This is a genomic window from Nitrosospira multiformis (genome assembly GCF_900110185.1).
Classification (GTDB): domain Bacteria; phylum Pseudomonadota; class Gammaproteobacteria; order Burkholderiales; family Nitrosomonadaceae; genus Nitrosospira; species Nitrosospira multiformis_A.
In genome coordinates this window covers 1-57,671 of record NZ_FOCT01000012.1, presented here as the reverse complement: position 1 = coordinate 57,671, position 57,671 = coordinate 1, and the positions used below count along the sequence as shown (strand labels likewise).

The 57,671-nt window shown below is 53.1% G+C and carries 54 protein-coding genes, 1 tRNA gene, 1 other RNA gene and 2 riboswitches (1 of these 58 running past the window's edge); of the genes, 24 read left to right on the top strand and 32 right to left on the bottom strand.

The genetic code is table 11. The annotated features are described in order from the left end of the window. The 4 genes in view from BMY01_RS13090 to spt are tightly spaced (at most 29 nt apart) and all read left to right on the top strand, a layout consistent with a single transcriptional unit that may run on beyond the window. Positions 1–228, top strand: partial view of a fatty acyl-AMP ligase gene (locus BMY01_RS13090; protein WP_074748153.1) — the 3' portion only. 1,599 nt of this gene lie to the left of the window's left edge; the window shows 228 of its 1,827 coding nt (coding positions 1,600–1,827); the start codon falls outside the window, past its left edge; it ends in the stop codon at positions 226–228. Between the two features lie 7 nt (positions 229–235). Continuing rightward, positions 236–1,150 carry an NAD-dependent epimerase/dehydratase family protein gene (locus BMY01_RS13085; RefSeq protein ID WP_074748150.1) on the top strand — a complete coding sequence of 305 codons (915 nt, stop codon included), beginning with the start codon at positions 236–238 and terminating at the stop codon, positions 1,148–1,150. Between the two features lie 29 nt (positions 1,151–1,179). Continuing rightward, complete coding sequence (locus BMY01_RS13080; RefSeq protein ID WP_074748147.1) at positions 1,180–1,434, top strand: acyl carrier protein; 255 nt, start codon at positions 1,180–1,182, stop codon at positions 1,432–1,434. Next, positions 1,431–2,618 carry a serine palmitoyltransferase gene (gene spt / locus BMY01_RS13075; protein ID WP_081353926.1) on the top strand — a complete coding sequence of 396 codons (1,188 nt, stop codon included), beginning with the start codon at positions 1,431–1,433 and terminating at the stop codon, positions 2,616–2,618. The genes BMY01_RS13080 and spt overlap by 4 nt, the downstream gene beginning before the upstream one ends. A gap of 289 nt (positions 2,619–2,907) precedes the next feature. On the opposite strand, the gene BMY01_RS13070 is transcribed toward spt, so the two are convergent. Both BMY01_RS13070 and rnpB read right to left on the bottom strand, forming a co-directional pair. After that, the gene (locus BMY01_RS13070) at positions 2,908–3,504 is read right to left on the bottom strand and encodes a hypothetical protein (protein WP_074748144.1); all 597 of its coding nucleotides are present in this window, start codon (positions 3,502–3,504) and stop codon (positions 2,908–2,910) included. 237 nt (positions 3,505–3,741) lie between these two features. Then, positions 3,742–4,042: RNase P RNA component class A (gene rnpB / locus BMY01_RS13065), an RNA gene on the bottom strand. 155 nt (positions 4,043–4,197) lie between these two features. Between rnpB and BMY01_RS13060 the strand changes: the two genes are divergently transcribed. Next, complete coding sequence (locus tag BMY01_RS13060) at positions 4,198–4,671, top strand: LEA/WHy family protein (RefSeq protein WP_074748141.1); 474 nt, start codon at positions 4,198–4,200, stop codon at positions 4,669–4,671. Positions 4,672–4,678: 7 nt separating this feature from the next. On the opposite strand, the gene pyrE is transcribed toward BMY01_RS13060, so the two are convergent. Next, the gene (pyrE, locus tag BMY01_RS13055) at positions 4,679–5,365 is read right to left on the bottom strand and encodes an orotate phosphoribosyltransferase (protein ID WP_074748138.1); all 687 of its coding nucleotides are present in this window, start codon (positions 5,363–5,365) and stop codon (positions 4,679–4,681) included. Positions 5,366–5,388: 23 nt separating this feature from the next. Here pyrE and BMY01_RS13050 point away from each other — a divergent pair, with 23 nt between their 5' ends. Continuing rightward, positions 5,389–6,168, top strand: coding sequence for an exodeoxyribonuclease III (locus BMY01_RS13050; protein ID WP_074748136.1), 780 nt, complete (start codon positions 5,389–5,391; stop codon positions 6,166–6,168). A 66-nt stretch (positions 6,169–6,234) separates the two neighbouring features. Continuing rightward, entirely contained in the window at positions 6,235–7,617 is a 1,383-nt protein-coding gene (locus BMY01_RS13045) for an AmpG family muropeptide MFS transporter (protein ID WP_074748133.1), read from the top strand. 32 nt (positions 7,618–7,649) lie between these two features. Here the strand turns inward: BMY01_RS13045 and metW are convergent, their stop codons facing one another. From metW to BMY01_RS13020, 5 genes are all read right to left on the bottom strand, one after another. Beyond that, positions 7,650–8,270 (bottom strand): methionine biosynthesis protein MetW, encoded by a 621-nt coding sequence (gene metW, locus BMY01_RS13040; protein WP_081353925.1) that lies wholly within the window; start codon positions 8,268–8,270, stop codon positions 7,650–7,652. Further along, on the bottom strand, positions 8,267–9,400 hold the full coding sequence (metX, locus tag BMY01_RS13035) for a homoserine O-succinyltransferase MetX (protein ID WP_074748130.1): 1,134 nt from the start codon (positions 9,398–9,400) through the stop codon (positions 8,267–8,269). Before metX ends, metW begins: the two co-directional genes overlap by 4 nt. 190 nt (positions 9,401–9,590) lie before the next feature. Further along, positions 9,591–11,318 (bottom strand): phosphoenolpyruvate--protein phosphotransferase, encoded by a 1,728-nt coding sequence (gene ptsP / locus BMY01_RS13030; RefSeq protein ID WP_074748127.1) that lies wholly within the window; start codon positions 11,316–11,318, stop codon positions 9,591–9,593. Beyond that, positions 11,315–11,584, bottom strand: a complete 270-nt coding sequence (locus BMY01_RS13025; protein ID WP_074704713.1) for an HPr family phosphocarrier protein — start codon at positions 11,582–11,584, stop codon at positions 11,315–11,317. The genes ptsP and BMY01_RS13025 overlap by 4 nt, the downstream gene beginning before the upstream one ends. A gap of 3 nt (positions 11,585–11,587) precedes the next feature. Continuing rightward, positions 11,588–11,980, bottom strand: coding sequence for a PTS sugar transporter subunit IIA (locus tag BMY01_RS13020; protein WP_074748124.1), 393 nt, complete (start codon positions 11,978–11,980; stop codon positions 11,588–11,590). A gap of 209 nt (positions 11,981–12,189) precedes the next feature. Between BMY01_RS13020 and BMY01_RS13015 the strand changes: the two genes are divergently transcribed. Beyond that, positions 12,190–14,232, top strand: a complete 2,043-nt coding sequence (locus BMY01_RS13015; RefSeq protein WP_175463264.1) for a fused MFS/spermidine synthase — start codon at positions 12,190–12,192, stop codon at positions 14,230–14,232. A gap of 89 nt (positions 14,233–14,321) precedes the next feature. On the opposite strand, the gene gshB is transcribed toward BMY01_RS13015, so the two are convergent. From gshB to BMY01_RS13000, 3 genes are all read right to left on the bottom strand, one after another. After that, positions 14,322–15,272: a glutathione synthase gene (gshB, locus tag BMY01_RS13010; protein ID WP_074748121.1), complete on the bottom strand. Its 951-nt coding sequence runs from the start codon at positions 15,270–15,272 to the stop codon at positions 14,322–14,324. A gap of 264 nt (positions 15,273–15,536) precedes the next feature. Continuing rightward, positions 15,537–16,832 carry a glutamate--cysteine ligase gene (gene gshA, locus BMY01_RS13005; RefSeq protein ID WP_074748118.1) on the bottom strand — a complete coding sequence of 432 codons (1,296 nt, stop codon included), beginning with the start codon at positions 16,830–16,832 and terminating at the stop codon, positions 15,537–15,539. Positions 16,833–16,938: 106 nt separating this feature from the next. After that, positions 16,939–18,651: an AAA family ATPase gene (locus tag BMY01_RS13000; protein WP_074748115.1), complete on the bottom strand. Its 1,713-nt coding sequence runs from the start codon at positions 18,649–18,651 to the stop codon at positions 16,939–16,941. A gap of 264 nt (positions 18,652–18,915) precedes the next feature. After that, a riboswitch (glycine riboswitch) is annotated at positions 18,916–19,002 on the top strand. 21 nt (positions 19,003–19,023) lie between these two features. Continuing rightward, positions 19,024–19,131, top strand: a riboswitch (glycine riboswitch). A 41-nt stretch (positions 19,132–19,172) separates the two neighbouring features. On the opposite strand from BMY01_RS13000, the gene gcvT reads away from it, so the two are divergent. The 8 genes from gcvT (at position 19,173) to BMY01_RS12960 (ending at position 26,730) form a co-directional block, all read left to right on the top strand. After that, positions 19,173–20,255: a glycine cleavage system aminomethyltransferase GcvT gene (gcvT, locus tag BMY01_RS12995; protein WP_074748322.1), complete on the top strand. Its 1,083-nt coding sequence runs from the start codon at positions 19,173–19,175 to the stop codon at positions 20,253–20,255. A gap of 41 nt (positions 20,256–20,296) precedes the next feature. Continuing rightward, positions 20,297–20,686 (top strand): glycine cleavage system protein GcvH, encoded by a 390-nt coding sequence (gene gcvH / locus BMY01_RS12990; protein ID WP_074748113.1) that lies wholly within the window; start codon positions 20,297–20,299, stop codon positions 20,684–20,686. A 91-nt stretch (positions 20,687–20,777) separates the two neighbouring features. After that, a complete protein-coding gene (gcvPA, locus tag BMY01_RS12985; protein ID WP_074748110.1) occupies positions 20,778–22,136 on the top strand; it encodes an aminomethyl-transferring glycine dehydrogenase subunit GcvPA in 1,359 nt (452 codons plus the stop codon). Positions 22,137–22,192: 56 nt separating this feature from the next. Continuing rightward, a complete protein-coding gene (gene tpx / locus BMY01_RS12980) occupies positions 22,193–22,690 on the top strand; it encodes a thiol peroxidase (RefSeq protein WP_074704694.1) in 498 nt (165 codons plus the stop codon). A 178-nt stretch (positions 22,691–22,868) separates the two neighbouring features. Then, on the top strand, positions 22,869–24,386 hold the full coding sequence (gcvPB, locus tag BMY01_RS12975; protein ID WP_302848431.1) for an aminomethyl-transferring glycine dehydrogenase subunit GcvPB: 1,518 nt from the start codon (positions 22,869–22,871) through the stop codon (positions 24,384–24,386). Positions 24,387–24,403: 17 nt separating this feature from the next. Continuing rightward, positions 24,404–25,339, top strand: a complete 936-nt coding sequence (locus tag BMY01_RS12970) for a carbohydrate kinase family protein (protein WP_074748103.1) — start codon at positions 24,404–24,406, stop codon at positions 25,337–25,339. A 14-nt stretch (positions 25,340–25,353) separates the two neighbouring features. Next, complete coding sequence (locus BMY01_RS12965; RefSeq protein ID WP_074748100.1) at positions 25,354–25,812, top strand: outer membrane lipoprotein; 459 nt, start codon at positions 25,354–25,356, stop codon at positions 25,810–25,812. Between the two features lie 102 nt (positions 25,813–25,914). Further along, positions 25,915–26,730, top strand: a complete 816-nt coding sequence (locus BMY01_RS12960) for a lysophospholipid acyltransferase family protein (RefSeq protein ID WP_074748097.1) — start codon at positions 25,915–25,917, stop codon at positions 26,728–26,730. On the opposite strand, the gene BMY01_RS12955 is transcribed toward BMY01_RS12960, so the two are convergent. Together BMY01_RS12955 and BMY01_RS12950 are read right to left on the bottom strand one after the other, a co-directional pair. Next, a complete protein-coding gene (locus tag BMY01_RS12955) occupies positions 26,651–27,478 on the bottom strand; it encodes a symmetrical bis(5'-nucleosyl)-tetraphosphatase (RefSeq protein ID WP_074748094.1) in 828 nt (275 codons plus the stop codon). The two genes, BMY01_RS12960 and BMY01_RS12955, sit on opposite strands and share 80 nt — an antisense overlap. Positions 27,479–27,610: 132 nt before the next feature. Further along, complete coding sequence (locus BMY01_RS12950) at positions 27,611–28,168, bottom strand: c-type cytochrome (protein WP_074748091.1); 558 nt, start codon at positions 28,166–28,168, stop codon at positions 27,611–27,613. A gap of 138 nt (positions 28,169–28,306) precedes the next feature. Between BMY01_RS12950 and BMY01_RS12945 the strand changes: the two genes are divergently transcribed. After that, positions 28,307–28,383 (top strand) — tRNA-Arg (locus BMY01_RS12945). A 99-nt stretch (positions 28,384–28,482) separates the two neighbouring features. Here the strand turns inward: BMY01_RS12945 and BMY01_RS12940 are convergent. From BMY01_RS12940 to BMY01_RS12910, 7 genes are all read right to left on the bottom strand, one after another. Beyond that, positions 28,483–29,601, bottom strand: a complete 1,119-nt coding sequence (locus BMY01_RS12940; protein WP_074748088.1) for a nucleotidyltransferase domain-containing protein — start codon at positions 29,599–29,601, stop codon at positions 28,483–28,485. After that, on the bottom strand, positions 29,591–30,514 hold the full coding sequence (locus BMY01_RS12935; RefSeq protein ID WP_254772740.1) for an HprK-related kinase A: 924 nt from the start codon (positions 30,512–30,514) through the stop codon (positions 29,591–29,593). The genes BMY01_RS12940 and BMY01_RS12935 overlap by 11 nt, the downstream gene beginning before the upstream one ends. Next, a complete protein-coding gene (locus tag BMY01_RS18645) occupies positions 30,511–30,798 on the bottom strand; it encodes an HPr-rel-A system PqqD family peptide chaperone (RefSeq protein WP_074748082.1) in 288 nt (95 codons plus the stop codon). Before BMY01_RS18645 ends, BMY01_RS12935 begins: the two co-directional genes overlap by 4 nt. A gap of 38 nt (positions 30,799–30,836) precedes the next feature. After that, positions 30,837–31,277, bottom strand: coding sequence for a hypothetical protein (locus BMY01_RS12925; protein WP_074748079.1), 441 nt, complete (start codon positions 31,275–31,277; stop codon positions 30,837–30,839). Positions 31,278–32,351: 1,074 nt separating this feature from the next. Then, on the bottom strand, positions 32,352–35,618 hold the full coding sequence (locus tag BMY01_RS12920; RefSeq protein WP_074748076.1) for an AAA family ATPase: 3,267 nt from the start codon (positions 35,616–35,618) through the stop codon (positions 32,352–32,354). An 11-nt stretch (positions 35,619–35,629) separates the two neighbouring features. After that, entirely contained in the window at positions 35,630–36,859 is a 1,230-nt protein-coding gene (locus BMY01_RS12915; RefSeq protein WP_074748073.1) for an exonuclease SbcCD subunit D C-terminal domain-containing protein, read from the bottom strand. A gap of 189 nt (positions 36,860–37,048) precedes the next feature. Next, on the bottom strand, positions 37,049–40,213 hold the full coding sequence (locus BMY01_RS12910) for a bifunctional diguanylate cyclase/phosphodiesterase (RefSeq protein WP_081353924.1): 3,165 nt from the start codon (positions 40,211–40,213) through the stop codon (positions 37,049–37,051). A gap of 99 nt (positions 40,214–40,312) precedes the next feature. Between BMY01_RS12910 and BMY01_RS17845 the strand changes: the two genes are divergently transcribed. Further along, positions 40,313–40,462: a hypothetical protein gene (locus BMY01_RS17845; protein ID WP_175463263.1), complete on the top strand. Its 150-nt coding sequence runs from the start codon at positions 40,313–40,315 to the stop codon at positions 40,460–40,462. Here BMY01_RS17845 and BMY01_RS12905 read toward each other — a convergent pair. Then, complete coding sequence (locus BMY01_RS12905) at positions 40,459–42,357, bottom strand: potassium transporter Kup (RefSeq protein WP_074748070.1); 1,899 nt, start codon at positions 42,355–42,357, stop codon at positions 40,459–40,461. The genes BMY01_RS17845 and BMY01_RS12905 overlap by 4 nt on opposite strands. Positions 42,358–42,760: 403 nt before the next feature. Between BMY01_RS12905 and BMY01_RS12900 the strand changes: the two genes are divergently transcribed. Further along, the gene (locus BMY01_RS12900; protein WP_074748067.1) at positions 42,761–43,276 is read left to right on the top strand and encodes a PRC-barrel domain-containing protein; all 516 of its coding nucleotides are present in this window, start codon (positions 42,761–42,763) and stop codon (positions 43,274–43,276) included. Between the two features lie 232 nt (positions 43,277–43,508). Continuing rightward, a complete protein-coding gene (locus BMY01_RS12895) occupies positions 43,509–46,043 on the top strand; it encodes an NAD-dependent epimerase/dehydratase family protein (protein WP_074748064.1) in 2,535 nt (844 codons plus the stop codon). 58 nt (positions 46,044–46,101) lie between these two features. Here BMY01_RS12895 and sixA read toward each other — a convergent pair whose 3' ends face one another. From sixA to rsmI, 3 genes are all read right to left on the bottom strand, one after another. Beyond that, complete coding sequence (gene sixA, locus BMY01_RS12890) at positions 46,102–46,572, bottom strand: phosphohistidine phosphatase SixA (RefSeq protein WP_074748061.1); 471 nt, start codon at positions 46,570–46,572, stop codon at positions 46,102–46,104. A gap of 324 nt (positions 46,573–46,896) precedes the next feature. After that, positions 46,897–47,136: a thioredoxin family protein gene (locus tag BMY01_RS12885; RefSeq protein WP_074748058.1), complete on the bottom strand. Its 240-nt coding sequence runs from the start codon at positions 47,134–47,136 to the stop codon at positions 46,897–46,899. 157 nt (positions 47,137–47,293) lie between these two features. Then, the gene (rsmI, locus tag BMY01_RS12880; RefSeq protein ID WP_074748055.1) at positions 47,294–48,166 is read right to left on the bottom strand and encodes a 16S rRNA (cytidine(1402)-2'-O)-methyltransferase; all 873 of its coding nucleotides are present in this window, start codon (positions 48,164–48,166) and stop codon (positions 47,294–47,296) included. A gap of 126 nt (positions 48,167–48,292) precedes the next feature. On the opposite strand from rsmI, the gene BMY01_RS12875 reads away from it, so the two are divergent. The 3 genes from BMY01_RS12875 (at position 48,293) to BMY01_RS12865 (ending at position 50,904) form a co-directional block, all read left to right on the top strand. Further along, entirely contained in the window at positions 48,293–48,652 is a 360-nt protein-coding gene (locus BMY01_RS12875) for a YraN family protein (protein ID WP_074748052.1), read from the top strand. Between the two features lie 217 nt (positions 48,653–48,869). Beyond that, positions 48,870–49,457, top strand: a complete 588-nt coding sequence (locus tag BMY01_RS12870) for a BON domain-containing protein (protein WP_074748049.1) — start codon at positions 48,870–48,872, stop codon at positions 49,455–49,457. 58 nt (positions 49,458–49,515) lie between these two features. After that, positions 49,516–50,904, top strand: a complete 1,389-nt coding sequence (locus tag BMY01_RS12865; protein WP_074748315.1) for an FAD-binding oxidoreductase — start codon at positions 49,516–49,518, stop codon at positions 50,902–50,904. Positions 50,905–50,989: 85 nt separating this feature from the next. Here BMY01_RS12865 and BMY01_RS12860 read toward each other — a convergent pair whose 3' ends face one another. From BMY01_RS12860 to BMY01_RS12845, 4 genes are all read right to left on the bottom strand, one after another. Further along, positions 50,990–51,607, bottom strand: coding sequence for an SCO family protein (locus tag BMY01_RS12860; RefSeq protein WP_074748047.1), 618 nt, complete (start codon positions 51,605–51,607; stop codon positions 50,990–50,992). A gap of 9 nt (positions 51,608–51,616) precedes the next feature. Continuing rightward, positions 51,617–52,513 (bottom strand): heme o synthase, encoded by an 897-nt coding sequence (gene cyoE / locus BMY01_RS12855; protein ID WP_074748044.1) that lies wholly within the window; start codon positions 52,511–52,513, stop codon positions 51,617–51,619. A 123-nt stretch (positions 52,514–52,636) separates the two neighbouring features. After that, a complete protein-coding gene (locus BMY01_RS12850; protein WP_074748041.1) occupies positions 52,637–53,242 on the bottom strand; it encodes an SCO family protein in 606 nt (201 codons plus the stop codon). Then, positions 53,220–53,933 carry an SURF1 family protein gene (locus BMY01_RS12845; RefSeq protein WP_074748038.1) on the bottom strand — a complete coding sequence of 238 codons (714 nt, stop codon included), beginning with the start codon at positions 53,931–53,933 and terminating at the stop codon, positions 53,220–53,222. Before BMY01_RS12845 ends, BMY01_RS12850 begins: the two co-directional genes overlap by 23 nt. Before the next feature lie 63 nt (positions 53,934–53,996). Between BMY01_RS12845 and BMY01_RS12840 the strand changes: the two genes are divergently transcribed. Beyond that, complete coding sequence (locus BMY01_RS12840) at positions 53,997–54,185, top strand: twin transmembrane helix small protein (protein ID WP_074705612.1); 189 nt, start codon at positions 53,997–53,999, stop codon at positions 54,183–54,185. 39 nt (positions 54,186–54,224) lie between these two features. Here the strand turns inward: BMY01_RS12840 and BMY01_RS12835 are convergent, their stop codons facing one another. The 4 genes from BMY01_RS12835 to ctaD all read right to left on the bottom strand — a co-directional run bounded on the left by BMY01_RS12835 (position 54,225) and on the right by ctaD (position 57,570). Next, on the bottom strand, positions 54,225–55,079 hold the full coding sequence (locus tag BMY01_RS12835; RefSeq protein WP_074704630.1) for a cytochrome c oxidase subunit 3: 855 nt from the start codon (positions 55,077–55,079) through the stop codon (positions 54,225–54,227). A gap of 30 nt (positions 55,080–55,109) precedes the next feature. Next, positions 55,110–55,316 (bottom strand): DUF2970 domain-containing protein, encoded by a 207-nt coding sequence (locus BMY01_RS12830; protein ID WP_074704627.1) that lies wholly within the window; start codon positions 55,314–55,316, stop codon positions 55,110–55,112. Beyond that, positions 55,313–55,870, bottom strand: coding sequence for a cytochrome c oxidase assembly protein (locus BMY01_RS12825; RefSeq protein ID WP_074748035.1), 558 nt, complete (start codon positions 55,868–55,870; stop codon positions 55,313–55,315). Before BMY01_RS12825 ends, BMY01_RS12830 begins: the two co-directional genes overlap by 4 nt. 119 nt (positions 55,871–55,989) lie before the next feature. Further along, positions 55,990–57,570: a cytochrome c oxidase subunit I gene (gene ctaD / locus BMY01_RS12820; RefSeq protein WP_074704621.1), complete on the bottom strand. Its 1,581-nt coding sequence runs from the start codon at positions 57,568–57,570 to the stop codon at positions 55,990–55,992. Between the last annotated feature and the right edge of the window lie 101 nt (positions 57,571–57,671).

The window sequence follows — 57,671 nt, the reverse complement described above, 5'->3', positions numbered from 1 at the left end:
GTCATCGAATGCCGACTTACCTCGATAACGGATCGCCAGTCCCTTACCAGCCGTCTGCAACGTCTGGTCTACATGGCGTTTGGCGTGAACTGCCTGGTGGAACTGGTTCCACCGCACACCCTGCCGCGCACTTCCTCCGGAAAACTGTCCCGTTTTGCGGCACGCCAGGGCTTTATCCAGAGAACGCAGATGATAGACCAGTTATCTGCCGAGTCCGGGGACAAATAATCGGCGTATGTCGGAGTCTTGGGTCGCCGTTACCGGCGCCACTGGCTTTATCGGAAATGCACTGCTGCAGTCTCTGATAAAGGAAGGATGGAAAGTCAGGGCTCTGACAAGACGTGTGCGCGTCGATGACGAGTCCACGCAATGGATAGAAGGCGATTTACATAACCTCGATGCATTGCGAAAACTCGTAACAGGTGTCTCGGCCGTTGTGCATTGTGCCGGCCAGGTTCGAGGAAGCTCTCTCGAGAGTTTTGTACGTACCAATGTGGAAGGTACGATCAACCTGATGCAGGCTTCTCTGGAACAAAACCCGCCTCCACGTTTTCTGCTGATTTCTTCCCTGGCCGCCCGGCAACCCGAGCTTTCCTGGTATGCCATGAGCAAGCATATGGCTGAACGAGTGATAAATGAGCGTTCGGCTGGTATGGCCTGTGCCATTTTTCGTCCTACGGCCGTTTATGGTCCTGGAGATAAGGAAATGAGCCCGCTTTTCAGGATAACGCGCCGCGGTATCTTGCCAATGGTGGGACAACCTGACATGCGGTTTGGATTACTGCATGTCGCCGATCTGGTAGCAGCCATCACCTGCTGGCTTTCGACTGCGGTCCCTGTACAAGGTACCTACGAGCTTGATGATGGTATGCCGGGAGGTTACGACAGCCAGGCGGTAGCCACTATTGCGCAGGAAGTGTGGAAACGCCCCGTACACTGCGTCTTTTTTCCCGCACCACTGGTTTCATTGATCGCAAACGTCAACTTGTGGTCTGCCAGATTGCTAAGCTATTCACCTATGCTGACACCGGGAAAAGTGAGAGAATTGCGCCACCCCGACTGGGTTTGTGATATTGATCCCTTGACCCGGGCGCTCCCTGATTGGCGACCCTGCATCCACCTTCGCGACGCTTTGCCACAAGCGGTCTAATTTCATTCATCGAATCATTTTGAATCCAGATGTTGAACGATTATAACGACGTTCTACAAAAACTTTGCCATCACCTCAAACAGCTTGCTGGTTCGGAGGTGGAAATTACACCGCAGACCGATCTTATTAACGAGCTGGCAATCGATTCTGTAAAATTGCTGAACCTGATCATGGAAATCGAGGACGAGTTCGACATTTCTGTACCGATCAATGCTCTTGCGGATGTACAGACCGTTCATGAGCTCGCCAACTTGATCCACCGGATAAAGTCTCAAAAACAATGAGTTTGCTAGATAAGCTGGATGCCGTGGCGGCAGCGAGAAAAGCCTTGCTGCCTGAGGGTGTTGAGGTTTTTGGAACGCCCATAGAAGAAGTTTATTCCTCGACCGAAGCCAGGATCGGGGATCAGCGGATATTGTTTCTGGGAACAAATAATTATCTGGGCCTTACCTTCGCGCAGGAGTGCCGGGATGCGGCGCAGGAAGCGATCCGCAGTGAAGGTACGGGTACAACCGGCTCGCGCATGGCCAATGGCAGTTACAGCGGCCATCGTGCCCTCGAGCGCGAGTTTGCCGAGTTTTATCAATGCCGATCCTGCATCGTATTTACCACAGGGTATCAGGCCAACCTTGCTACCATCTCAGGCCTGGCCGGGCCCGGCGACATCGTTCTTATTGACGGCGATTCCCACGCAAGCATCTACGATGGCTGCCGTTTGAGCGGAGCCGAAATAATCCGCTTCAGACATAACGATGCGGCAGATCTGGAGAAGCGTCTCCGCCGCCTGGGAAAACGATCGCGCTCCACCCTCATCATTGCCGAGGGCATCTACAGTATGCTTGGAGACCGCGCGCCGCTCGCGAACATCGTCAAGGTAAAGGATGCGTATAACAGCACGCTTCTTCTTGATGAAGCGCATTCCCTGGGGGTGCTGGGTGAGACCGGACAAGGTCTGGTAGAAGAAACAGGCCTCCTCGATAGAGTAGACTTCATCACAGGCACCTTCAGTAAAAGCCTGGGCGGGATCGGCGGCTACTGTGTGAGCAATCATCCGCAACTGGATCAGTTGCGCTACGTGAGCCGGCCTTATATTTTCACAGCCTCGCCTACGCCTGCCACCATCGCCTCAACCCGTGCAGCTCTCAGACTGCTGAGGGAGGGGGTCGAATTACGCCGGCAGCTCTGGAGGAATGTGCACCAGCTCTACTCGCAACTCAAGGAACTGGGTTATCGCCTGGGACCGGAGCCCAGCCCTGTTATCGCAACAATCCTTGAAACACCGCAACAGGCGCTGGCGCTGTGGAAAGGACTGCTTGAACATGGTATCTATGTGAATCTGGTTTTGCCACCCGCAACGCCAGAGGGCAATTCGTTGGTGCGCTGCAGCGTAAGCGCCGTCCATACCACCGAGCAGATGAATCATGTCGGTAAAACTTTCGCCAAGTTGCGCGAGACTATTTTCCAGTAAGGACTTTTCGTCTTTCAGATGCATTCGCGTTGAAAGCCGGTCGGGAAAGGAAGATTCTCGTCCTTACTATCCTACCTTACACCGTCCACTCCACGTTACGGTAGTCACCGGAGTATGTTGTAAGATTCGGAGTAGGCCCAATGACGAATAAAAGAAAACGGCGTCGGAGTTAAGAAGGGAAAATATGACAATCCCTTAAAACCCGCCGCCGCTCGTTCAGGAGGATCCGCGGAAGTGCGTGCTTTTAATTTCGCGGATCGAGGATTGAATAGCGCTGATTCTGCCCTGCTCAGGACATTTTGGCGCTCGTCCGCCGACGCAGCAGAAAGAAGGCTGCTACGCCAGCCACACCCAGTATCAGCGCAATCTCTGTCATGCCGATACCCCCGCCGTGTCCATCATGGCCGCCACCTCCGCCCACATGTACGGGAATGCGTACTGCGGGAGTCATCTTACCGTCCTTCTCGGTTTCCAGCAGCAACGCGTACTGCCCCAGTTCTTCCAGGTTTACGGTAAATGTGATGCTTCCGGAAGGATAGGGTTTGGCAGGTATCGACATGATTTCATGCCCCCCCTCTCCATGCCCTTCCATCACCAGGCGCATCGCGATGGGAATTTCGCGGGATTCGGGATCGGTCAGATCCACCGTGAAATACAGCTCCCCGGTTTCGGGAACATGGTCGCAATAGGCATGAGTGGGCGGAAGCTCGCCCTTGGGCTTCTCATAGGCGCTGAAGGATACAGGAAAGGCGCCCGATTTGATGGCACAATCGCCTGAATGGTGGCCTTCATGCGCAAGCATGAGTTGTGCATGGGTGGGAACAGCTACGAGAGCTATCATCATAGCCCCTGCCAGCCCGGCGGCCCACTCAAAAATTTTCTTCATAATATCTCCGGTTTTGTGTCCGCAATTTAATCTGACGCCCCGCACAAGCGGGAGCAATCGCCGATTGTATAACAAACCTGTCCGGAAAAGGAAACAGAGAATGTTCAGGCAACAGGCTGCGGAAGGACGGCGAGAGATATATTTTTGCTGTTTTCTGCTGCCCGGAATATGCAGGCAGCTTGCAATCGGCGTGCCGTCGCTTTTGCCTTTATGGAGGCCGAATTATCGGAAATTCAGGAAAGAAGCTGGCCGATAAGCCGGGTTCTGTCAAGGACAGTCATTCCTCTAGGCGTGCAGTCACCTACACGCTCAAGCAACCTACCCGCAGGCTCAACGAGCAGCATCATCGCCTGCCTATTTGGTCTTGCTCCGGATGGAGGTTACCGCGTTTCACCGTAACTTAATACGCTCGTCTCTGTGGCCCTGTTCCTCACCTTACGGCGGCCGGCCGTTAACCGGCATCCTGCTCTGCGGAGCCCGGACTTTCCTCTCCCTGAACTCGTCACCGAGGACAGGCAGCGACTGTCTGGCCAGCTTCGGTCCAATGATAGCCTAAAGCCCGTGTCCGCCGCAAACCTCCGCTTTCCCCTGTCTCCAATGACCGCGCTCAACAGAATAAAAATGCGTGCAGGCAGTGAACTCGCAAAATGAAATATTCGGGTATGATCTTCCCGTTGCCAAACGGGTGGAATCATGAGACGAAGCGTACTGGTCATATCAGCCCTGATTTTTTGCCTTTCCGCATGTGCGGGTCTCAGACCGCAGGAACCGTTGCGAATCTCCGTTGCCGGACTTGAGCCTCTTGAAGGAAAAGGCATGGAGGCGCGCTTTGCAATCAGCCTGAGAATCCAGAACCATGGCGCGGTCCCGCTGGACTATGATGGCGTTGCGCTCGACCTGGACCTGCGTGGGATGAGCTTTGCCAGCGGAGTGAGCGAGCAGCAGGGCACGATTCCCCGCTTTGGCGAAACGGTCATCATTGTTCCGGTAACGGTTCCTGCCACCGCTATCATTCGTCATGTATTCCGTCTGACTGCGGGCGATCACCGAAAGACCGATTACGAATTGCGGGGCCAGCTGGGTGCGCCAGGCTTTGCCATCGGACGCCATTTTGATGTAAAGGGTGAAATCACGCTCCCCGCCCTGCCGGCGGAGGAGGCCCGGTAAAAAACCCTCAGCCCGGGCGTTGAGTGTCACCCCCGCATTCAATCGGTTCTACCATTCTGGAGGAATACCGGGTGCGGTATTGCTCCACAGCCGGCAGGTGATGCGCCAGATTCCGCTGCTCACGCAGGTAATCGACGATGTTTTCCAGATTGACGATGCTGGTGACAGGAATTCCATACATGCGGCGCACTTCCTGCACGGCGGAAAGCTCGCCTTTGCCCCGCTCCATGCGGTCCAGGGCGATGGCCACCCCCGCGGGAGTAGCCCCTGCGGCATGAATATAGTCGACCGATTCCCGCACTGATGTGCCGGCGGAAATTACATCATCCACAATCAGCACCTGCCCAGCGAGAGGTGCGCCCACGAGATTCCCTCCTTCTCCGTGGTCTTTCGCCTCTTTGCGGTTGAAACAGAAGGGGTAGTTGTTGCCCCCGGCAGCCAGGGCAATGGCAATGGAACTTACGAGCGGAATGCCCTTATAGGCGGGGCCGAAAAGCATGTCAAACGGAAGCTGGGCAGCAAGGATGGCTTTGGCGTAAAATTGCCCCAGCTTTCCGAGAGATTCCCCATCGTTGAACAGTCCCGCATTAAAAAAATACGGTGAAATACGTCCTGCTTTGGTTTGAAATTCGCCAAAGCACAGAACATTCCGGCCGATGGCGAACTCGATGAACTCCTTTCTAAAATCGGACATGATAATGGCTTCGGGAAATCGACGTGCGAATTATAACGCTTAACCTCAACGGAATACGCTCTGCTGTCAACAAGGGTTTTTTCCGATGGCTGCCTTTGCAGGATGCAGATATCGTCTGCGTACAGGAACTCAAGGCGCAAGTGGGCGATATTACCGGGGAAGTGGTATCCCCGGATGGCTACCACGGCTACTTCCACTGCGCTGAAAAAAGAGGGTATAGCGGAGTGGGCATTTACACACGCCATAAGCCGAGCAGCGTGACCGAGGGAGTTGGCGTACCGGAGATCGATGCGGAGGGGCGTTACCTGCGCGTCGATTTCGGGCAATTGAGCGTCATCTCGATCTATTTTCCGTCCGGTTCCGCGGGTGAACATCGGCAGGCCGTCAAATATTTCTTCATGGAGCAATTTTTTCCCATGCTTAAGAAATTGGCAGCCTGTGGCAGCGAGATTATTTTATGCGGAGACTGGAACATCGCTCACAAGGAAATCGATCTCAGGAATTGGCGTTCCAACCAGAAGAATTCCGGCTTCCTGCCGCAGGAGCGCGCCTGGCTTACCGATGTGTTTCAGGAGCTTGGATTCGTTGATGTCTTCCGCCGGATAAATCCGGACCCGGACCAGTATACCTGGTGGTCCAACCGCGGGCAGGCCTGGGCGAAGAACGTCGGCTGGCGCATCGATTATCAAATCGCCACCCCCGGTATCGCAGCCAAGGCCAGTGCGGTTTCGATTTACAAGACCGAGCGTTTCTCCGATCATTCCCCGCTGATCATTGATTACGATTACAGCTTATCCGCCTGATCCGACGACTTGCCGCGAACCGCCGATAATGCCCGGAAATGCCGCCAGAATGGCTGACCCAGAATAATGTCCGCTACCCTTTCGAGTTGGCTGCACGCTTTTCGCATCTATACTCATCCCCGAGTGCTGGGAATGCTGTTTCTCGGCTTCTCGGCGGGATTGCCCCTGCTCCTGGTGATGGGCACGCTTTCCTTCTGGCTGCGGGAAGCGGGAATCGACCGCTCCACCATCGGCCACCTGAGCTGGATCGGGCTGGCTTACGGCTTCAAATGGATGTGGTCTCCACTCGTGGATCGCCTGCCTTTGCCATTATTGACACGATGGCTAGGCCGGCGCCGCGCATGGCTTTTACTGTCACAAATCGTTATCGCGCTTGCTCTCATCGGCATCGCGCTTACCGATCCACTCCGAAATCTTTCGCATACAGTCTTTTTTGCCCTGGCGGCGGCCTTCGCCTCCGCCACCCAGGACATTGCCCTGGATGCATACCGCATAGAGGCGGTGGCACCCAGGCTCCAGGGCGCAATGGCCGCGACCTATCAAGCGGGGTATCGGCTGGCAATGATTCTGGCTTCCGCCGGCGCGCTGTGGATAGCCGCCGCCGCAGGCTCATCAACAAACATCTACGACTACGCGACCTGGCGCATCGCTTACCTGAGCATGGCCACCTGCATGTCGGTAGGGATCGTCACTACGCTCATCATCCGCGAGCCGGAGGTTCCCATCACCCGCCTGATTTCAGAAAATGAAGATCGCGCGAGGGCCGCCATTGCGCATTGGCGGATCAGCACGACGCTCAAGCAGATGCTGGCCTGGCTGTATGGAGCCGTGATCGCCCCTTTCCGCGACTTTATCGTCCGCTATGGCGGCCAGGCCCTGCTGATTCTCGCCCTGATCGCGGTCTACCGCATTTCCGACGTGGTAATGGGTGTCATGAGCAACCCTTTCTACGTCGATATGGGGTATACGAAAGACGAAGTGGCGACGGTTTCCAAGGTCTATGGCGTCCTCATGACTATCGCGGGCGCAGCGCTGGGTGGCGTTCTGACAGCAAAAATCGGCATCATGCGCACACTGTTTCTGGGAGCGGTTTTGTCCGCGGCAACCAATCTGCTGTTTGTCTGGCTGGCAGCACGCGGGCATGACTTGACTGGCCTGATCTTCACCGTATCGGCGGATAATCTCTCAGCCGGGATAGCATCCTCCGCTTTTATCGCTTATCTTTCCGGCCTGACCAATTCCGCCTATTCCGCTACCCAATACGCCCTGTTCAGTTCAGTGATGCTGTTATTGCCGAAATTTATCGCCGGATTCAGCGGAGACTTCGTGGATGCTTACGGTTATGCCAGCTTCTTTACCGGCACTGCGCTGCTCGGCCTGCCAGTGCTGGTTCTGGTCTGGCTGGCGGGCCGTGCAAGATTCGAGCGCGCGGAATCTCCGGGGAATTGAAGTTTTTCCGGAAAACAGCCTTCACGAAATGCCTATTTCTGCTGTTCGAACCGGTAAAAAGCTAACATTCCCAGCAAGTTGGGCATGAACGTGATCTGGTAGTTTCCGCTCATTACCCTGCGCTCGAGAATGCGTGCGCCGTGCTGGCCGCAGAATTCCTCGAAATCACCCAGAGTGCAGTTATGAATATTGGGAGTATCGAACCATTGATAGGGCAGTGCTTCGGAAACCGGCATATGACCGGAAAGCACCTGCAAACGGTTTTTCCAATAACCGAAATTGGGGAATGACACGATGCCTTCCTTGCTTACACGGAGCATTTCCTTGATGATGTTCTCGGTATTTTTTACAGCCTGCAGGGTTTGCGAGAGCACCACGTAGTCAAACGACCCCGATTCAAAACTCTGCAAGCCGGACTCCAGGTCGCTCTGGATCACATTCACGCCGTTATTGAAGCAGGCCAGGACGTTGGCATCATCAATTTCCACCCCGTAGCCGCGCGAGCCACGGGAGTCCCGCAAAAAACGGATGAGTGAACCGTCCCCGCAACCCAGATCGAGTACCTTGGACCCCGGTTTGACCCATGCTGCAATGAGAGCAAAATCGGGCCGGGCAGCATTAAGCGATGAATTCATGCCAGGGGATTTCTTCATACGACAACGTTATCCATGTAAGCCCGCACCAGCCTGTGATAATGCCGATCCTCCATGAGGAACGAGTCGTGACCATGGCTGGATGTAATTTCGGCATAACTGACGTTCAGTTCGTTGTCCAGCAGCGCCCTTACGATGGCGCGCGAGCGCTCCGGGGAAAAACGCCAGTCGGTAGTAAACGACAGCACCAGGAAATTCGCCTTGGCGAATCGGAATGCAGCGCTCAGGTCGTTGTTGTGCTGGAAGGCAGGGTCAAAATAGTCTAATGCCTTTGTCATCAGCAGATACGTGTTCGCATCGAACTGGCTGGCGAATTTATCTCCCTGATAACGAAGATACGATTCTATTTCGAACTCCACATCGTAACCGAAGGCAAGTGCTCCATTCCGCAGTTCCCGGCCGAATTTGGCGGCCATCGAGTCGTCCGAGAGGTAGGTGATATGCCCCAGCATGCGCGCCAGGCGTAATCCTCGCCGCGGAATGACGCCGTGTGAATAATAGTCGCCGCCATGGAAATCAGGGTCGGTAATGATAGCCTGGCGTGCCACGTCGTTGAATGCGATGTTCTGCGCAGTCAACTTTGCAGCCGCGGCGATGACCAGCGCGTGGCGCACCCTCTCGGGAAAATCAAGTGTCCACTGCAAAGCCTGCATTCCGCCAAGACTACCGCCAGTAACAGCGGCAAACTGATCGATGCCCAGATAATCGGCAAGGCGGACCTGTGTCTGTATCCAGTCTTCCACTGTCACAACCGGAAAATTCGGGCCGTAACACTTTCCGGTCCTGACATCGATACTCGCCGGGCCGGTGGATCCATGACAACCGCCCAGGTTGTTTACCCCGATTACGAAAAATTTCTGGGTATCGATCGATTTGCCCGGCCCGATCATATTGTTCCACCAGCCGGCACTCTTGGGGTTATCGTCGTAAAGGCCGGCGAGATGATGGTTTCCTGAAAGGGCGTGGCATACCAGTACGGCATTTGACCGCGCCGCGTTGAGCTCCCCATATGTTTCGTACACCAGCTCGTAGCTGTCGAGCACCGCGCCGCTTTTCAAATGCAGAGGCGTGTCAAAACGCGCAACCTGCGGAGTAACAGTATTGAATGAATTCGAATCTTGCATGAGCATGAAAAAGGTCAAAAGGCTGACGTCACGATTTGTTCCTTCCCGAGCTCGGTCTCCAGAAAATTAAAACCCGGCTTTGCACAGGAATTCCCCTTTCAAATAATCGCATCGCCTCATTGTAACCGGCAATTATAGTCGTACACGCTGCTCATATGCATTGGCATTCTGTGAAATGGAGCAGGGAACCGCTCGTTCAAACGTTGAGCTTCGCCAGTAGTGCGTGAATTTTTTCCGGATCAGCGGTTTTCAGTATTTTTTGCGTGATCGGAATGAGGTCGGGGAGATTTGCGCGCAAGACTTCACGTTTTACGGTCAGCAGTTGGGCGGGGTGCATGGAAAACACCCGTAAGCCAAAACCAAGCAGCAGACGGGTAAATATCACGTCGCCGGCGATCTCGCCGCACACGGATACGGGTATGCCCACCCGGTTCGCGCTGCGTATGACATGCGCGACCAACCGCAGCACCGCAGGATGCAGCGAATCATAGAGGTACGCGACACTGTCATCGGCACGATCTATCGCCAACGTATACTGAATGAGATCATTAGTGCCGATTGACAGAAAATCGAGCTTGCGCATGAAAATGTCAAGACTCAGCGCAGCCGCAGGAATTTCTATCATTCCTCCCACCTGCACTTTTTCGTCAAAAGGAATTTTTTCGTTACGCAGGCTTTGTTTGGCGCTCTCGATCAAATGCAGCGTCTGCGTTATTTCAGCAACGTTGGAAAGCATCGGCACCAAAATTCGGATCTGCCCATAGCGCGAGGCGCGTAAAATAGCGCGCAACTGGATATTGAACATGTGGGGCTCGGCCAAGCTCAACCGGATGGCGCGCAGCCCCAGGGCAGGGTTCGCGGCTACCCGTTTGGCATGGTCGAGGTTCTTGTCCGCACCAAGATCGAACGTACGCACCGTTACCGGCATTCCCCGCATTTTTCGCGCCACGGTTCGATAAGCTTCGAATTGCTCTTCCTCATCGGGCAAGCTGTCCCGATTGAGGAACAGGAATTCGCTCCGAAAGAGGCCGACGCCGGTCGCTCCATTTTCTTTGACCTGATCGACGTCCTGCGGCAACTCGATATTTGCATACAGTTCCACTACCGTGCCATCCAGCGTCGCCGCGACTGTCGTCCTCAAGCGCTTGAGTTTCTGTTTTTCCAGTTCCAGCTCGCTCTGGCGCAGCCGATATTCCGCAAGCACATGCTCGTCCGGGTCTACGATGACCACACCCTGGTTGCCATCCACGATCAGAACGTCATTTTCCCGGATGAGGCGGCGGGCATGGTGAAGCGCGACGACGGAGGGGATGTTCAGGCTGCGAGCGACAATGGCGGTATGCGAAGTCAGGCCGCCAAGATCCGTCAGGAATGCAGTAAACGAATGCTGCTTGTATTGAAGCACATCGGCCGGACTCAAGTCGTGCGCTACCAGGACACTGTCGCCATCCCGCTTTTGTGAAGGGGGAATATATCCCGGATGCCCCAGCAATACCTTGAGAACGCGCTCCACCACCTGGATGACGTCCGTTTTACGTTCGCGCAGATAAGGGTCTTCTATTTCCTCGAACTGCGCCATCAATACTCCCATCTGCTGGGTAATGGCCCACTCGGCATTACACTGATTCTGGGCAATATACGCTTTTGCCGCAGTCGAGAGCGTGGGATCATCCAGAATCATCCGATGCAACTCGAGGAACGCTTCGTATTCGGCGGCTGCGGGACCGCTGACGACGGTGTCGTGCAATGCCTGAAGCTCTTCGCGAACGGTTGTGAAAGCGGTGTCCAGCCGGGAGATTTCATTGGTGACCTGATCCTCGGGCAGGACGTGGTGGGCGACCTCCAGCGCGGCATGAGACGCAAGATGAGCATGGCCTATGGCGATACCTCCCGAAACGCCCACGCCATGCAGTACAAAGCTCATTCGCTTTCTCCGAAGCGATCCTCAATCAGTTGTACCAAGGCCTGCATTGCCTCAATCTCGTCTTCACCCGCGGTTTCAATGACCAGAGTCGCGCCCTGGTTCGCCGCCAGCATCATGACGCCCATGATGCTTTTTGCGTTGACTTTGCGATCGTTTCGGGACAACCACACATCGCTCCGGTACCGGCTGGCCAACTGGGTGAATTTGGCGGAAGCACGGGCGTGCATCCCCAGTTTGTTCAGGATCTTGATCTCTTTATATTGCATTTATCAACTTGGGTTTATACGAAAAACACCGTCCCGTCCGCCTGCCAGCGCCTTCTCCGCCACCGATTCCAACGGCTCGGTGCGATAGGTAAGTGCACGCACCAGCATGGGCAGATTCGCTCCCGCAAGACATATCACCCTTTCTGTGGAAGCAGCGAGCCGGGTGGCTATATTGCACGGGGTTGCGCCGCAGATGTCGCTCAATACCAGCACGCCCTCGCCGCTATCCAGTTCTCTTATCGATCCCACTGCTTCTGAGAGGATAACGTCAGGATCATCCTGAGGATGAATGGCGATATGCGCCAAGTCCGGCAATTTCTTTCCCATCACGTGATTGGCGCTCTCGACAAGACTCTCGCCCAGATTACCGTGAGAAATAATTAAAATCCCGATCATGTTCTGCCCTGCTATATTGAGTATCAGAGGGTTGAAAACATTTTAGCATTGTCGCAGATCCTTCGGGCTCAAGCGCCTCGTTACCTGCGCCCCGTTGCCATCGGACAATGTCCATCATCACGATAGAGATTCTTCCGATCTTGATAACACCGCACTTCAAGGAATTATTGAGAAAGTTCCTGGCTTCTGGTAGCCGTGAAGGATGAAGTATGTATGAAGCAAGCAAATCGATAAGTACGGCGATGTTTGCCGCCACAATCTTTTCCAGCGCGTTCCTTTTATTCCTGGTTCAACCGCTCATTTCCAAGTATATTCTGCCGTGGTTTGGAGGTTCGGCAGCAGTTTGGGCGACCTGCATGGTATTTTTTCAAGTCGTACTAATGGCTGGGTATGCGTACTCGGATTGGATTACGCGGCATCTCAAGCCTCCACATCAGATAACGCTGCACGTGACGTTGCTTTCCGTAAGTCTGATCTTTTTACCCATAATACCCGATCCATCCTGGAAGCCTATCGGTACTGAGGATCCCTCGCTGTGGATACTAGTACTCCTGACGAGTACCATCGGCCTGCCCTACTTTCTGGTCTCGACTACCGGCCCGCTTCTTCAGGCGTGGGTGAGCCATACACATATAGGTACTGACGTCTACCGATTCTTTGCATTATCGAATCTTGCCTCATTGCTAGCCCTTATCAGTTATCCATTCCTCATTGAGCCACAAATATCCCTCTATTCCCAAGCTTTTACATGGTCCGGTGCTTACGCATTATTTGCCTCTCTTTGTGCTGCTTGCGGCTTCTATTTCTTTCGCCGCGTGAAACTCCCGCAAACAAAAGCCCATGTTCAGGATCAAAAACCGGAAGATGCACAGAATCCCGGACTGCGAACCTATCTGTTGTGGCTCAGCCTGTCCGGGATAGGCTCATGGCTTTTGCTTGCCATTACCAACCACGTCACCCAGAACGTTGCTGCAATCCCCTTTCTGTGGCTCCTGCCACTTGTTATCTACTTACTTACCTTTGTTCTATGTTTCGAAAGCGACCGATGGTATGTTCGTTCCCGCTTTTTGATCCCCACAGCAGCGCTTCTTGCAATATGCGCTTATGGTTTGCAAGGCGGCATCGGCTACAACGTAAAGACCGCCATCCCCTTGTACACAATCGGTCTGTTCTTCTTTTGCATGTTCGCTCATGGCGAATTAGCTCGAATGCGCCCCGCGACACGTTACTTGACCCGGTTTTACCTCCTGATTTCCATCGGGGGCGCGACGGGCGGAATTATGATCGGCCTTGTCGCTCCGCGCGTCCTTCCGGCGTATTATGAGCTGGGCATCGGGTTCATCATTATTGCCTTGCTGGCGCTTTTTCTCTTTCAGGAAAGAAAGCTGTTAACTGCGGCAACTTCCTTCCTTGCATTGCTCTGCGGATACTTTCTCCTTGTTCAGATATCCGATGATTTCACGGATGTTCGCAAGATGGAACGCAGCTTTTATGGAACACTGCTTACTGTCGATCAAATCGACGAAAATCCGGCGAACAACATTCGGGAACTCCTCCACGGCTCCGTGAAACACGGAGGACAATATCTCGCTCCAGATCGTCGGTTAGAGCCAACAACGTATTATGGCCCAACAGCCGGAATCGGTCTCGCCATCGCACATACCAGATCGGAAGGGAAAAAAGTTGGTGTGATCGGTCTTGGGGCAGGTACACTCGCCGTTTATGGTCGGGCAGGGGATGTTTACCGTTTTTACGAAATCAATCCTCAAGTGATCGAATTAGCCCATAGCGAATTCACTTTTGTGGATGACAGTAAAGCTCGCATCGAAATTGTGCAGGGCGATGCTCGCCTTTCATTGGAAAAAGAGGAGCCGCAAAATTTCGATGTACTTGCCATAGATGCCTTTTCCGGCGATTCTGTTCCTATTCATCTCATTACGCGGGAGGCAGTAGCAGTTTACCTGCGCCACATGAATTCAAAAGGTATCATTGCCTTTCACGTTACTAACACCTTCCTATCACTCGCCCCTGTCGTGCAAAAAATCGCTGCCGATCAGGGGTTGTACTCTGTACTGATCCATGACGACGCAACGAATTCATCGTTACGAAAAACGGATTGGGTGTTAATTGCAAAGGATAAACAAATCTTGCAGACAGAGCCAATGCGAGCCGCCACAAGTCCGATTAAATCAATTTTCGGTCTTTCCACCTGGACTGATGACTTTAATAACCTCTTCGAAGTACTCAAATAGCTTCAGATATCTTTACGCCACCCCTTATAGAGGAGCACCTGTCGCCGCGGTATTGTCTTGCATGATCACAATACCGCGGCTTTTCAATCTTAAAATGGTCTTTTTTCGAGGGCATCCACCATCATTCCCGCCACATTGAAGCCGGTCTGGTCTGAAATTTCCCTCATACCCGTAGGACTGGTGACATTGATCTCGGTGAGATAATCCCCGATGACATCCAGTCCCACCAGCATCAAACCTTCATTGAACAACGCGGGACCGAGTGCCTCGGCAATTTCACGATCCCGCGGGCTGAGTGGCTGGGCGATGCCGGTAGCGCCCACATTCAGATTACCCCGGAATTCCCCAGGCTTCGGAATACGGGCAAGTGTATAAGGGACGGGCTCGCCCGCGATCAACAGGATGCGCTTGTCTCCCTGGGTGATTTCGTGGATATACCGTTGAGCCATGATGGTCTTTGTACCGTAGTGCGTCAATGTTTCTATTATCACCCCGATATTGTGATCCCCCCGGTGAACACGAAACACGCTTGCCCCACCCATGCCGTCAAGCGGCTTGAGAATGATGTCGTCGTGCTCCGCAAGAAAATGGCGAAGCAGGCTTTCGCTTCGCGTCACCAGCGTTTCCACCGCATATTCGGGAAACTTCGCCACCGCAAGCTTCTCGTTATGGTCGCGGATTGCGCGCGCGCTGTTGACGATGCGGGCACCGCGCGTTTCAGCCAGTTCCAGCAAGTAAGTGCTGTAGATATACTCCATATCAAACGGCGGATCCTTGCGCATCAGTACGGCATCGAATTCCTGAAGCGGTATTTCTTCCGGCTCGTCCACCCGATACCACAGCCGTCCCTGAGAGTCCTCACCGGTCAATTCGAGCGTGCGCGCGAAACCGACCGTATTCCCTCGCTGCCAGGCGAGGTCTCCCTGTTGCATCGAGAATAACGTGTGACCCCTTGCTGCCGCCTCGCGCATGATGGCCACGCTCGAATCCTTGCGCGTTTTGATTGAATCGAGGTGATCAAGAACAAAGGCAAATCTCATGAGTTATCAGGGGGATTATATGAGAATGGGATGAAGATGAAGCATCAGGGGCGGGAGAGTGAACAAAACGTGCGTTATCAAACCAAAATGTGTGGGAGGCTGTTATCAGCATAGCATCTGGGGCAGACTGCTTGCCCCTTTCATCAAGCCGGTGCGGTTTTTAACGGACTCCCCCCTGCAGATGAGCCGCTGTCCATTTTCGGGATTCTTTTTCAGGGAAACTTCCCAAGGAAAATCCGGAGAAAATGAATGAATGAGACTGTGCTAAGCCACGACGGCTTCGATTCTCGCCTCACTTTTTTCCAGTTCTTGTGCAGCCGCCAGCAAAGCCAGCCGGGCTATGACGCCATAAGCATAAAATCGATTGGCGCTGCAACCCGGCTGCGCTTCCCGATCCGGTAGAAGACAGGTATCTTCGAATGCCAGCGGTACAAAATGCATACCGGGGGCATTGAGATTCTCGTCGACGCCCCGCTCGGTATGCACCCGATAGAAACCACCGACGACATAGCGATCGATCATATAGATGACGGGCTCCGCCACCGCATCGTCGATATTCTCAAACGTATAAACCCCTTCCTGCACCATGATGTCGGTCACCTGCAATCCTTCTTTTACAACCGCCATCTTGTTGCGCTGTTTCCGGCTGAGTGTGCGTACTTCCGCGCCATCTTTTACGGTCATTATCCCCATTCCGTACGTACCGGCATCTGCCTTCACAATCACGAAGGGGTCTTTCCTGACTCCATACTCGGCATATTTCTCCCGGATCTGGTGCAGGATTTCATCCACCGTATTGGCCACGCAGTCTTCACCCTTTTTTTCGCGAAAGTTGATTTTTCCGCAGGAAGCGAAATAAGGATTGATAAGCCACGGGTCAATACCAATCAGGCTCGCAAACTGCTGCGAGACGTTATCGTAGGCGGTGAAATGATGGGATTTCCGCCGGCTGGTCCATCCCGCATGCAGGGGAGGAATGACCGTCTGCTCGAGATTCCGCAGGACGGCCGGTGTGCCGGTGGAAAGGTCGTTGTTGAGAAGCACGACACAGGGATCGAAATCCTCCAGAACGACCCGATTGCCCTTCCGCTGGATGGGTTCGAGTGTGAGCTTGTTTCCATCGGGCAGGTCGAGCGCAGTGGGTGCGGTGATCTCAGGAAGCAGCGTTCCGATACGGACATGAATGCCGGCGTGCCGCATGATTGCGTGCAAGGTCGCCAGATTTTGCAAATAAAAAATATTGCGCGTGTGACTTTCCGGAATCAGCAATACACTGCGCCCGCCGGTACAGATTTTATCGATTGCCGCCATCATCGCCTGCACGCATAAGGGCATGAATTCGCGGTTTAGATTATTGAAGCCTCCTGGAAACAGGTTGGTATCGACGGGTGCCAGCTTGAATCCGCTATTGCGCAAATCCACGGAGCAGTAAAAAGGCGCAGCATGCGTCTGCCATTCATTGCGCAACCATTGCTCGATCGAAGGCATGGCATTGAGGATGCATCTTTCAAGATCAAGAATGGGGCCGCTCAAGGCAGTATCAAGATGGGGGGTAGGCATGAAGGAAGCGGATATCAACAGGAAACGGCGATTGTAACATCAGGAAAGCAGGGAATAAGCCGCTCCTCCCATAAAGCTGGGACGTGCGGGCAACGTTTGGGGCAGATTATTTCAGTTCGCCCAGGGTACGCAATTCCGGATCGAAAGCGGTCTGGTATTTCTCGGGAAGTCCAGCCACCGCCATGCTCGCTTCATACTCGTCCGGATAAAGGCCGTAGGTGACGATAAACCCGGTCTTGTTCCTGGAAAGGGGAGAAACATAAATATTCGACAAATCAACCAGCGCGCGGGCTCGCACCAGAAACCGCTCTATGCGATCAGGCTGGACATTAGTGGTGGTGTATAGCACGATAGTGTACAGATTCCGGTCCGCCTTGGAGAAAGCTCCGCGGGTCGCCTCGACCCGTTGTTTGAGCAGCTTGTACTCCGCCAGATCGACTCCTGCAATAGTGTTTGCTGCATCTCCGGCGGACTGATCTTCGGCAGAAAGGCCACTTTGTGCAGGCGTGCCTGTCACCGCCGCCTTCCCGCTTCCGGAAGGTGTTTTATCAGTTCCGATCTTGGCGGCAGTTTCCTTATTTGCCTTATCCGTAGCAATCTTATCCGTAGCGGTCTTGGCGGGGGTGTTGCTGACAGGTGGTATCTTTCCCCCGGATTCCTTGTTACTCCCACCGGTGGGAAGCGGAGTGGCGGCGGAAATGGAAGAGGAAGACGGAGCGTTTGCAAGAACGTTTGAGGGAGTGGTCGCGATCGTGGTGGGATGAATCGTGGCAGCGGGAGCAGAGAATGTTGACGGCGCTCCCGCTTCAAGCGGCAAGGAAGCAGAGGCGTTGCCGATGCCTGCCGGTTGAGGATGCGAGGCTTGCCAACCCGCGACACCCAGCACTATCACGACTGCCGCACAGGATGCGGTGCCCGCCCCGGCTATAAGATGTCCCACGAACTCGGGGCGATTGCGCTTGTCCCTCCAATCGGGATGCGGTTTAAGCCCGAGATCCGTTATCATTTTTCTGACATGAACTGCCTCCACGCTCGAAGCTTGCGCAAGAAACGCTGCCATCAGCGACTTGTCGGCGATCATGTTCAGCTGGCGCAACACTCCGCCGGCGGCAACGTCGATCAATCGCAGCGCAGCGGGTGAAAAAATGTCTGGCCCTTCATAGCCTGCGACTGCGCTCATCCGATAGAGCAGATATTCACTCGCGGCTTTGCGATCTAGTAGCTGCAAAACATAACGATGGCGAATCGCTTTTCTGATCTGGGTAAACTGCTGCGAAGCCAGGGTGAGTTCCAGCCCCGGCTCACCCACCAGAACGACCTGCAGCAATTTATGGTGGGATGATGCCCGCTCGTATAACAGCCACAGTGCTTCCAGCGTTTCTGTTGGCAGAGTATGCGCTTCGTCTATCAGCAACACGACTTGCCTGTCACCAACCTGCACGGCGGCGAGAATCTCCTGCAGTTCATCGACATCAGTCGGCGAGGGTGGAAGAACCAGACCCTCTTCCTCCGATTGAAACTTCAATTCGTCCATTATGGAATTCAGTAAAGCTTCCTGCGACGGGTTTTTCTTTGCAGAATAAATAACCCGCATGCTATCGGACAGCCATTTCATCAACGCCTGGCATAGCACGGTTTTGCCGCTACCCGATTCGCCGGTGAGAGCGATCATGCCCTCTTCGCCTTCGCCGCGCGTCAATACATAAATAAGGGCATCCAGAGTTGCGCCTCGCCCTCCTCCTTCATAGAAACAGTCACGATCAGTGGCTGACGATTGAGAAAATGGCTGCCTGGATAAACCGAAATGATCAAGATACATTGCCGCCTCGTTGTCCGATCCGCCTGGAGGATGTGTTCCGTACTAGGGTCGCTTGGCTGCTGTCAAGAACTCTAATCAAGAATTCTGAATAAGATACACTATGGAACATAAAATTCCTCGATGAACCTGATATCCCATCTATACAAACCGGAACGAAACCATCCGGGAGCTTAGCTTCTAAAGGAGTTCAAAGGAGGAGTTCCAAAGGAGCTTTAAACCTTGTATTGATCCCGCATGCTAGGGTATAGTTCGAGTTTCGCCATTTATATCCAAGCGGAAGAGCGCGAACTCATCGTCGCCGCCGAAGGCGCAACCCCCCGGAATCGCTCAGGCGCAGATCATGTCGATCTTGATCCCTGATAACCGCTTGCGAAAAGGCAATCTGGAGAGTGTCAGCATTGGGCTGGCCACCGAAGGGGCAGACGGAGCAGGGAAAATCCTGCCCGTAATCTCTCAGGTAAAAAGGACAGAGGGGTGAGGTCATCAGGCATGACCTCACCTTTTTTTTGGGATATCGATCTGTGAAAACAACTCCTCTAAATCAAACCCACCGCGATATGAACGCCAAGATGGTGGATTTTGGCGGCTGGGACATGCCCCTGCATTACGGTTCGCAGCTTGATGAGCACCACAAGGTGCGCAGCGATGCGGGCATGTTCGATGTGTCCCATATGCTCGCCGTCGACATCGAGGGAGAGGGCGGGCGCGCCTTCCTGCGGCAACTGGTCGCCAACAATATAGACAAACTGACGCAGCCAGGCAAGGCGCTTTACTCCTGCATGCTCAACCCCGACGGCGGAGTAATAGATGATCTTATCATCTATTTTCTGACGGAATCGCATTTCCGGATGGTGGTCAATGCAGGGACCGCCGATAAGGATATGGCATGGATGCTTTCGCAACGCGACCGGATAGCCCCCGGTCTCGAAATCACGCCCCGCAGGGATCTGGCGATGATCGCAGTGCAAGGCCCCAATGCCCGCGCCAAGGTGTGGCAGGTACTCCCGGGCTCGCAGACGGACACTGAGAATCTGAAGCTGTTCCAGGCAGCCTTTTTTGACAAGTATTTTATCGCCCGCACAGGTTACACCGGCGAAGACGGTTTCGAGATTACGCTTCCCGCAACCGACGCCATGAATTTCTGGAATAAACTCCACGCCGCGGGAGTGGCCCCCGCAGGCCTGGGTGCAAGAGATACCCTGCGGCTCGAAGCAGGCATGAACCTTTACGGGCAGGATATGGATGAAACCATCAACCCCCTGGAAGCGGGGCTGGGCTGGACGGTGGATTTGAAGAGCGATCGCGACTTCATCGGCAAGCAGGCGCTTCTGGACAAGCCGGTCACCCAGCAACTGACCGGCCTGGTGTTGTTGGATCGCGGGGTATTGCGCAGCCATCAGAAGGTGGTTACACAAAACGACGGAGGCGAGGGTGAAATTACCAGCGGAGGCTTTTCGCCCACACTCAATCAGTCGATCGCCTTGGCGCGCCTGCCCCTGGGCGTATCTCCCGGAGACGAAGTTCAGGTCGTCGTTCGGGATAAACAGTTGAAAGCGAAGGTCGTGAAATATCCTTTCGTCCGCAATGGCAAGATTCTCGTTTGATGAAACGGCAAAGCACTATCATTTAATTCTGGAGCAAAGACATGAGTATTCCGAATGATTTGAAATACACGAAATCCCATGAATGGGTGCGTCTCGAAGATGACGGCACGGCAACTATCGGTATTACCCAACATGCTCAGGAGTTGCTGGGGGACATGGTATTCGTTGAAACTCCCGCAGTGGGCCGCCAACTCAAGCAAGGCGATGAATGTGCCGTAGTTGAATCGGTAAAGGCGGCAGCCGATGTTTACGCGCCGATTACGGGAGAAGTCACCTCCGCCAATCCCGAGCTCGCCTCCGCTCCGGAAAAAATCAACCAGGACGCCTATGCGGCCTGGCTTTTCAGACTGAAACCGGCAAACACCGCTGACCTGGAAAAATTGCTCGATTCTGCCGGATACCAGAAACTGCTCGAAAGCGAAGATCATTAATCAAATCACTTGAGGGAAATGGAACGGGATTTTTCTCCCGCCGTCATTTCGCCTGCCTTTTACGCCTCACCGATGATTCACGGAACAAATCATGCCGTTCATTCCACATACTGAAGAAGATATACAAGCCATGCTCGCGAGCATCGGCGCAAACAGCATCGATGAGCTGTTCGATGAGATTCCACCCGCGCTGAAAACCGGCAGCCTGAAGCGAGTGCCGCCCGGTTTGAGCGAAATGGAAATATCGCGTTTGATGCTGGAGCGCGCCGAGCAGGATGGACGCTACCTGAACTTCATCGGCGCGGGCGCTTATGAGCACCACATTCCAGCGGCTGTCTGGCAGATTGCCACGCGGGGGGAATTCTACTCCTCTTATACGCCCTATCAGGCGGAGGCCAGCCAGGGCACCCTGCAATTGCTCTATGAGTACCAGACGATGATGGCATCGCTGACGGGGATGGATGTTTCCAACGCCAGCATGTACGACGGTGCCTCGGCCCTGGCGGAAGCTGCCCTGATGGCCGTGCGTTCGCACCGGACCTCGCGGCGGATTTTGATCCCGCAGACCGTTCACCCGGTCTACCGCAGTGTGGTTCGCGCCATTGTCAAGAACCAGGGAATTGAGGTGGTGGAGGTTCCCTACGACAAGCTTTCCGGACAGACTTCGCTGGACGGGCTGAAAAACTTTGGCAACGAAGAATTCGCAGCGCTCGTGATTCCCCAGCCGAACTTTTTCGGCGTGCTCGAAGATGTCGATGCACTCACCAGCTGGGCTCAGAGCAGGGATGCTTTTGCCATCGCCGTTGTGAACCCCATGGCCCTGGCAATGCTGACTCCACCCGGCGAATGGGGGGAGAAAGGGGCAGACATTGCCGTCGGCGAAGGACAGCCATTGGGCATTCCCTTGTCCAGTGGAGGACCGTATTTCGGTTTTATGGCCTGCAAGCAGCCCCTGGTTCGCCAGATGCCGGGCCGCATTATCGGTCGCACGACGGATCAGGAAGGTAGCGATGGCTTCGTGCTTACGCTCCAGGCGCGGGAACAGCACATCCGGCGATCCAAGGCCACCTCCAATATTTGTACCAATCAGGGACTCATGGTCACGGGGGCAACTATCTACCTGGCCTTGCTGGGCCCGGAAGGCTTGCGCCGCACTGCTGCCGAATCGCATGCAAATACGGCAGCGTTACTGGAAAAACTCGAAAGGCTGAAGGGAGTGAAAAGAGTATTCAGTGGGCCCCTGTTCCATGAAGCGGTTATCTCCCTGCCCCATCCCTCTGCCAGCGTATTGCAGGCGCTCGAGGCCCGGCGGATATTGGGTGGACTCAATCTCAAGGAGTACTATCCGGAACTTGGAGATGCCGTGCTGGTATGCGCAACCGAAACGAAAACGTCCGCGGACATGGAGAAGTACGTCACGCAGCTGGGCGAAGTCATCAGGAATTCATAGCACCGATATCGCATCGGACGTTTAGCAGCCATCCCACATCATAAAGGAGAAACAGTATGGTTACCCTAGCCGGCAATCCCATCAAAGTTGAAGGCACCTTCCCCAAGGTAGGCGACAAGGCACCCGATTTCTCTCTGGTAAACAGGGATTTGAAAGATGTCACCCTGGCCGATTTTGCGGGCAAGAAAAAAGTGCTCAACATTGTTCCCAGCCTTGATACCCCGGTTTGCGCCATGTCCACACGCAAGTTCAACGAGCAGGCCAGCAACATGGAAAACACGGTGGTGTTGATCATTGCCGCCGATCTGCCCTTCGCGATGAGCCGCTTTTGCGACATGGAAGGACTCGACAAGGTGGTGCCGCTTTCCACAATGCGCGGGTCGGAATTCATGAAAAACTACGGGGTGGCGATTACGGACAGTCCTCTTGCGGGTATCACGGCCCGGGCTGTCGTGGTCCTGGATGAAAACGACAAGGTCACCCATGCGCAACTCGTGCCGGAAATCAAGGACGAGCCGGATTATGAGGCGGCGCTGAAGGCACTGGAATCCTGAGCAGGACAGGCGTGTGGAATGGCTCACCTCGGTCGATGAGGCCGGTATCCGGCGCCCGCGGAATGCGTGCCTTCCTTCTCGAGGCTCTGAGGCTCTGAGGCTCTGAGGTACAGGAAGCCGGACTCCTGCGACTCCTGCCTGTCAATATCTTTCAACACATTCACTTAGCAAACACCGGATTGAACCCATGCTGATATTTGAACATTCTCGCCCTGGCCGGCGCAATTATTCCCAATCTCCGAAAGCTGCGGAAGCAACGGATATTCCGGAGAAGCTATTGCGCAAGACCCTGCCGCTGCTGCCTGAAGTTTCCGAGATGGACGCGGTGCGCCACTACACACGGCTGTCGCAAAAGAATTTTTCGATAGACACGCATTTTTATCCGTTGGGTTCCTGCACGATGAAGTACAACCCAAGGGCGTGCAATTCACTTGCGATGCTGCCCCAGTTTCTGGCCCGCCATCCCAGATCGCCGGAAAGTACCGGCCAGGGATTTCTTGCATGCATGTACGAGCTGCAGGAAATTCTGAAAGATGTAACCGGTATGGCCGGGGTAAGCCTTACGCCCATGGCGGGAGCACAGGGCGAGCTGATCGGCATCGCAATGATACGCGCCTATCACGAGTCGCGGGGGGACAACGCCCGAACCGAAATCATCGTTCCGGATGCAGCTCATGGCACCAACCCTGCCACAGCCGTCATGTGCGGCTACAAGGTGGTTGAGATCGCCACCGACAAGGAAGGTAATGTGGACATGGCTGCCCTGAAAGCAGCCGTCGGCCCAAAAACGGCAGGGCTGATGCTGACCAATCCTTCCACGCTCGGTGTATTTGAAGAGAACGTCGCCGAGATGAGCAGGATTGTCCATCAGGCGGGCGGATTACTCTATTACGATGGCGCAAACCTGAACGCCATACTTGGTAAGGTCAAGCCAGGCGACATGGGCTTTGACGTCATTCACATCAATCTTCACAAGACGTTTTCCACCCCGCACGGCGGTGGGGGTCCAGGTTCGGCTCCGGTGGGTGTCGCACCGAGGCTGTTGCCGTTTATGCCCGTACCTATCGTAGCATTTGAAAACGGGACCTATCGCTGGCAAACGGAGAAGGATATACCGCAATCGATCGGAAGACTTTCGGCGCACATGGGTAACGCAGGAGTTCTGTTGCGTGCCTATGTGTACGTACGTCTGCTTGGGGCGGAAGGCATGCATCGAGTGGCCGAGTTTGCGGCGCTTAACGCCAACTACCTGATGGCGGAGCTGCAAAAGGCGGGTTTCGAGATCGCCTATCCCAACCGCAGGGCCAGCCATGAATTTATCGTTACGCTGAAGGACTTGAAGGAGAAAACCGGCGTCACCGCAATGAACCTCGCCAAACGTCTGCTGGATAAGGGTTACCATGCTCCGACGACCTATTTTCCGCTCCTCGTGCCGGAATGCCTGCTGATTGAACCGGCTGAAACCGAATCGAAGGAGACGCTGGACGCCTTCGTAACAGCAATGAAGGAAATCCTGGAGGAAACCCATACGCAGCCGGACCTGGTGAAAAGCGCGCCGCATACCACGCCCGTCCGCCGGCTGGATGATGTAAAGGCCGCACGCGAGTTGGATCTGGCCTGGAAAGCACCCACGCGCAACATAAGCGTAACCAGGACTGAAACCCTCACCGCAATCCCAAGCGTAAGCGTAGCTTAACGATTCAGACCCTTCCCATGCATACACTCATTTGCGGCTCCATCGCCTATGACACCATTATGGTGTTCGGCGATCATTTCAGGAACCATATCCTGCCGGAGAAAATTCATATACTGAACGTTGCTTTCCTGGTGCCAGATATGCGCAGGGAATTTGGCGGCTGTGCCGGCAATATCGCCTACAATTTACAGATGATGGGAGGTTCTCCCCTCATTATGGCAACGGTGGGGGATGATTATCAGCCGTATGCGGAGCGCCTTTCAGGTCTGAATCTGGCGCAAACACATATACGGCACGTGCAAGGCTCATTCACTGCCCAGGCATTCATCACCACGGATCTGGCCGACAACCAGATAACCGCTTTTCATCCGGGAGCAATGAACAGTTCGCATGAAAATCACATCGCTGCTGCAGAAAACGTGAGTCTCGGCATTGTAGCGCCTGACGGGCGCGACGGCATGTTACAGCATGCACGCGAGTTTCATGAAGCGGGCATTCCCTTCATGTTCGATCCGGGCCAGGGATTGCCTATGTTCAATGGCGAGGAGTTGGTCGATTTCATCCACAAGGCGGACTATGTCGCCGCCAACGATTATGAGGGACAGTTGCTGCAGGAACGAACCGGTCTCACGCTGGAGGCGCTGGCGAAACTTGTAAAGGGATTGATTGTCACAAAGGGCGCACAAGGATCGACGGTTTATGCAGATAGTCAACAAATCGAGATCCCGTGCGTTAAGCCGGATAAAGTGGTCGATCCCACCGGTTGTGGCGATGCATATCGGGCAGGCTTGCTCTATGGAATCGCCAAGGGAATGGATTGGCAAAGTGCTGGGCAGCTCGGTTCGCTCATGGGGGCCCTGAAAATCGGCCAGCGTGGGGGGCAGAACCACCGCTTTACCCGGGACGAGATCGACCAGCGCTACTTTGAGGTTTTCGGCAACCGCATTCTATAGAATGAGAGGTCGCAATGAAACAGCACATTTTAGCCATAACCTTCCTCTGCTCATGTGGGGTGCTTTTGAACGGCTGCGTTGCAGGGCAAGGGGGAGGCGACTATGCTCGCGGCGAGGCGCGGCAGGAGCAGAGCGTGCGAACGGGTGTGGTCGAAAGCGTGCGTGAAGTAAGACTGGAAGGCACGCGCAGTGGTATCGGGACAGTAGCAGGAGGTGTCGCCGGTGGAATCGGTGGCGCTCAGATTGCGCATGGGTGGCTCGGCGCCTTGGGAGCCCTTGCCGGAGCAGTAGGCGGAGGTCTGCTCGGCCAGGTGGCGGAGGAAGGTGTAACCGGCCGGAAGGGAGTTGAAATTACGGTGAGACTCGACAATGGTTCCCTTGTTGCCATCACGCAGGCGGCCGACGAAGAATTCAGGCCTGGCGAACGGGTAAGAATTTTATCGGGTGGCGGAGTCTCCCGCGTCACCCATTAGACGTCCCGTTACCCATTAGATGACCTCGAGCATCAGGCAGGATGTGAACCCCAGCTTCCGGTTGCTTGGATTCCCGCGTCCGGAATGCGCTAATATTACGGCATGCCCAACGTTACAACCAGTCTCACCGCCAGCCGGCTGACAAGAGCAGTACGCTGGACTCGCCTTCTGCTTCACATCGCTTCCGGATTGATTCAATCCGCGATCTATCCGCATGTCGGTCAAAGGACGCAGAGACGCATGGCGCAAAAATGGTCAGCGCGGCTTCTTTCAATTCTGGGAGTCAGAGTGCGCCATCAAGGTATATTGCCTGTCGCGGGAACGCAGCGCGTAATGCTGGCTGCCAATCATGTATCCTGGCTGGATGTGTATTCGATTATCAGCGTATGCCCGGCCCGGTTTGTCGCAAAATCTGAAATCCGCGGCTGGCCCCTGTTTGGTTGGCTGAGCAATAATGTGGGCACCTTGTTCATCGAGCGCACGAAGCGCAGAGACACGGCCAGAATAAACGACCACATTGCAGAGGCGCTCAACAACGGCGATTGTGTAGCGATATTTCCTGAGGGCGGCACCAGCGATGGCACCGTACTCCATCATTTCCATGCCTCGTTGCTGCAACCCGCGGTAAGCGTTTCGGCGATGCTGCATCCGGTGGCAATCCGCTATACCGACATGGCGGGTAACATCAGCAAGGCTGCGGCATACTTTCGTATTTCATTACTTGAATCGGTAAGGCAAGTATTGAGCCAGCCGCATATCGATGTCGAACTCGTCTTTACGGAGGCGATCGATAGTCACGGAAAAAACCGGCGGGAGCTTGCGCGCAGCGCGGAACACGCTATTGCCAGTGCCTTGTCGCTCCCCCTGCCCCACAAGCCGTCTGGAAAACCTTCCGATCCTCCAGACGAACAGCCGTAAGGCTGCCTCCCCATAAGCACCCGGTATCGAGCGCCATCAGATTGCTCCTGATCTCAAGACCCAGTGCTGACCAGTGACCGCAGATGACGGTCGCCTTCCGGCTGGCTCGCTCCGGCGCATCGAACCAGGGCAAATAGCCTGGCGGAATGTCCTTGACCGAGCCCTTGTGGGCAAAATCCATTCTTCCATGGGGAGTACAGACTCGCATGCGGGTCATGGCATTGACGATTACACGCAGCCGTTCATATCCGTTGAGGGTTTCATTCCAATGATCCGGCCGGTTCCCGTACATCTGACGGCAGAATTCATGGAATTCACTTCCCCGTAAGGCGCTCTCTACCAGCGCAGCCAGCGCTTGCGCCTGTTCGATACTCCAGGAAGGCAACAGGCCAGCGTGCACCATGACGTAGTTTCCGTCCACATGCAACAGCTTCTGTTGCCGCAGCCAATCGAGCAGCTCATCCCGATCGGGTGCATCGAGGATGTTCTGCAAGGTATCGCTTCGGTTTAGCTCCGCGCACCCTTCCGCAATCATGAGCAGATGCAGATCATGATTGCCCAGTACCATTATTGCGGAATCGTTCAACTCTTTTACGAAGCGCAATACCGAGAGCGAGTCTGGTCCCCGGTTGACCAGGTCTCCCACCAGCCACAACTTGTCTTTCGTTTCGTCGAAACGGACTAGGTCGAGAAGTTCCCGGAATTCCCGATAGCAACCTTGCAAGTCACCGACTGCGTAAATAGCCATGAGATGGAAAGACGATTGCCAACAGGCTGAAGGCAACGAAATAAACCGAGTTACCTTGAAAAAAACAAGGGCGATATGAAACTCTCCCTATCGCCCGCCCCCATCCCGCTCCACCTTCAACTTCTCAGCAGGTCATTTGGACTGGCTGACCATGTAGTCGACTACGGCTTTGACGTCGTCATCAGACAGCCCCGCATTTCCACCTTTGGGTGGCATGGCATTCTTGCCTTTCAATGCGCTGGTATAGAGCGTCTCCGTGCCTGTCTTGATGCGGGGCGCCCATGCTGCATTGTCTCCCACTTTGGGTGCACCGGCGGCGCCGGTGGCGTGACAGGCGGCGCAACTGGCGGTGTAAATTTTCTTGGCTTTTTCCGCCGGGTCTTCCGCCGCAGGAGCGGCGCTGGCGGTTGCCGGAGCGGGCGGAGCCACGACTGCGCCTTCCCCTGTTTGCGCCGTAGGCTGGGTGGAATCGCCTGCAATGATCAAGTTGCCCACTGGATGAAGACGCTTCGCTACGGCCTCTTCCGAAAAAGCAGGACTGCTTGGATCCACCGAGCTTTCGCCGATGGCAAACCGCCCGATGAGTGATAAAACAACGATTGGAACTATGAAAGCGGCCAGGACGACAACAATCAACTGACCCGGTGTCTGGATAGGCGTGGAATGCCCCTCGTCTTCAACGTCGCTCACAATAACTCCCCAGTAATAAACGTTAAAAACGTTTATTGTATAGATTCATGTATTCAAGCAAAAGCGGTTTTATTCAGGTTGGACGGAGGGGTTAAAAAGCGTTATCCTATGCGCCCGATTCAAAAATGCCTTCCATCCGCGCCCATAGCTCAGCTGGATAGAGTACCGCCCTCCGAAGGCGGGGGTCACACGTTCGAATCGTGTTGGGCGCGCCATTCTTGTTTCACCTATAGTTCGAACACATTGAGTGTGCGTATGCACGATGCGCCCGGATGCGGATTTCACCTTCCATCGATTTCGCCTTGCGTTCGGGATCAACCTCTCACCGGACGCGCTACTGCTTTGCCTCGGAATATTGATAAATAAGTTTTATACGCAAGATGCGGGAGTAAAAGGTGAATTGGCATCCGTATCCAATGACTGCGGAGATACAGCAACGTACGGGCTGCCAGTGCACGCCTGAAATGCTTGTCCGGATGTAGTGGAAATAACGCTTGTGGAACGAGGTAATGCATGATCATCCTTGAAAGCGCAGTAGGCTTTTCATTCAGATCATTTTCCAGATTTTCAGGGATCGGCGTTTGAAAAATTAAACGGCTGAAGTACACCCCATAAAAAAGGAATCGACCAAGATTCAACTGATTTGCCCGTTCTGTTAATTTTTTCCAGAAGTCCTGTTCATTTTTGCTGAAAAACAGCAATAGATCGTGAATATCGAGCAAATCGCGTAAATCATCTGCAAGCTCATTATTCTGGAACAAGTTAACCGCGCTATGTAGCACCATGTCAGCCGGGCAAAAAATTCTGTAGCCGGAATTGCCAACTGCCACAGCAGCGCTAAATAGCGAACTGGTATTTATTTCCAATCTGCTTGTCGGCGGGGAGATCGTGTGGTGGATATCAACCTCCGTTTCTCGTTCAGCATGAGCTAACGGCGGTATTTCATGGCTCCATGCCCGATAATAATGTTCATCATAGGCGGAAAGCTTATGGTGATTCACCCATCCTTTCTTCCTCAGTATTGATTCAACGTGTGATAACCGGTCTTTTGGAACTAGAATGTCAAGATCAACATAAATTCGACCGCCTGATTCAGGCAATCCAGCAAGAGAATAAGCGACTCCCTTCAGCACGATGACTGGTGCATCCGTATCCTTTAGTGCCCAGGAAATTCGATTCAATTCCCAATGTGCGACTTGCTGGAGTCTCTTTGCCTGGATAAGGCTTGATTGCAGTAGATTGGCTGCTCGTAATGGAATCTGATCCAGAAGTCCCCTATTTTTGAGATCTATCGCTAGGCGTGCCAGCAGTTTCACCCTTCTCGTCAATCGCAATAACAGCTCCCATTCCGCCGCATTGTATTCAACCAGAGACGCAGGATTAATAACCGCGTTCAATAAGAGCCGGTGGTGCGCCGGCGGCTTATATGTCATCAGTCAATGCATTCATGGCGGTTAATGCAGCGTCAAAATCCGAATAGATCAGTTTATAGCAGCGGCAGCTTCTTATGAGGTGGGTAACAGCCTGGAAACCGGTCTCGCCCAACACCTCATAATTGAACGAGTTGCTGGCTAAAAGTAGAAACGCTTCTGAACCAGGAAGAGGATCTAGTCTGAGCGGGGCATAAGGCACCCATTTGGGGAATATAATCCAGTTTGCTTTTGCGGTTTCGCCGGAGCGCGCGATACTTTCATTAGGAGGACGAACATGCGTAATAGTCCCTTTGTGCGTATTTCTTATTTCAGGTCCAAGAGTTGCTTCCGGCAGGTAATTTCTTATGACACGGATAGATTCATTCTTGAGTGGCATCAATCTTGGGAGGGGTAAAAAAATTTCGCGACCCGGATCCATCAACCCAAACTCATCCGAAAACAACCGATATCCCCGATGCACCAAGGCTGTACATAACGTGGTTTTGCCGCTACCTGGCCAGGCAGGAAGCAGCACTGCGTAACCATTTCTTTCAACTATGGCTGAATGGAATAATAATAAATGATTGATCCGTGTCGCAATGGCGAGATTGATGCCCCACTCAAGTGCCGCAAGCGCTTGTTCTGCGGGAAACGGCGGAAATAACGAGCGTCCATCGAGAAAAAAACGAGCATACGGAGAGAATGGTTTTTTTATGAGACGTGCTGGACTGATCTGCACGTGAAACTCGGCGAGATCACGCTCCACCAGTTGATAATTTTCATAGAGATTGTATAGATGCGCCGCTAGCGTCGAAAACCCTGTGCGAATTTGCACATTGAAGGGACCCATCTTGACTCTGAGCCCCGGATTTGAGAGCAGCAAAAAAAATTGTTTAAACGGGATTTGGCCCACTGTAGTGTCGAAGATTCTCACTCCATCTTCTTGATCAGACCCAGTTCGTCAAAACGATGTAGAGTCTTCATGATGTGCCATAAAAAATTCTGATCGTATGGCACCTGAAACTGTTCAGATAAAAATCTGCAGATATCATCTGCTGATGCAGGGGACTGATCAAGACTCGAAATAATTTGCAATCCCATCTGATTCAGAAAATGAGTTTTTCCAGATCCAGGTTGGAATACGGTGAATTCCTCATCCCATGCTTCAACCCGCAGGGATGAAAATCCGGTCGACCGCCAGCAGACTTTAGAAGTCACCTGCTTTTAGAGAGTCCGTTATCGAAATCAGGTGTAATTTATGTGGTGATGGTTGAGATACTGCTTAACTTCGGTCCGACAGAACTCCAAGCAGTTGCAGACACTAGAATTCCACCACCGTTTCTGCATGCTGTAGCTTGAGCTTGCAGATCCGGAGCGCCATTTGCATCGGTTATCGGATTGATGGTGGCGGTTGGACTGGTTCCAAGATCAACAGGAATAGTGTTGGCACTCCCATCTGAGCTTGGATGGACACAATATAAATCCCCATTTTCCTTCATTGCGCTATTTATATCTTCGGTGGGTCCTACGAGATTGCTCGTACGCGCAAGCGCGGCCCCACTGTGCAGAGTCATGATTATGGGAACAGCTACTGTACCTTTCAGCAGACGCCTCCTGCTTGGTTCAGGCAAATTGCCAGCTTGTTCTTTCAATGTGAGCGGCTCTAATTGTTGTTTATTTGATTGCTTTTCAGACATGAGATTGGCCTCTCGCGATATGTAGAGTAGAGTGCACTTGGGACCGTATGCTTGTACTCATCAATTTTCTGAACATTGCTTCTGAACACTGCCCTTGATAAATACAGTATAACTAATTCCAGGAAACAATAGCACATACTTGTTAAGTTAGGAACTACTATAATTATATGTACTTGTCAAGAAAAAATATTCCGTAGTCGAAATTCTGACCTCCCGGCACTCAATCTTTGTTAAGCAAAATCTATGGTGATAAAAATATCATTTGCTTTTCATAACCTTAGAAAGGCCTATATAGAACAGACAACTACTTTGGAAATATTTTCGACATGATCACAAGGAGGAGCAAGCGGGGAATAGTAGGAGGTTTCCGGTAGCGAAAGGAGGGGTAAAAATTGTGGTGTTCGAGCCCCAAGTTGTTGGGGTAATTCTTTAATGCACATTCGAATTGGAAATGTAGCATTTCCCGTTTTCGCAGCAGTTTCCCATAAATCACTCGGCCTTTCTTAATTGAGGTATCTAGGGCTTGATGGGAGAAGCGCTTCAAAGAGATTCCTAAGGCTCAATGACCTGAACTGATTGCAGCATTACTGGGGAGCGTAGCGAAAGATGGTGTAGCTTTCCGCGCTGTACTACCATCCCTAATCTGCTAAACGCAAGACGCACATCCTCAGCCGTTAATAGCTTGACAGATTTATTCCTCTGAGCGCTGGCTTTAAGGTGCGTTCGATCCTGCCCCTATCACTGCCCCCGTGCTTGCGGCCTTTTCAGCAAATTTTGATGAAGCAAGATAAAAGTCCAGCAGCTGCATTACCTTGACTACACTGGATTATCCTGCTTTTTCGCTAATGGATCATTGCCGCGCACAACCTCGATTGCAGCTTCTTTGCTTCATCTGCTGTTAATTTATGGCTCTGTCCAATCATCACTCTACGTGAGGGATTTTCTTGTGTGCGAGGTAAAGCCACGAGCTTGATCTTCCCCAACCGCACCTGGGAGGCTATAGCCTGAAGCAAAAATTTATCAGGCCGAGCCGCTATCACCAAGACGCTATGATGGAATACGCAAGCTTTACGGTTAAATAGAAGTCTGAACAGTTATGTTTCTTCTGCAGCCTGGTCCAGATATCTCACTCCTTCCACCGGTTTGAGGAATTACCAGAATCTGTGTGCTGATGCGCTCCTTGAGAGTTGGGACATGCGAGATCACGCCGATCAACTTACCGTCCTGCTGCAGGCTCGCAAGAGTCTCCAAAGCGGTATCCAATGCTTCTTCATCCAACGTGCCGAAGCCTTCATCCAGAAAAAGCGAATCCACCCGAACATTTTTGCTGGCCATATGAGACAGCCCCAATGCCAGCGACAAACTGACGATAAAACTCTCGCCACCTGAAAGGTTTTTCGTAGATCGAATCTCACCCGCTTGATAGTTGTCAACAACGTTGAGTTCCAAGGGCTGAGTATCATCGCGAACCAGCAGATAGCGGTCGGTCATTTTCTGCAGTTGCCGGTTGGCATGGCTAATCATCATCTCGAAGGTCAACCCTTGGGCAAAATTTCGATATTTCTTTCCGTCCGCTGAGCCAATCAATTCGTGTAGATTTTCCCATCGGCGGCACTCTATTTTTTGAGCCTCGATAGCCGTTTGCTTTGCCTCCAGCCGTTCTTTGGCAGCAGCATTTTCGCTCAGTCTGTGTTTGAGGCGGATAGTAGTGCCCCGTAGCTGTTTCAGGGACTCCTCGTAATCCTTGAATTGCGGTTCCAGTTCCTCAAGAGATTTGTCGGTAATCTTCTTGGCAGCTTCTGTGACCAAGCGCGCTTCTCGATCCTTTTGTCTGGCCTTGAGATCTATTTGGTGATCGTCCAGATTCTTTGCCTTTGCAAATAGCACCTCCCTTTGCCCAGCAGTGAGTCTGGCTTCAAGAAACTGTTTTTCATCCGAAAAACCGACTAATCCAAAGGCTTCTGTAAATTCGGCTTCCAGTTTCTTCAGTTCCGGGTCTCTTTGACCAATGCGCTTTTTCAGCGCTTCAATTTGAGTCTTTGCAGCATTCAATTTCTGCTGAAGATCATTATGCAGAACTCTGGCCTTCCTTTCGACCCCCTCTGCAACGGAAATATTCTTGTTCAAACGGCGTTCTTCATCATCAGGATCTTTATCACCGTACAATTCTTTCCGCTCTTTACATCCAGCAGCGTAATCCTTTTTGAAGGATTCCAGATATTCCCGTTTTTCATTCAATGCATTGCTTTGAGTTTCAATGACTGCGTCCAACCTTTTCAACTCGCTGTCGAAATCTCCAATCTGCTTCTCAATACCAGTCTTTTTCTCGACTTGTGTCTGCCACGCTTTAGCGCGTTTTCGAAGGGATTCCAGCAGTGTTGAAACATTGGAATCCAGAATTTCCGCAATGCCGAGCGGTTGGAGTTTGGCTGATACAGTCTGCTTCAGTTCGGTAATATCAGTTCGGAGTTTTTCCAAATATTCCTTCAGCTCTGCAAGGGCTTGCTCAGCATTTTTTTTGTCATTAATCGCTGTTATTTCCTGTTTTTCACCGTCCGTCAGATTTGCACGGGCTCTGACCTCAACTCCTTCAAGTTTCTTGATGGTACTTTCCTGATCTTCAGCCTCGCTTATCAATCTATCGAGCGCCCCAATCTTCCGTTCGATTTCATCAGGAATGGGAACGTTGCCCTTCGCAAATGGATGCTCTGTCGCGCCACAAAGCGGACAGGGTTTGCCATCTTCCAATCTGGCTCGGTGATCTTCAAGTTCCGCTATTTTTTTCCGAAAAACCATTTCTCGAAGCAGGGTTTCCTTTTCTGTATAGTATTCACGCAACAGCCGATCGCCCAATAACTGGTTTAATTTATCTTTGCCTTGTTGGAGATTCTTTGATGCGTTCTCCAGCTCCTGTTTCCAAGTTACACATTGCTTCCGGCAGTCAGCAAGTTTTTTTGTTGTCTGTTCCAGAGCCGTTACTGCCTTCTCTTTATCAGCCTCTTTTTGAGCTATTTCCTTCTGCCTGGAGAGCAAATTGCCCAATTGTTCCTCAACACCGGCTAGACCACTTATCAGCCACTCATCCTGAGTGTTCTTCTTGAGATAATCTTCAGCAACCTTCAGATTCTTTTCAGCATCGGCGCGTTTTACCTGTTCTTTCAGCCTGGCCTGTTTGTCAGCATCGATCTTTATCAAATCCTTTCTGCAGCTGTCTTCATCTTTCGAAATAGCCTTTTTCTGATCGGCAAGCGTCTGATCGAGGGAACGAACCTTCCTGATGAGCGGTAAAGCAGCTTCCAGCTCCGCTTTGGCTCTAGTGGACTGCTGCTCAGTCGATTTCAGGGATTCAGCCTGTTCCTTTGCGGAGGATGCCAGTTTAGGAAGGGCTGTTTCCCCAGTTTTCAGTGCCGTCTGCTCATCCGCATGTTGTGTTCGGATTGCTGTCAACGTCGCGTAGGAACCCTCCAGTGACGCTGCCTGAATTGCCCGGCTGAGTTTGACACGCTCCGGTTTAAAAATATCGATGTCGGCTTGCAGTTTGCTCGCTTCCGCTGTCAGGTTGTCGATTTCCTTCCTCAGTCCATCTACGGCCTTCAGCCACGTGATGGCTTTGTCCGTATCCCTTAATTTTCTGGTCAGACCGGACTCTTCTTTCTGTTTTGACTCGAGTTCCTGTTGAATCTCTTTTTCCTGTTCCTGCTCCAGAATCACGATACCGGCTGTTTCAGCCTGAAGCAGGTTCAGTTTTTCCCGCTCTTCACGCTGGCGCTCATGGACGCGGATCGATATTTTGCTATAAATCTCCGTCCCCGTTATCTGCTCCAGGATCGGCGCCCGCTCATCAGGTAACGCCTGCAGGAATGCAGCAAAGCCTCCCTGAGCCAGCAACATGGAGCGGGTGAATTGGTCGAAATCCATACCGGTAGCCGCCTCGATCTGGTCAGCGACCCCCTTGATCTTGGATTCGAAAATCTCCCCTGAATCGGCATGAGCAATCTCATGTTTCGGAGCCTGAAGTTCACCATCCGGTTTTTTACGTGCCCGGTGCTGGCTCCAGTGGCAACGGAAACGACCGGTCTGCGTCTCAAACGTCACTTCAGCAAAGCATTCGCCGATCTGACGAGACATTATCTCGTTTCCGCTTTTGGTGACCTTGCTCAACCGAGGCGTCCGCCCGTAGAGAGCGAGGCAAATGGCATCGAGGATGGTTGTCTTCCCGGCACCGGTCGGACCGGCGATGGCAAAAATACCGTCGGAGGTAAAGGCCGGATGCGTCAGGTCGATTTCCCACTCACCCACCAGCGAGTTCAGATTCTTGAATCGTACCTGCAATATCTTCATCGACAGCTTCCCTATTCCGCTTGCATGTCGTCCTCATAGAGAGACGAAAGCGCTTCCTGATAAGCACGAAGTAATTCCGGCCGCTGGTCTTCAGGCACTTCATGTACGGTCAGGCATCGCTCGAATACGTCGTTCACACTGAGATCGTCCAGTGTTTCTTCTTCATGGATTTTTCCAAGGACGCGATCGATAATATGGTTGTTCTTCACGCGCAGAATTTCCATTTGAGTGCCGGCAATGGCGATTTCCAGACGCTCGCGCAGATCGCCGATTACTTCTTCACCTTCGTAGATGACTTCAAGCCATGCTTGAGAGGCGGTCTCTGACAGTTTACGAATCTGGGTGGAGATACTGTCCCAGTCTCCCTTGATACGTTCGAGCTTCTGAAACACCGGCACATCGATCAGTTGAACAGACGCGGCAGTACTGTGGAATTCAACCTGGCAAACGCTCTTCTGTTGTTTAGCCTCCCCGAACCCCATTGGTAGAGGAGAGCCACTGTATCGCATGATTTCGGAACCATTTACCTTCTGCGGGACATGGAGGTGGCCAAGCGCCAGGTAGCTGAAGGATGCGGGAAAAATCCCGGCACTCACATGAGCCAGTGAGCCGACATAAAGGTCCCGCACGCCATCCCCCTCGATAGTTTGCCCTCCAGCGGCGAAAAGGTGGCCCGTGGCAATGATGGGAATATCTACCCCAAGCTCCATGCGCTTCTGTTCCGCCAGGGCGGCTATAGCAGCGTAGTGATCGCGAATACCGACGAGCAACTTCCGTTCCTTATCCTCGACACTCTCGCCGGCTTCCGCCACGCGGATGTCTTTGTCACGAAGGTACGGCACAGCGCAGACAATCAGTTCGGACACATCTTGCTCATTTCGGAGCACCAGTACTTCATCTTCAAGGGATTCGGAGGTACTACCGATCACATGGACATCAAGGGCTTTGAGCAGCGCCTTGGGTGCATTGAGAAATGAAGGGGAATCGTGATTACCCGCGACGATGATCACATGGCGGCATGATGAAGCTGCTACCTTCCAGAGAAAGCGATAATAGAGTTCCTGGGCACGATTGCTTGGAGCGCTGGTATCGAAGATATCTCCGGCTACCAGAAGGGCATCAATTTCGTTCCTCTGAATCATCTCTGCCAGCCAGGTCAGAAATGCCTCGAATTCCTCGTACCGCTTTCTGCCATATAGGGTCCGGCCAATGTGCCAGTCGGAAGTATGGAAGAGTTTCATGCTGTTATCCAGTCGTCGCAGGGACGAAGTATCCCATGTATTCCTCCCGCCAATTTTTGAGTGTCATGATATCGGTCAGAAGGTCTTCTGGCTCAGGCAGTTCTGCCGGTAATTCTGCTGGTTGTGCGTGTTCAAACCCTGGGTATCGGTTCACCGATCCCTAGATTCTAACTTAACCAGCTTTCTAACTTACACAGCTCCTGCTTCAGTCGGCTGCACAAATCGCTCAAACTGATCTAATGGCAGAGGCCGGCTGAACAGATAACCCTGGTAAGCAGTACAACCGTGGCTAGCAAGAAAATCTTTTTGTGCTCCGGTTTCCACTCCCTCGGCAATTACCGCCAACCCCATGCTTTTTGCAAGGAGCAGAATCGCGCGGACGATCGTTGCGTCGTTATTATCGGTCAACACGTCTCTTACAAATGACTGATCAATTTTTACCCAATCGAGCGGCAGACGTTTCAGATAGTAGAGTGAGGAATAGCCGATGCCAAAGTCATCCAGGGCGAAGCCCACGCCCCGGGTTTTGAGTGTCATCATTTTTGCAATGGTATCCTCCATGTCATGAACCAGGATACTTTCGGTAAGCTCAAGCTTGAGTCTTTGTGGATCGGCGCCTGTGCGGTCGAGTATTGAGATTACTTGCTCGACAAAATCGGGCTGACAAAACTGGAGAGAACTGACATTCACCGAGAGATCGAGCTGTGCTGTCTCCGGCTGAAGTGCCCAGCTTGCCAGTTGGCTGCATGCGGTTTCCAGCACCCACTCGCCCAAAGGAAGAATCAGGCCGGTTTCCTCTGCCAGCGGAATGAATTCAGACGGGGACAAAAGACCTTGGCGTGGGTGCTGCCATCGCACCAGCGCTTCAGCCCCGATAATCCCGCGGCTGTCCACCTGCAGCTGATAATGGAGAACGAACTCGTTTCTCTCCCAGCTTTTGTATAACTCAGACTCGAGAGTGGCTCGGGCATTCATTTTCGCTTGCATGTCCGGATCGAAGAAACGCATGGCGTTGGGACCTGATGCCTTTGCCTGATACATCGCGAGATCTGCCCGCTTCAGCAGTTCGTTTGTTGTGTGCGACTGGTCGTTAAACAGTGCGATACCGATGCTGGGGGTAATGTGATGGATGTATGGATCGAGATTAAACGGCTGAATGAAGGTGCTGCGTATCCTTTCGCAAATGGTGCTTACCTGGGTAAGAGCCTCATCATGATCCTCGCTAAAGTCACCCATCAATATCACTACAAACTCGTCGCCGCCTAGACGGGCTACCGTATCGGTCTCGCGTACGCTGGAGATCAAGCGAGGAGCGACCTGCTGCAGCAACAGGTCACCCATGTCATGACCGAGCGTATCATTCAGCAGCTTGAAGTTATCGAGGTCGATAAACAGTAACGCGCCCATACGGCGGTTACGAGCACTCACCGCTAATGCATGCCCGAGGCGATCCAGCAAGAGCCGCCTATTGGGCAAACCCGTCAAAGAATCGTAGAAGGCGAGGTGCAAGATTTCGTTCTCGGCGCTCTTGCGCTGGGTAATATCGGTATTGATCGCGAAGATAGACTGAGGCTCTCCGTCGTCATCTCTGACCAACGTCCAATGTGCTTCCACGATCAGCGTACTCTGGTCCTTGCGTCGCTGCGTAAGTTCTCCTCTCCATTCGCCAGCACCGAGCAGCGACCGGTTTGCTTCATCGAAAACGGCAACATTGTCATATAACATGTCAGTCGCTCTGCCCATTACCTCTTCGGACGTCCATCCATAGAGCCGTTGCGCGCCCTGGTTCCAGAACTGAATGCGATGATCAATGCCGCGCACAATGATTGCATCTGTCGCCTTGTCGAGCAGAGAAGCTTGCTGGCGGATACGGACGTGGGCTTCCTGCCGCGCCTGCTCAGACTCCTTGCGTTCGGTAATATCGCGGAAATAAACAGTCAAGCCTTCTTCAGACGGATAAGCGTGTACCTCGAACCATCCACCTAGTGGAACGTAGAATTCCTCAAACGTCACTGTCTTGTTTTCCATGAGCGCCCGATGGTATTCGCGATCAAAGGTTGTTCCTACTGCTTCTTTGAATTCTTCCCAGACCACCTTTTCCAGAAGATCCTCGCGATTACGCTGTAGCAGATTCTCCGCTTCCTTATTCACGTAAGTGAAGCGCCATTCCCGATCCAGGGTATAAAATGCGTCGGTAACACTTTCCAAAATCCTCTCTGTGCGAAGCTTCGCATTTGAAAGCTCGCGTGTTGTTGCCTTCTGCTCCTCCATGGCCAACAGCAGTTTTTTATTTACACGTCCCAGTGCCGCCGCCTTCTCTTTGTTCCCCGAAAGGACAAAGGAAACCATGGCAGTCAACATACTGACCACGATCCCGCCTAACAGAACGAGAAGTGCCTCGTAATTTTTTATTGCTTTTTCAAATGCAGGACGGGAGGATGCTTCGATCGCCCATGTTTGACCATATAAAGATATAGGTATGACGCGTTTAAATTTAGGTACGAGCAACGGTTCGGACCGATGTTTCACGCTGTCGAAAAGAAGAGAATCTTCTGCCATTGCTTCCCCGTCGAAAATTCTTAAATCGAGGATATCAAGCTCTCTCCGAAGGGTGGCGCGTACGAAGTCATCCATTCTGAATAAGGCATATATATAACCGCCAAGCGATGCGCGCCTTTCTTCCACCGTTTTCGGGAGATTTGCAGGACCATAGTAGGGGAGATACACAAGGACGCCCGCCTGGATATCCTCACCGGTTTCCTGTACGAGCTTCACCTTGCCGGTAAGCGCGGCTTCTCCGGTATCGCGCGCGCGGAACATGGCGGCGCGTCGAACAGCATTTGAAAACATGTCGTATCCAAATGCACGCAGATTTGATCCCGAAAAGGGTTCGAGATATATGATCGACGTGTACTCCTGCCGCGGGGTTTCAGGCCAGACGTTATAGGATGGGAAGCCTTCTGCACGTACTTCTTCAGTATGGGCGGCAAGCTGTGACGGTGGGATATATTTGGCGAAACCGATACCGTGAATGCCTGGATACCGTTCGTTTATTCGGAGCGCATTCACGTATGTGCGCCATTCGTTCCGCGAAACAGAGGGGGAAGCAAGCAGGAGTCCCAGTCCGCCTTTCAACACCTGCTCATACCCTGAAAAGTGATGTTCGATCTTGTGGATAGCTTCTGCTATCACCTTATCGAATCGAGAATTTTCATGCCGTTCCTCTAGATCCTGTACGACAGACCAACTCACCAGGGTAAGCGACATAAAAATCACAAAGGTGAGAGTGGCGATAGCCGGTCGGGAGAGCGTGCGGCTGTTAGGGATATGTGTTTTGTGGATTTCTGTATCCATCACTCAAGGCTGATGCTTCAATGGTCACGCTGAAATTCCTCAAGCTAGCAATCTAACCGACATTGGGTTTTATGGATAAATGGATAAGGGATACTAAAAATGCCAAGTTTTACGTTTTGCGCGGCTCGTCAATTTATTAGAAATATCGAGCTGGTTGAACAAAAACGCGCCGAAGCGAGTTTTGAGAGGAAGCGGCAGTTACCGTCGCTCAAGGCGAAGGCGACCGAAGCGGAGGAACAGCATCTCTAAATCTCCACTCTCGCCCCCAGTTCAAGTACACGGTTTGCCGGCAGTTTGAAGTATTCGGCAGCGTTGCTGGCGTTGCGCACCATTGCCGCGAACAGGCGTTCACGCCACAGGGACATGCCGGTACCCGGACTGGGTACCACGATCTCACGACTCAGGAAGTAGGAGGTCCTCAAGGGTTCGAACACGAGGCCATGCGGTTCACACAATTCGAGTGCGTACGGCAGATTCGCCTCATCCTTGAAGCCGTACCGCACCATGATCTGGTAACAGTTCTCCATCAAGGGTTTTATCGAGATGCGCTGTTCTACCGGCACCCAGGGAGTTTCCTGGTATGCCACCGTGAGGAAAACCACACGCTCATGCAGGACTTGGTTATGGGCAAGATTATGCAACAGGGCGTGGGGTACACCGTCAGGATTGGCCGTCAAGAAAACCGAGGTACCCGCGACCCGTGTGGGGGGATGTGCGATAAGCGATTCGAGGAAGGATTGGAGCGGTATGGCAACGGAGCGCAGGTGGTCGACCAGCATTTGCCGTCCACGACTCCAGGTGATCATAATAAAAAAAATGACGGAGCCGATTACGAGCGGGAACCAGCCCCCCTGGGCAACTTTCAGTATGGTGGCGGAGAAGAACGCACTGTCGATCGTCAGGAAAAATGCAGTTACCAGGATGCCCAGGAGGAATGGATAATTCCAGGCATAGCGGAGCACGAAAAAAGTGAGCGTGGTTTCGATAACCATCGTGGTGGTAACTGCTACGCCATATGCCGAGGCAAGATTGGAGGATGAACCGAATCCCAGTACCGCCATGAGGACAACCGACAGCAGAGTCCAGTTGACAAACGGGATGTATATCTGCCCGATCTTACGTTCCGAGGTGTGCCGGATCTGCATGCGCGGCAGGAAGCCCAACTGAATGGCTTGCCTGGTCACCGAGAAAACGCCGGAGATGACGGATTGCGAGGCAATCACGGTAGCGGCAGTCGCCAGCGCTACCGCGCCATAAAGCGCCCATGAAGGAAACAGCAGAAAGAAAGGATTGGAGATTGCGGATGGATTGGACAGTAGCAGTGCGCCTTGCCCCAGATAGTTCAATGTGAGGGCGGGAAGGACGCCCCCATACCATGCCAACCGGATCGGCTTCGCGCCAAAGTGCCCCATATCCGCATAAAGCGCCTCGCCACCTGTCACTGCCAGCACCACCGCTCCCAGGGCAATAAATGCCAGCCATCCATTACTGATACAAAAGGCAAAGGCATACATGGGATTGAATGCCGCGACGATCTGTGGCGCGCCCGCGATATTGATCAAACCTACAAGTCCGAGGCTGACGAACCATATCACCATGACGGGCCCGAACAAGGCGCCAATTCCCCCCGTTCCTCGCTGTTGCAGCATGAAAAGCGCGATCAGCACAATCACGGTGATGGGTAGCACATAAGGCTGGAGCAGCGGTGTGGCAACTTCAAGACCCTCGACTGCGCTCAATACCGAAATGGCAGGCGTGATAACACCATCGCCAAAAAACAGTGCTGCCCCGAATGCGCCGATGAGAAACAGAATGTTGTGCAAGCGCGGACGGTCTGTGACGGATGAGCTGGCCAGCGATAGCAACGCCATGATCCCGCCTTCACCGTGATTGTCGGCCCGCAGGATCAACGTTACGTATTTGAGCGACACCACGATCATGATCGTCCAGAAAATGAGCGAAATGATGCCGATCACGTTGCTCTCGGTGACAGCAAGTCCATGGATGGGGTCGAAAACCGTCTTCATGACATATAACGGGCTTGTTCCGATATCCCCGTAAACCACTCCCAACGCGGCAAGGCACAGCAGACTTAGAGGCTGGCGCTCGAGAGAATGTCCCGATGGCATCTGTTGATTCGTCATGTTGATTAACGTTGACTCAGCCCTTGCCCTGGGACAAGCAGCTGAAAGAAAGGATAAATACTTCGCGGCTGGCAAAACCACAAGCTTCTTGTTTCGGCCTTTGGCAAGGAGGCCAGGAGTCGATATCCTTAACGTGAGGGTTTACTATCTTTCCGACAGGCGTGGTACCGCATTTGCAATTGATAGGAAACAACGCTGTATACATTTTACACGACCTGCACATGCTGATGGCAAAGCAGTTTCGACGACTTCCTGCCGATCCCCCAGCTACCTCTTTTGGGCTATCTCTTTTTGTTGGCTACCGAACCGACCGGAACCGCTCTCTTCCTTATTATTGGAGTCATCGTTTTCCGGATTACGATTCCTGCAAATCATGAAATTGGATTAATTATAGGAGAGAACCATGGCCTACACAGATCGTGACACCTACGGCATGTACAAAAACTACGGCAAGGAAGGCAAGGGACCTGGTCCTCGTCTGATGGGCGCTGACACGCTGATCGGAGAGGACGTATATAACACCAGGGACGAAGACCTTGGCGACATCAAGGAAATCATGCTCGATATGAACAACGGCAAAATCGCCTACGCGGTGTTGTCCTTCGGTGGATTGATGGGAATGGGAGACAAGCTCTTCGCCGTGCCCTGGAGCGCGCTGACACTCGATACAGAGAATAAGCGCTTCATCCTCAACGTGGATAAGGAACGCCTCGACTCCGCGCCGGGATTCGATAAGGACGACTGGCCCGACATGGCGGACACATCCTGGCAGAATACAATCAATTCGTACTACGGAACGAAGACTTATACCGAGTCTTCCAGCACGAAACAGCCGACGGACAGTCCCGACACACCGTATGAGCAAACGCCTTATACAACAACCCAGTCCTCGGGCATGGATTCGGGCAGGGTCAAATAAACAAGAGTCAGACAATTGTATCCGCTGATGCTCCTTCAATGCCGCACCGCTGCCTGAATTCCAGGCCACATCGAGCGCCACTACGTTCCGCCCCTGTCCCTCACAGCGGGCGGAAGCGGAAAAGTGCAGCATCTACTCCTGGTTAAGCGTTGCACCGTTTATCAGATGAAAGGTATGGCTGAGCGCGGCGGCATGACCTTTTGCTTTTAGCTCGATTGCTTCCAGAAATTGTATGGAAAAGCAAGATTCCAGCGAAAAACCTCTGATCCTCATCACCGGTTCTGAAGGCAGGATCGGCAGGGCGATTGCGGCCGAGCTTGGCGACAAGTTCAGAATAGTAGGCTTTGAACAGAAATGCAGCACCGATGTTGACTGCATCAGTGTCGATATATCTTCTGACGCGGCAGTATTGCGCGCATTTCAGCAGCTACGGAAAGCCTACGGGCAACGGATTGCTTCTGTCATTCATCTTGCTGCCTTTTACGATTTTTCGGACGAACCCAATCCCTTGTACGAGGAGGTCAATATAAGAGGGACGCGCCGGCTTTTGAAGGCGCTTGAATCGTTCGAAGTGGAGCAATTCATCTATGCAAGCACCATGCTGGTGCATGCGCCAACAGAGCCCGGGCTGCCTATCAATGAGGAGTCGCCGCTAGCGCCAAAATGGCCCTACCCGGAATCCAAGGTAGCAGCGGAAAAGGAAGTACGCGCGTATCATGGACACATCCCGTTTGTGATATTTCGCCTAGCCGGCGTCTACACCGACTGGTGCGAAGTACCCTCGCTCAGCACCCAGTTCCAGCGTATCTACGAACGGCAGTTGCAAAGCCATGTGTTTCCCGGAGATTCTTCGCATGGCCAATCTTTTTCGCATATCAATGACATTGCTCTCGCTTTCCGGCTGGCGGTGGAGCAGCGCTCGCAGCTGCCCGAAGAAACCACGCTCCTGATCGGCGAGCCAGCGACCGAAAGTTACGAAAGCCTGCAGAACCTGATCGGTCAGTTGCTGCACGGGACGCCGTGGGTCACGCATGAGATTCCGAAATCCATGGCCGTTGCCGGCGCCTGGCTCCAGCTCCGGATCGAGGATATCGTGCCGGATGCCATCGACCGCGGGATTGAACCCTTTGTCAAACCATTCATGGTGGCATTGTCCGATGATCATTTCGAGCTCGATTGCTCGCGCGCGAAAAAGCTGTTGAACTGGAGTCCGGGGCATATGCTGCGCGAGTGCCTGCCGAGGATGATTGCCCGGCTGAAACACAATCCGGCCAACTGGTACAAGCACAACAAGCTGCCGTTGCCCACTTGGCTGGAAGAAATGGAAAAAAGCAATCTGCCGAGCGCAACGCTGATTACCCAAAGCCGTGAACACGAAAAGAACGAGCACAGGCAAAGCCTGTGGTGCCATTTTGCAAACGTGGCTCTCGGGCTATGGTTGATAGCAAGCCCGTTCACTCTCGGGCTGACGGAGTCCTGGATGATAAGTGAGGACATCGTTACGCCGAGTCAGCGGGGATCAGCGATGTCTGCAACCTGGATGACGGCAAGCGATATTACTACCGGTCTGCTGATCGTGATATTCGGCTTTCTATCGTTGGCGCGTGACTACGGCTGGGCGCGCTGGATCGCGGCGTTGCTGGGGGTCTGGTTGCTGTTTGCGCCGCTCGTCTTCTGGACTCCGAGCGCGGCAGTTTATGCCAATGATACGATGGTAGGCGCCTTTGTCATTTTATTTGCGGTGATCGTGTCACCTCCGCCGGGTATCGGGGCGGTTGCGCGCACCAGTGGGCCGGATACTCCGCCGGGCTGGAGTTACAGCCCTTCCGGAATGACCAATCGTTTTCCCATCGTGGCGCTGGCGTTCGTGGGGTTGTTTCTTTCGCGTTATATGGCTGCCTTTCAATTAGGTCATATTCAAGAGGTCTGGGATCCGTTTTTTGGCGAAGGTACCGCCCATATCATTACTTCCTATATCTCCGAAGCATGGCCGGTGGCGGATGCGGGCCTGGGTGCGACAGTCTATGTGCTGGAAATCCTCACGGGCGTGATCGGCGACAAGCGCAGGTGGCGGACGATGCCCTGGATGGTGCTGTTCTTTGGGATATTGATTGTTCCACTCGGGGCGGTCAGTATTTATTTCATCATCATCCAGCCGATTCTGCTGGATACCTGGTGCACGCTTTGCCTTATTGCCGCAGCTGCCATGCTGCTACAGATTCCGTATTCCTTCGATGAGATTCTTGCCACGCTGCAATTCCTCAAGGATCGAAGAAGGAAAGGTAAATCGTTATGGCACGTATTGTGGCACGGAGATACGATGGAAGGGGGTGGACCGGATTACTCGGGCGGTTTCGAAGGGCCGCCTCTGGCCGTGCTGCATGAAATCATGGCTACCGGCGTGCGCTTCACCTGGGGCATGTGGGCGAGCGTCCTCATCGGTGTCGCGCTGATGTTTTCCCGCGTCACCCTCGATACCGCTGGCACTGCCGCCAATGGCGATCATCTGATCGGTGCTCTCGTTGTCACCTTCTCGATCATGGCCCTGAGCGAAGTGGGTCGTCCGCTGCGTTTGGCCAACATCATATTCGGCGCCTGGTTGATTCCGGCGCCCCTTCTGCTGACCGGCTATACTGGACTGGGAGCGGTAGCCAGCGTCACCGCGGGCGTATTGCTGATTCTGCTCGCACTGCCGGTTGGTCCGATCAGGAGCCATTATGGCGCTTGGGATCGTTGGAATTCCATCGGAGCAGTACGGCGTAATTGATAAGGCTGAGCCGGTACCAAGTACCAAGCAAGACATCGAAACCTTACGAAGACAGCGCTTATCGATCTCCTGCTTGCAGCGTGTCGGGAGAAACGACGGCTTGGAGCAGTAACTCCCCGAGATTATGGTTCCCCTTTTTCTGCGCGAACCACCATATCGCACCTTTCCGGATGGTCCATTGCGCAGAATCACCCGACATGAGCAAAGCGGCGACTTCTCCGAGCGTAGGCTGATGACCTACCACGAGCACTGCACCTTTCGCATCGGGCCATCCTGCTGCTTTCAGAACCGCCTTCGGAGAAACACCGGGGCCGATTTCCCTGACCGTCTCAAAATCTTTCTCGAGTGCGGACGCCGTCTGCTGGGTACGCTGGGTTGGACTGACGATGATGCGCGTATTTTTCGGGAGCCTGGGCTTGAGCCAGGCAGCCACGAGGTCAGCTTGTTCTCGCCCTTTATCGGTAAGTTCCCGTGCACTATCGGGAATGCCATCCTCAGCCTCGGCATGACGCCACAATATGAGCTCCATGAGCTTCTCCTGAGAGCTGTTGTAATATTGGAAAGTATAGAGGAGATTCAGTGCTTGTTGCGTTCATATCGGAGCAGCATCTGAATCAGAACAAGATGAAGTTCTGTTACCGTCACCCCTGGGCATGTACGGAAGCGGAATGCCAGGCGAAGCGGACCGGTTGTTTGACGAACTGATTATAACGCGGCGATTGCAGCGGATCGGAACCAGATCGGGACAGACACGGGAGTGGTAGATATTACTCCCTGGGTTACCGGCGGCTATAAGGCGGACGGTATAGGGCGGGCGGTTTGTGGGCGGGCATAGCGCCCGCCGTCTTATCGATTAGGACTTCAACGCCGACATGGGGGCGCCAAAATTGATGTGGAAAGGTGCTCCGTTGATTACCAGCGCCGGAACAGACTTAACGCCAGCCGCTTCGGCAGCCGCGATCTTGTCCTTTTGCTCGCCGAGATGTACGAGTTCAACCTCGTAGCGATCGGGATCCAGGGCTTCAGCAATCTGATGCTCGGCCTCGACACATACGGGACAGCCAGCGTGATAGAAGGTAGCGGGTGTTTTCATAGTCGATCTCTCCAAAAAAATAAATATCGATGGGGAACTGCCCCCACTCGCACCACCAATGACGGTGGCCATGCGAGCCCGACATTATAAACGCGGGCTCATCCTTGTGCCAGCGCTCACCCATTGAGGAACCGGAAGCAACTGTATCATATCGATCTCAGGAATCTGGATGAAGCTGAAGTGAGAGTGCTAGTGAATAAAGCCTGTTTTTACTTTCGCCGCTGATTTCCGCAGCCAGCCTCACCGCCTGCTTGAGGGGCAATTCGTGCATCAGCAGCTGAAGTGTGCGGCGCGCCTGCTCGCTCAGTTCGGCTTCCTTCGGAGGCTCAGCCCCCGACAAAATGAGTACGAACTCGCCCTTGCGGCGATCGGAATCAGCCTCCAGCCAGGCAAACGCCTCACCCAGGGCGCAGCTATGAATGGTCTCGAACACCTTTGTCAGTTCCCTGGCAAATGTAATCCTGCGATCCCTTCCAAATACCTTCGTCATATCCGCTATACACTCGAGAATACGATGTGGCGCTTCGTAAAATATGAGGCTGTAGGGATGCGGCTTCAGATTGGCAAGCGCCCGGCGTCGCGGACCGCTGCTGGTCGGGAGGAAACCGTAAAACAGAAAATGTGGATTGGATATGCCGGCAACGGATAGGGCGCATGCTGCCGCGTTGCAACCCGGAATCGGCACGACTTTGAAACCCTGCTCCCTTACAAATCTGACGATAAGCCCACCCGGATCCGAGATTGCCGGAGTGCCCGCATCAGTCACTATGGCCACCGTTTTGCCTTGCGAAAGCAGTCCGGCAATTTTTGTAAACAACGCACTTTCGTTGTGGCGGTGCAGGGCGAATAGCGTTTTTGAGATGGCGTAGCGTGCAAGCAGATGCTTTGTCGTGCGGGTGTCCTCCGCCGCAACGACGTCAACCGCCGCAAGCACATCGAGGGCTCTCAATGTGATATCGCGCAGATTGCCTATGGGTGTGGCGACGACGTATAACGTAGCGGGGATTACAGTTGCTTTAGATTGATCCATGCAAGCGATTCCACAGGCTCTGTTCTGAGGATGGTTACCAATGACTGGATTTTAAAATATCCATCGCGTTTGATTCCCCATGCAAAATGGGGTTGGAATTGATGCGTTTTGCAAGGATAGCGGGAAATGAACCTTAGGTTGAAGGGGAACCAGGCCGAGCGGTACGCGGAAGCGTTTCTTGCCGGGCACAAGCTTGTGCTGGTACAAAGAAACTACCGGTGCCGTTTTGGTGAAATTGATCTCATCATGCACGATGGGGAAACTCTTGTGTTTGTCGAAGTGCGGATGCGTACGAACTGGAATTTTGGGGGCGCAGGCTCCAGTATCACTTTATCGAAACAACGCAAGGTGGTGCGTGCAGCCCGACATTATCTGCTCTCGCTGAGAACCGAGCCCTGTTGCCGCTTCGATGCCGTGTTGTTATCCGGCAATGATGGGCGCGACATCGAATGGATCAGGAATGCTTTTGATGGTAACTATCCGTAATACTGGTTGCGGCTTTGGACTGATGCATGGCCTCGCTGGCATGGGTGCTCATTCCGTTTGAAATATTCTTTTTTTAAAGGCATCATTTTACTGGTTTCCCGAGATGCCTGTGGCGTGACCCTGAACTTTCAAGGCGCCGCTTGCCGCAGCCGGGAGCCCGATATATCTTTAGCGCAGATGCATATTATTGTAAGTTTATCGTTTATTGGGGAAATCGATGCAATATCTTGATTTGAAATCGCTCTTGCTGGTTTTTTTCCTGCTTCCGTTTTTGTCTGCCTGCGGCCTGATAGCCGCCGGGGGGATGGCGGCCGGGGTCGGGACCGGGGTTGCAATGTCGCAGGACCGCCGTACAAGTGGTATGTTTGTAGAGGATGAGAGTATCGAGTTTAGAAGCGGTCAGCGTATCAGTGAGAAATTCAGCTCGGACGTTCACGTGAACATCACCAGTTTCAACCGGAACGTCCTGCTCACCGGCGAGGCGCCTTCTGAAACAATAAAAGAAGAAATTGGCAATCTCGTGAGCAACGTTGAAAACGTGCGTGAGGTAACCAATGAAATTACCGTCGGCAGCCCAAGCTCATTTACCTCCCGCGGCAATGACACACTGATCACTTCTCTGGTGAAGGGGCACTTTATGGACTCGGGTCGGTTTCAGGCCAACCACGTCAAGGTTGTCACCGAGGACGGTATTGTCTATTTGCTTGGACTGGTAAAGGGAGAGGAAGCGGAGAATGCTGAAGAGCTGGCCAAGCGGGTCGACGGTGTCAAGAAGGTGGTGAAGGTGTTCGAGTACATGGAGTAAACTTCCGGCCTTGCTGAAGAAGACGAGCCGATTTTCCAGTTCCGCACCGCGGAATGATCTGTCTTTTCACACATCCTTGACGCTTTCTGCCACACATATTGCGCAGCTTGGCAAGCTGTTTCCACCAGATCGGGTCTATACCGATCCGGTGGATTGTTATGCGTATGCATACGATAATACCCGGAAGGTTTTTCCGCCCGATGCCGTAGTATTTCCGTTGTCTGCCTTGGAAGTTCAGGCGGCAGTGAAATTCTGTAACGAGACGAGGATTCCGCTTGTACCTCGGGGGCGAGGCACCGGCACCTCGGGTGGCAGCCTTCCGGAATCCGGTGGAATTGCGTTATCACTGGAACGGATGGTGGGCGTCACCAAGGTTGATCCTGCCAATCGCGTACTCGTTGCTGAGCCGGGGGTCATAAACCAGACAGTGCAGGATATTGCAAGAACGCATGGTTTCTTCTGGCCCCCGGACCCCTCCAGTGCGGCTTTTTCGAGTATAGGAGGAAACCTTGCCACCTCGGCTGGCGGACCGCGTGCGGTAAAATACGGAACCACCCGCGATCATGTGCTGGGAGTGAAGGCAGTTACCGGCAAGGGCGAAGTGATCCGAACGGGCTGCTATACGACCAAGGGCGTCGTGGGGTACGACCTAACCCGGCTTCTGATTGGCTCCGAAGGTACACTGGCAGTTATTACCGAAGCCACCCTCAAGCTCACTCCGCTTCCCCAGGCGTTGGGAGGCGTGACAGCCTATTATGGCGACCTCGCCGGCTGCACAGATGCTATTGTCCGGGTCATGACGCTTCCGCAGACTCCGAGTGCGCTGGAGTTTCTCGATGCCGGATCACTGAACCTGATAAGGAGCCGGTTTCCCGGTATGCTTCCTGCCGATGCGCATGCCATGCTGATGATCGAAGTGGATGGTACCGAGCACTCAGTCGCAGAATCACGTGACGCTGTTCTCAAGGCTTGCGGAGGCAACGGATTGATTCAGGCCACGCCGACGACAGATGCTGCAACGCTGTGGCGAGCCAGAAAAACATTATCGCCGTTATTGAGAGATATTGCGCCAAAAAAAATCAATGAGGACGTAGTCGTGCCGGTTTCGACTCTGCCAGAGTTTCTGCTGGGACTCACCAGGTTGAGCGCGAAGCATCGCCTTTCCAACGTCAATTTTGGTCATGCCGGAAACGGCAATATTCATGTCAACCTGCTGGTGAATCCGGAATCCGCGGACGAGATGCAGCGGGCGGAAATGTGCCTGAACGAGATATTCGACCTTGTAATCGAACTCAACGGCACCTTGTCAGGAGAACACGGCGTCGGGAGTGAGAAAAGAGCGTATATCGGAAAAGAGATTGATCCGGTCACCATGGAACTCATGAAGGAGATCAAACGCGTGTTTGATCCCAACAATATCTTGAATCCCGGAAAGCTGTTTCCATAGACACGCGTGTCCAGCTGCGAATCGGCAACGGGAATGTTGCCGTATTTGTTCAACTGTTCAATTCAAGATTAGCAAAACGCCTATGCTAACCCGAAGTTTTCAAGAGCTGGGAGATGTCGTGGGCGAAGACGTCTGCGCCTTTATCATTACTGACGTATAGTCGCAACTTCCCCTTTGTATCGTAGATGTAGGTTCCAGTGGAGTGGTCCACGCTGTCATGCTGGTGGGCGCCGCCTTGTTGTTTCTGGTAAACGACATTAAATTCTTTCGTGGTCTTTTTTATCGCGCGTTCGTCGCCATACAGGCCGAGGAAACTGGGGTTGAAGGCAGACAGATATGCTTTCAGGACTTCAGGTCGGTCGCGCTCGGGATCGACGGTAATAAACAGCACTTGCACACGCGATGCATCGCCGCCCAACATATCCATCGCCGCCGCAAGATTTCCCATCGTCGCAGGGCAGGCATCAGGACAGTGAGTGTAGCCGAAAAATACCGTGACCACCTGCCCCTTGAAGTCGGCAAGGGTTCGTATCTTCCCGTTGTGATCAGTGAGATTGAAGTCTTTGCCGAAATCCGCGCCGGTAATGTCCGTCGAAAGAAACGCCGGCTTTTCCGACTTGCTACATGCTGAAAGGAGCGGCGCCGTCAGTAGCGCCGCTGCCAACCATACTACAAGTTTGTAATAATGCGGTCGATGCCTCACGCACGTCCCTTAAAAACGTATGTAATGGTCTACCAGGAGTACCCCGAACAACGCTGCCAGATAAACGATTGAGTAGCGAAACGCGCTTCGGGCCAGTTGATCACTGTAGCTGAGGTAGATTTTTACTGCATAGTATAAAAATATCACATCCAGCACTATCGCGCCGGCCAGATAAATAAGCCCGCTCATCTGAGTCGCATAGGGCATCAATGTCACCGCGATGAGTATCAGTGTGTACAGCAGAACATGCAGGCGCGTAAATTTGTCGCCATGAGTTACCGGCAGCATCGGCATGCCAACCTTCGCATATTCCAGTTTGCGATAGAGTGCAAGCGCCCAGAAATGGGGCGGCGTCCATGCGAAAATAATCAGAAATAAAAGCAGGGCGTCAGCCGATACTTCGCCCGTTACCGCAGCCCAGCCCAGAACTGGCGGCATTGCGCCGGAAGCGCCGCCGATGACGATATTTTGCGGGGTCATCGGCTTTAAGATCACAGTGTAGATAATCGCATAGCCGACAAAGGTTCCAAGCGTGAGCCACATGGTCAGCGGATTGACCAGTTGATGCAGTATCAATAGACCCGCGCCGCCAACAAGGGCCAGGAACACAAAGGTTTCAGGCGAGGTAACGGTACCGCGAGGCAGCGGGCGGCCACGCGTGCGGGCCATGACAGCATCGATTTTCTGCTCGACAAGGCAGTTGACGGCTGCGGCAGCCCCCGCAACGAACGCTATCCCCACCGTGGCAAAGATGAGCGTATCCAGGGGTACAACGCCCGGAACGGACAGAAACATGCCTATAACGGCCGTAAAAACAATAAGCGATACAACTCGCGGCTTGGTTAACCGGTAAAACTGCTGCACACGCGAAGCAGTTTGCTGCCAAGCAATACTCGTTGTAGCCATAACGTTTCGTCTCCTAATTATCGCGGGTTCGGCGCCCGCCGTTTCGACAAATCAATGTGAATCACGACTGGTCTATGTGCAAGAGTAGTTCCCCTGCTCACACCCATCCAGTTGCCGTATCTTTCAGTGTTTCATATCCGTACCCATTGCATGTTCCAACTGGGATACCTTGAGCAGCCGCTTGATGTCTTTCGCCATCTTTCCAGGGTCAGGATCCTTTGGAAACCGCATCATCAGATTTCCGATGGGGTCTATCAGATAAATATGATCATGCTGTGAACCGGCGGCCGGGACCTCCTTGAGCAACTCACTGTTTTTCGCCCGGATGACATGCATTCCCTCGTAGTCCCTCAGTACTTCTGGGGAAGGCTTTTGCTCGTCATCGATCAGCCACAACCGCTCGATGCGATCCATTTCGGCGTTTTGATAGGTACGCACTTGACGCATGTAATAGAGCTTCTTCTGGCATTGCTCGGCACACGCACCCGAGTCGATCGACATCAGCACCCACTTGCCGCGAAGGTCGCGCATGCGAAAAATTGTCTGGTCCGCGTCGTTCAGCCCCGTCCCTTTCAATTGCCTGACCTCGATCAGATCCCCGTAATTTATGGACTGAGGCCGCACATTCCAGAAATACAGTGTATAGGAAGCTATAAAGGGCGCGCTCAATACCAGCGCCAACAGTATCAGCGTCCGTCTATTCTTTCTAGTAACGCTCTCGTTTGACATTTAGCACCAGATAAATAATCAATATGGCGAGAGCCATCGCAAACCATTGGAAGGCATACCCGATATTCTTGCCCGAGCCGGAATCAGGTCGAGGCCATTCCCGCACGAAACCATCATTCGCTTGATCTTTCTGCAGGATCATCACCGGCTGTAGCTTCAGGCCAGTGCTGCTTCGATAACGTTCGAGGTCCAAGTTTTCCCATACCTGACCGGATACCTGCTCCGGGGATAATTCCAGGGTTTTTTGCGTGGCTGTCGTCGCAACCCCGGAGATGACGAGTTGGCCACGTGGCGTAGTCACTTGTGGCAATTTACTCCGATCACGGGTTGCCGCTATCCATCCCCGGTTTACCAGAACGTGCATCTCACTGTTACCGATTCTCAATGGAGTTACAATCTGGTAGCCTGCGATCCCCTTGTATATCTTGTTATCAAGATAGATCGTGTGTTCCGGTACATATTCGCCCCGAGCTTCAACCTGACGATATTGAAAATCTTCAAGTTCTACCGGGTGATCAGGGAGCGTAATTGCCGGCTCCTGTGAAAGACGGTCGAGCCGCTCCTGGCGGGACTCCTTTTCCTGCGCTCGCGAGAGCTGCCAGTTGCCAAGTTGCACCATAACCGTTATCACAGCTATTGCAGCTACTGTTGACCATAATCGTGGCGTAAAACGCCAGCCTGAAATAGTCATTGGATAGGATGCGAAACTCGGCTAAACTTCTTCCTGAAGACCTAATAATTCTGGGATCAAGCCTTGAAAATCGTTATCGTACTGCTTCTGTTTCTCATATTTGCCAGCCTGGGATCCGCGCTCTACTATCTGGTCAAGGACAAGGGACATGACACACGTGTTGTCAAGTCCCTGACCTTGCGTATTGGATTGTCGCTTTTTCTGTTCACCCTTCTGATGGTGGGAACCTACTTCGGCTTTATTCCACTTTGAGCGAAGAGGCTCCCCATCCTGGTTACCTGGCTGCCCTTCTTATATCAGCCAGTAAACAAATATGAACAGGCCCAACCAGACCACGTCCACGAAGTGCCAATACCATGCCACCCCTTCAAAACCGAAGTGATTCTCGGGTGAAAAGTGACCCTTCAGCACGCGGCACCAGATGACGAACAGCATAATGGAGCCGACCGTCACGTGAAAGCCGTGAAAGCCGGTCAACATAAAGAACGAGGCGCCGTAGGCTCCGGTAGTTAACTTGAGATTCATCTCGGAGTAGGCGTGCGCGTACTCATACGCCTGCAACCCCACGAAGAGAAATCCAAGGGCAAATGTAAGGAACAGGCCCAGTTTGAGCTGCCCACGCTTGTTCAGCTTCAACGCCCAGTGCGCCCAAGTGACGGTTACACCAGAGGTCAGCAGCAGCAGGGTATTGAAAGCTGGAAGACCCCAGGGACCCATGGGCATGAACTTCTCGGTGATGCCGGGACCGGCGGTGGGCCAGTCTGCGGTGAAGTCCGGCCACAGTATTTTGTTATCCAGGTCGGCAAGATCCGGTATGGAATGCATGCGCATGTAGTACAGGGCGCCAAAAAAAGCCCCGAAAAACATGACTTCCGTAAAGATGAACCAGCTCATCCCCCAGCGGAAAGATTTATCGACCTGCTTGTTGAATTTGCCGCTCTCGCTTTCGCGAGCCACAGTGCTAAACCAGCCGAAAAGCATGTACACCAGTATGGCAAAACCCGTGGCAAGCAATCCATAACCCACTGGTATCCTGTTGACCGAAAATGCGGCACCGAACCCCATGAATAACAGCGCTATTGACCCTGTGATGGGCCAGGCCGACGGCGCTGGAACGTAGTAGTGACCTCCTCCTTGTTGGCTCATGCTCTTTCTCCTGCGTATTTGAAATTGATTCTAAGTAACTATTTTAACCACTAATACCAAGGTCATGACGAACAGGGCGGCACCGATGAGGCCGCCAATGATTACCTGCGCCGGCGTCAATGAACTCGCATCGCTGTCGAGGTCACTCTGTTTGCGCACTCCAAAAAATGCCCAGAAGACCGCTTTTGCAATCTGTAAAAACTTGCCTCTGGGCTGTTGCTTGTTATCTTCTTTCAAATCTGGTCCGCGTTGATATCCAAGCTGGCAGTATTATCGTTACCCAACTCAAAAAAGGTGTACGAGATGGTAACCGTATTGATATCGGTTGGCAGACCTGGTTCGATCAGGAACTGAACCGGCATTTGCCGTACCTCTCTCGGTTTCAATACCTGCTTGCTGAAACAGAAACACTCGAGTTTTTTCAAGTGTTTTCCCAGTAACTGAGGACTGTAACTCGGTATTGCCTGACCGTTGATCTCCCGGTCGGAGTTATTTCTCACCTCATAGACCACTTGTGTCAACTCGCCCGGGTGCACACGCACACTGGACTGCAGAGGCTTGAACTGCCAAGGCAGCCCCCGTGTGTTGGCATCCAGTTCCACCGTTACCCATCGGGCCGTATCAACCTGGGTGTTTTCTGCCAGCGTATCCGCCTGTAACAGATTGTTGAGGCCTGTAACTTCGCAGATCTTTTCATAAAACGGAACAAGAGCGAAGCCGAAGCCAAACATGATTACAGTAAAGATCAGCAGCTTCCTGAGTACGACGGAATTCGCTTCAGTTACGTTCATCACCAGTTTTTTACAATAACCGCAACAAAGAGTGCTATTACAGTCGCGAGCAGAAAGAGGGCTGTTCTGATTGCACCACGCCTTCTTTCTGCATCGTCCTTCATATTATTCCCCAATTCTTAACGAATAACAGGGGGGGTTTCGAAGCTATGGTAGGGAGCCGGTGATGGCAGCGTCCATTCCAGAGTTTTTCCGCCTTCCCACACTTCTGCGGAAGCTTTCGCGCCACCCCGAATGCATTTCAGCACCACGTACAGGAACAGCAACTGGCTCAAACCAAACCCAAAGGCACCAATGCTGGAAATCATATTGAAGTCCGCAAATTGCAGCGCATAGTCGGGAATACGGCGGGGCATGCCGGCCAATCCCAGGAAGTGCTGCACGAAGAAGGTGAGATTGAAGAAGAACATGGACAGCCAGAAATGCCATTTGCCCAAGGTCTCGTCATACATGTGGCCCGTCCACTTCGGCAGCCAGTAGTAGGCACCGCCAAATATCGCGAACAGCGCACCGGACACCAGCACATAATGGAAGTGGGCAATAACGTAGTAGGTATCCTGCACCTGGATATCGATCGGGACAATGGCACACACCACGCCGCTGAAACCGCCAAGGGTAAACAGGAAGATGAAGCCGATGGCAAACAGCATGGGCGTCTCGAAAGTCATGGAGCCACGCCACATGGTAGCGGTCCAGTTGAACACTTTCACACCCGTCGGAACCGCGATCAGCATGGTTGCATACATGAAGAACAGTTGCCCGGTTACCGGCATGCCTGCGGTGAACATGTGGTGCGCCCACACGATACAGGAGAGAATTGCAATGGAGGCAGTTGCATATACCATCGAGGAATACCCGAACAGCGGCTTGCGCGCGAAAGTCGGGATGATTTCCGAGACGATACCAAACGCCGGTAGAATCATGATGTAGACTTCCGGGTGCCCGAAGAACCAGAAGATATGCTGGAACATCACGGGATCACCGCCGCCCGCCGCATTGAAGAAATTGGTACCGAAATTGCGGTCGGTCAGCAGCATGGTCACCGCCCCAGCAAGCACCGGCATGACCAGCACCAGCAGATACGCAGTGATCAACCAGGTCCATACGAACAGCGGCATCTTCATCAGGGTCATGCCAGGCGCGCGCATGTTGAGAATGGTGGTGATGATATTGATTGATCCCATGATGGAAGAAGCGCCCATGATGTGAATCGCAAAGATCGTCATGTCCATCCCCATGCCCATCTGCACCGACAACGGCGGATAGATTGTCCAGCCGCCGGCAGGCGCTCCACCCGGCGCAAAGAAGGAACCCAATAGCAGCAGCGCCGCAGGCGGCAGCAGCCAGAAGCTCCAGTTATTCATTCGCGCAAAGGCCATGTCGGGAGCACCGATCATCATCGGTACCTGCCAGTTGGCAAAACCGACGAAGGCCGGCATGATGGCCCCGAAAATCATCACCAACCCGTGCAGGGTGGTGAGCTGGTTGAAAAATTCGGGATTGACGATCTGTATTCCTGGCTGGAATAGCTCCGCCCGGATAGTCAGCGCCATCACGCCCCCTGTCAGGAACATGATGAAGCTGAACCACAGATACATCGTGCCGATGTCCTTATGGTTCGTGCTGGTCAGCCAACGCATCAAGCCGGTGGGATGATGATCGTGGGCATGTGCAATGTCGTGATCGTGTACTGCTGCCATGGTTTCCTCCTTGAGGCTATTATCTGTGTTGATTGATTTCGGATGGCTGGACGGCATCGCCTGTCGAATTGCCGAAGGAATTGCGCTGGTAGGTGATCACC

Coding starts and splice junctions, on each gene's coding strand:
- BMY01_RS12885 (WP_074748058.1), bottom strand. CDS start 47,136: ATGAAAACACCCGCTACCTTCTATCACGCTGGCTGTCCCGTATGTGTC.
- BMY01_RS13080 (WP_074748147.1), top strand. CDS start 1,180: ATGTTGAACGATTATAACGACGTTCTACAAAAACTTTGCCATCACCTC.
- BMY01_RS12955 (WP_074748094.1), bottom strand. CDS start 27,478: ATGGCTATTTACGCAGTCGGTGACTTGCAAGGTTGCTATCGGGAATTC.
- sixA (WP_074748061.1), bottom strand. CDS start 46,572: ATGGAGCTCATATTGTGGCGTCATGCCGAGGCTGAGGATGGCATTCCC.
- BMY01_RS13070 (WP_074748144.1), bottom strand. CDS start 3,504: ATGAAGAAAATTTTTGAGTGGGCCGCCGGGCTGGCAGGGGCTATGATG.
- gcvPA (WP_074748110.1), top strand. CDS start 20,778: ATGCCGTTCATTCCACATACTGAAGAAGATATACAAGCCATGCTCGCG.
- BMY01_RS12910 (WP_081353924.1), bottom strand. CDS start 40,213: ATGGATACAGAAATCCACAAAACACATATCCCTAACAGCCGCACGCTC.
- tpx (WP_074704694.1), top strand. CDS start 22,193: ATGGTTACCCTAGCCGGCAATCCCATCAAAGTTGAAGGCACCTTCCCC.
- BMY01_RS12965 (WP_074748100.1), top strand. CDS start 25,354: ATGAAACAGCACATTTTAGCCATAACCTTCCTCTGCTCATGTGGGGTG.
- rsmI (WP_074748055.1), bottom strand. CDS start 48,166: ATGGATCAATCTAAAGCAACTGTAATCCCCGCTACGTTATACGTCGTC.
- BMY01_RS13025 (WP_074704713.1), bottom strand. CDS start 11,584: ATGCAATATAAAGAGATCAAGATCCTGAACAAACTGGGGATGCACGCC.
- BMY01_RS12875 (WP_074748052.1), top strand. CDS start 48,293: ATGAACCTTAGGTTGAAGGGGAACCAGGCCGAGCGGTACGCGGAAGCG.
- BMY01_RS12920 (WP_074748076.1), bottom strand. CDS start 35,618: ATGAAGATATTGCAGGTACGATTCAAGAATCTGAACTCGCTGGTGGGT.
- BMY01_RS12900 (WP_074748067.1), top strand. CDS start 42,761: ATGGCCTACACAGATCGTGACACCTACGGCATGTACAAAAACTACGGC.
- BMY01_RS12835 (WP_074704630.1), bottom strand. CDS start 55,079: ATGAGCCAACAAGGAGGAGGTCACTACTACGTTCCAGCGCCGTCGGCC.
- BMY01_RS12925 (WP_074748079.1), bottom strand. CDS start 31,277: ATGTCTGAAAAGCAATCAAATAAACAACAATTAGAGCCGCTCACATTG.
- BMY01_RS12825 (WP_074748035.1), bottom strand. CDS start 55,870: ATGAACGTAACTGAAGCGAATTCCGTCGTACTCAGGAAGCTGCTGATC.
- gshA (WP_074748118.1), bottom strand. CDS start 16,832: ATGCCTACCCCCCATCTTGATACTGCCTTGAGCGGCCCCATTCTTGAT.
- BMY01_RS13000 (WP_074748115.1), bottom strand. CDS start 18,651: ATGTATCTTGATCATTTCGGTTTATCCAGGCAGCCATTTTCTCAATCG.
- BMY01_RS12940 (WP_074748088.1), bottom strand. CDS start 29,601: ATGACATATAAGCCGCCGGCGCACCACCGGCTCTTATTGAACGCGGTT.
- BMY01_RS12850 (WP_074748041.1), bottom strand. CDS start 53,242: ATGTCAAACGAGAGCGTTACTAGAAAGAATAGACGGACGCTGATACTG.
- BMY01_RS12845 (WP_074748038.1), bottom strand. CDS start 53,933: ATGACTATTTCAGGCTGGCGTTTTACGCCACGATTATGGTCAACAGTA.
- BMY01_RS13015 (WP_175463264.1), top strand. CDS start 12,190: ATGTATGAAGCAAGCAAATCGATAAGTACGGCGATGTTTGCCGCCACA.
- BMY01_RS12915 (WP_074748073.1), bottom strand. CDS start 36,859: ATGAAACTCTTCCATACTTCCGACTGGCACATTGGCCGGACCCTATAT.
- ptsP (WP_074748127.1), bottom strand. CDS start 11,318: ATGAGCTTTGTACTGCATGGCGTGGGCGTTTCGGGAGGTATCGCCATA.
- spt (WP_081353926.1), top strand. CDS start 1,431: ATGAGTTTGCTAGATAAGCTGGATGCCGTGGCGGCAGCGAGAAAAGCC.
- BMY01_RS12960 (WP_074748097.1), top strand. CDS start 25,915: ATGCCCAACGTTACAACCAGTCTCACCGCCAGCCGGCTGACAAGAGCA.
- gcvH (WP_074748113.1), top strand. CDS start 20,297: ATGAGTATTCCGAATGATTTGAAATACACGAAATCCCATGAATGGGTG.
- BMY01_RS13085 (WP_074748150.1), top strand. CDS start 236: ATGTCGGAGTCTTGGGTCGCCGTTACCGGCGCCACTGGCTTTATCGGA.
- BMY01_RS13060 (WP_074748141.1), top strand. CDS start 4,198: ATGAGACGAAGCGTACTGGTCATATCAGCCCTGATTTTTTGCCTTTCC.
- cyoE (WP_074748044.1), bottom strand. CDS start 52,513: ATGGCTACAACGAGTATTGCTTGGCAGCAAACTGCTTCGCGTGTGCAG.
- BMY01_RS12895 (WP_074748064.1), top strand. CDS start 43,509: ATGGAAAAGCAAGATTCCAGCGAAAAACCTCTGATCCTCATCACCGGT.
- metX (WP_074748130.1), bottom strand. CDS start 9,400: ATGCTCATGCAAGATTCGAATTCATTCAATACTGTTACTCCGCAGGTT.
- metW (WP_081353925.1), bottom strand. CDS start 8,270: ATGAAGAAATCCCCTGGCATGAATTCATCGCTTAATGCTGCCCGGCCC.
- ctaD (WP_074704621.1), bottom strand. CDS start 57,570: ATGGCAGCAGTACACGATCACGACATTGCACATGCCCACGATCATCAT.
- BMY01_RS13045 (WP_074748133.1), top strand. CDS start 6,235: ATGTCCGCTACCCTTTCGAGTTGGCTGCACGCTTTTCGCATCTATACT.
- BMY01_RS12970 (WP_074748103.1), top strand. CDS start 24,404: ATGCATACACTCATTTGCGGCTCCATCGCCTATGACACCATTATGGTG.
- pyrE (WP_074748138.1), bottom strand. CDS start 5,365: ATGTCCGATTTTAGAAAGGAGTTCATCGAGTTCGCCATCGGCCGGAAT.
- BMY01_RS13020 (WP_074748124.1), bottom strand. CDS start 11,980: ATGATCGGGATTTTAATTATTTCTCACGGTAATCTGGGCGAGAGTCTT.
- BMY01_RS12905 (WP_074748070.1), bottom strand. CDS start 42,357: ATGACGAATCAACAGATGCCATCGGGACATTCTCTCGAGCGCCAGCCT.
- BMY01_RS17845 (WP_175463263.1), top strand. CDS start 40,313: ATGCCAAGTTTTACGTTTTGCGCGGCTCGTCAATTTATTAGAAATATC.
- BMY01_RS12870 (WP_074748049.1), top strand. CDS start 48,870: ATGCAATATCTTGATTTGAAATCGCTCTTGCTGGTTTTTTTCCTGCTT.
- gshB (WP_074748121.1), bottom strand. CDS start 15,272: ATGAGATTTGCCTTTGTTCTTGATCACCTCGATTCAATCAAAACGCGC.